We start from the raw sequence: 56,838 nt of genomic DNA on the forward strand, positions 1-56,838 counted from the left end.
TCGGGGGTGCGGCCGCCGAGGGCCTTCTCGGCGGGGATCACCTCGTCGTTGATGAAGGCGGTCACGCGGGCGCGCAGGTCGGTGAGTTCACCAGGTGTGTCGTCAGGCATGCGGATCCGTCCAGTCGCGGGGCGTCGAGGGTGTCCTGTCAGTCGCGGGCGGCCTCGCGCAGCCGCACCTTGAGCACCTTCCCCGCGGCGTTGCGCGGGAGCGCCTCGATGACGGCGACCGAGGTCGGCTTCTTGTACGAGGCGAGCCGTTCGCGGCAGTGCTCGGTGATGTCCGCCTCGGTGGGCGGGTCGGCGGGGTCTTTGGCCACGACATACGCGCGCGGGGTCTCCACCCACTCGGGATGCGGCACGCCCACGACGGCCACCTCGGCGACCTTCGGGTGCTGGTCGATGACGGCCTCGACCTCGGCGGAGTAGATGTTCTCGCCGCCCGAGATGATCATGTCCTTCTTGCGGTCGACGACGTAGATGTAGCCCTCGTCGTCCATCCGGCACAGGTCGCCGGAGTGGAACCAACCGCCTTCGAAGGCCTCGGCGGTGGCCTCGGGGTTGTTCCAGTAGCCCAGCATGAGGTTGCCGCCGCGGTAGACGATCTCGCCGACCTCGCCCACGGGCACGTCCCGCATCTCCTCGTCCACGATCCGCGCGTCCACGTGCCGCACGGGCTTGCCGACGGAGCCGAGCTTGCGCACCGCGTCCTCGCCGCCGAGGTAGCAGGTCACGGACGCCATCTCGGTCTGCCCGAAGGCGCTGCGGATCACGACTCCGGGGAAGGTGTCGTTCATCGCCTCCAACACCGACGACGGGGCGACGGACGCGCCCCAACTCAGGCTGTTCAGCACGAGTTTGCGGTCCCGGATGCCCGGCACCTCGCAGATCGCCTTCCACTGACTGGGCACGAGGAAGCAGCCTGTGATCCGCTCCCGTTCCAGCAGGTCGACCGTCTCGGCGGCGTCGAAGCCGACGGTGGCGCCGATGACCGTGCAGGTGCCGTAGAGCATGGAGGCGACGACCGAGTCGACGCCCGCGATGTGGAACATCGGGATGTTGAGCAGGCTCCGGTCGGTGGGCCGGGGCGCCTGCACCTCCACCATGTGCAGGGTGTTCACGACCAGGTTGAGGTGGCTGAGCACGGCGCCCTTGGAGCGTCCTGTGGTTCCCGAGGTGTACATCAGGAACGCCGGGTCGTTCTCGTCGACGTCGGCCTCGACAGGCCCGTCGTCGTACGCGTCGCGCACCGCGGCGAGGTTCTCCGTGCCGTCCGGTGCGCCGCTTTCGCCGTCCCCCAGGTGCAGCACCTTGCAGTCGGATACCGCCAGGCGCCGCGCTTCCAGGCCCAGTTCGGTCAGCGGCTCGTCGACCACGAACACGGTCGGTGTGCAGTCGCCGAGGACGTGGGCCACTTCGGCGGGCACCAGGCGGAAGTTGACCGGCACGGCGATCGCGCCGAGCCGCAGCGCGGCGAACCAGACCTCCACCGTCTCCATCCGGTTGGTGGTCAGTGCGGCGACCCGGTCGCCCGGTCCGACGCCGCGCGCGGCGTAGGCGCGCGCAAGGCGGTTGACCCGCGCGTCGAGGGCGGCGTAGGTGATCTCCCGGTCCCGGTGGCGCAAGGCGGTGGCGGTGGGAGTTCTCCGTGCCTGGCGAGCCAGTTGGTGGGCGAGGGAGAGACGGCGACCGGCGTTGAGTGAAGTGGTGATGCCTGAGACGCCTGATGCGTCAGGTCCATCAGGTCCATCAGTTGCGTCACTTGCGTCACTTGTGGCGGACACGTAGGACACGCGGGGCTCCCGTCGACGGCTGCCGGACGGCCCGGGTCACTCCGCCGCGACGGCCTGCGCGGGGACCCGATCCAGGACTGATCGAACGTTAAGAGGCCCGCGGTCCCCGGACAACCCCCACGGCGCGAAACGTGGTTGTTCCGGCCAGGTGCGCCGATGTCGCGGGGAGGGTGCTGAGCGGTCGTTAAGGCGCCGCGGGGGACGTCGAGGTGCGGCGCAGGACCAGGAGCGTCGCGTCGTCGGACCGGTGCGGACCGTCGAGCTCGCCGACGATGCGCTCGGCGTACTCCTGGAGCGCTTCGTGCCCCGCGCCGGGGGTTACGCCGCCTAGGCACCGCTGGGCCGCGTCGAGGAAGCGCCGCGTGTCGAGGTCGGGGTCGCTGTCGCGGCGCTCGGTCAGCCCGTCGGAGTACATCAGGACGATGTCGTCCACGCGCAGGTGCGCCTCCTCGGCGGTGTACGTGGTTCCCGGCAGGACGCCCAGCGGAAGGCCGGGGCCGCCGTCGGGGTCCGGCAGTTGGCGGGCCGTGCCGTCGCGGACGAGGACGGGGCGCGGGTGGCCCGCGCAGGTCCAGCGCAGCAGGGCCCGCTCCGGGTGGTAGCCGGCGATGATCGCGGTCGCGGTGGACTCGGTGCCGTCGGCACAGGCCAACTCGTTGAGCCACTGCGTGAGTTGCTCGACGCTCTGCTCGGTGTAGGCGAGGCCGGCCAGCGCGTAGCGGAGTTTCGCCATGAGGGTGACCGCGGCCAGACCGTGCCCGCGGGCGTCGCCGAGCGCGACGAGGAGGTGCCCGCCGGGGAGCCTGCGCGCCTTGTACCAGTCGCCGCCGACCCCGGCCTCCCGGGCGTCGGGCCGGTACACGGCGGTGGCCTCGAGGCCGGAGGCGGCCGGTTCGCCCTGGAAGTGGGGGAGGATCGCCTCGCGCAGGACACCGGCGACCTCGGCGACGGCCTCGGCGCGCTCGCGCTGGCGCCGCGCCTCGCGTTCCGCACGCTCGGCGCTCGCGCGGCGGCGCCGCTCGGCGTTCACGTCGGTGAGCACGGCCCGCAGCGCCCACACCAGGCTGCCGGGGGCGATGCGTACGGGCTCGGCGGTCATCCTGATCACCCGGGATCCGGGTCCGTTCAGGCGCAGCTCACAGATGCTCGTGCGTTTGCGCAGGATGACGTCGTACAGCGTCCGGTACAGCTCGGGCAGGCTCTCCGGGGCCACGGTCGCCGCCAGGCCGGACAGGGTGGGGAAGGCCGCGTGGCTGTCGAGGCCCAGCACCCGCCGGAATCCGCGCGAGGGGTCGACCCCGCCGTCACCGAGGTTCCACTCCGCCCAGCAGGTGCGCACGAGCTGCTGGGCGGCGGCCGCCATGTGCACGCGGTGGCCGCGGTCCCAGGTGATCAACAGGTGCTCACCGCACGGGGCGACCCGGATCTGATCGTTGATCCGGACCGGCCCGCCCGTCGTGCTCACGACCCATTCGATCAAGGTGGGCCCCTGCGGGGAACGCTCCCTCAGGGCGTCGGCCAGCATGCCCGGCAGCGGTGTCCCGGCCAGGGAGGGGAACCGCTCGAACAGTGACACGGGGCCCTGCCACCGTGGGAGGCCCCCATGGGGGAGGCGGTCGGCGGCATAGGTGTGCGACGCCGCGTTCTGGGCGACGTAGAGGGCGTCCCGGACGCGGCCATCGTCGTCCCGGAGCGGGGCCACCAGCAGCGCCGGCACGGGCATGGCGTCGAGAACCTCGCGGCCCGAGGGGGTGGGCGGCAGGGGCGTGGACGAGACGACGGCCGTCGTCTCGACTGTGTCGTGGTCGTGGTCGTGTTCCTGGGCCTGTTCCTGATACGACTCCGCGTACTTCCTGATCCGTCGGCGCTGGGCCCGCAGGAGCTCCCGGATCGACTGGAGCGCCAGGTGGGTGCGGGCGTCGGGCGCCGGCGAGGTGGCGTCCATACGGGGGAGTGCCTCCTGTGCGCGACGGGGTCGGTGCCCTTCAGCCTTGATGGCCGCGCCGGGGCGGGCCAGTCTGCGTACGCCATGCGAATTCCGGGTCAGGCCGGGACCGGCGACGGGCGCTCGACGACCGAGTCCAGGAAGAGCAGCACCGTGAGCAGGGCGCCGCCGGCCGCAGGGCAGATCCTGTAGTGCCCCATCTGGGCGTCGAGCTCGTTCAGGAGGTGGCGCCCGGCCTCGGTGCCGACGCCGCCCGCGGCCAGGACGGCGGCCGCGCCCTCCTGGATCAGACGCAGGGCCAGCGGCCCGTTCTCGCGCAGCACGCGCGGGTCGTCGATGGAGACGATCAGGGTCAGGAGCGCGTCGAGCTGCGCGGTGTCCTCGGCGATGCCCTGGTCCCGCGCCCGGCGCAGCCCCGGCAGGGCGGCCAGTGCGGCGGACAGGTGGTGCCGCTTGTCGAGGGTCGTCAGAGCCCGGTAGCTGTCGCGGAAGTCTCCGGACGGTTCGATCCGTGAGTCGAGGTGTACGGCGAGGTGGCAGGCCTCGCTCGCGCTCGCCGCGCCCTGCGCCCACGCCGCCGACAGCAGGCACAGGGCGCGGGCGGCGACGTCGAGACCGTTGAGGGAGCCGACGTAGGGGACCTGCTGTTGTGCATCGCGGCACGCGGCGGAGAGCCGGTCCAGGTCCGCCCCGGCGACGGCGGCGGCGCGGAACGCGCCATGCAGGCCGACACCGGTCTCGACGAGGGCGGAGAACACGGTGTTGGCTCGGGTCTGCGCGGTCCGGCAGTCGGGCAGCCCCGGCTTCGGGGTCAGGAACACCTCACGGGTGAAGGCGGCGACGGCGAGATCCGCGAGGTGGTCGGCGCAGCCGTTCGGGCCGAAGGCCGGGGTCGTGGGGGTCGTCGAGTCGGTCGGATCGCTGGCGAGCATGTTCGGTCGCTTCCACTGGACGGCGCAGGTCAGGGACCGGCGGTGGGCCGGACGCACCGGACGTCCTGCCCGTCGCTATACGGGCAAACCGGGACCAAAGTCCTTCGGTCCCGGCCCGTGGTGTCTCGCCCGTCCCGTCCCGTCCACTGGTGTCTCACCCGGGTCGTCGGGCAAGCGGCTACTTCGCCTGCCCCGCCCCGAAGTCGAAGTCCTCCACGAAGTAGCTGTCGTGCCGGACGCGGAACTCCTTGAGCTCCTCGGGGCTGCGCTGCGACATCTCCGCGACCCGCTCGAAGTAGTCCTCGCGCGGGGCGCCGGGGGCGAAGAGCATGAGCATGGACACGGGATCGTCCGTCACGTTCTTGAAAGCGTGCAGCCCGCCGGCCGGCACGTACAGGAAGTCCCCCTCCCGGCCCGTCACCCACTTCTCGCCGTCATAGAGCTCGAGTTCGCCGGACAGGACGTAGAACGACTCCGACATCGCCCGGTGGAAGTGGGTCTTCGCGCCGGCGGACCGCGGGCCCAACACGCCCTTGTAGAGCCCGAATTCGCCGCCGGTCGACTCTTGCGTGGCGAGGTAGGCGGTGGATCCGCCGGGAGAGGACACCTCCGGCGGGGCGTCGGCCGAGCGGAAGGACGCGCTCACTTCTCCCTTGTCGCCGTGGTAGCGGGGCTCCGGGTACTGCATGTCCGGGAAGTACGACATGGTGCGCTCCTTGTCGACGGGTCCGATCCACCGCAAGATTGCCCGGCCCGGCCGCGCACGGCATCGGCCCCATGAACGATTGCCGCGGACTTCCGGACGAGGTCCGGGGACCTAGGCCTGTCGTTTGGATCAGGCCCTGGGGCAACACGTCACGTCACGCCCGGCCGAGCAGGAACGCGCCGCCCGCGATCACTACGGCGCCGAAGACGGCGAACAGGAACATGCTGGCGCCCGCGTAGCCGTCGATGGCCATACGTCGGGGCTTCGCCCGATCGTAGAAAACCGTGACCGGCGTGCCGGGGTGAAGGCTTGAGGACCTGCCCTTTCCGAGCGAGGACCGGCTCTCCACCAGCCGACCGTCGCAGGCCCGGTACCGCACGACCGGATGGTACGAGGTCCCGTCGCCGCCGGAACTCGCGTCCAACCGGATGACGGTGCCGGTCGTCCGGACCCCGTTGCGCCGCAGCCGGCGCGTCTTGTACAGGCTCCCGGCGCCCGCGATCGCGAACACCGCGCCGAATGCCATGACAGACAACGCCCCCTCTACTGGCCCCATGAACTCCCGTCTCCCTCTCCACTGTGTTCCACACACGGCGCCGCCACGTTCAGATCCGGCCCGCGAACCGACGCTATCCCGCGGCTGTGCCCGCGCGTACCCGACGGGGTCGGTCGCGGGGGGCCGCATCGCCTCATCAGGACTGCCGCGGTGCCCGCATCTCCACCGCGTCGAGGAGGAGACCGAGGACCGTCTCGAACTGGTCGTCCTCGTCCGCGGCGGCCAGGTGCGGGGCGACCGACGCGAGGTGCGGATAGGCGCTCGGCGACACCGCCAGGTACTCGCGCCGCCAGGCGAGCCTGTCGCCCTCCCGGGCCGCGCCGTCCAGTGCGGCGACGGCGGCCTCCTGGGCGCCCATGGCGAGAGCGGTGTCGGCGAGCGCGCGGTAATAGCGGGCCGCTTCGCGGTCGCCGAAACCGGCCTGCCGCAGCGCGCCGATGACAAGGTCAGCGCCCCGGAACTCGGCGTCGCGGCGCGATACCCGGCCGGCCACGACGGCGGCGACCTGCGGGTGGGTGAGGCAGGCCCTGCGGACGCGGCGGGCCAGACCGGCCAGGGTCTCGCGCCAGGAGCCGGCCGGCTCGTACCCCGTGACGGCCTCCTCGATCAGCTGCTCCGCGAGCCCGAGGAGGATCTCCTCCTTGCCGGAGAAGTGGCGCAGTACGGCGGTGTGGTTGGAGCCGAGTTCGGCGCCGAGACGGCGCAGGGTGAGGGCGTCCGGGCCCTCGCGTTCGACGAGCGCGCGGGCGGCGTCCAGGATCCGGCCCCGGTTGAGGGCGGTGGAGGGCGGCCGACCGCGCCGGGCGGCTCGGGCGGCCGGAGCCGGCGTGCCGCTGCCGCCGTGGTCGGTCATGGCGCCAGTCCTATGCACCGACCCACCATGTCACTCCGCCGTCTCCAGGTGGCTGACCAGCGCCGAAAGCGCCGCCACGGTCTCTGCGTCCCGATCCGGATCCTCGGCCACCGGCCAGGCACTCGTCTTCACCACGACGACGTCGGCCACCGGATCGACCCACAGGAATTGCCCGTAGATGCCGAGCCCGGTGAAGGCGCGGCGCTCACCGCCGAGGTTCCACCACTGGTTCGCGTAGCCGTAGTGCGCCGGGTACAACTCGCCGAGCGCGCCCGGCCGCAGCAGCTCCACCTCACTCCCGCGCCCGCGCTCGACCCACTCCTCGGGGACGACCTGCTGCCCGTCGACGGCACCGCCGCGCGCCATGAGCAGCCCCACCCGGGCCATGTCCCGGACCGTCGCGTTGAACGATCCGCCGCCTACGGCGGTCCGTGGACGCCCGCGCGTGAGCCCGTAGTACGCGTCCGTCTCCGCGCCGATCCTGTTCCACAGCCGCTCGGCGGCGTACCGCGCCAACGGCACGCCGGTGGCGCCTTCGAGGACCCAGCCGAGGACCTGCGAGTCGAGGGTCGAGTAGTTGAAGAACGTGCCGGGGGCGGCGCCCGTGTCGACGGAACGGACCACGTCGAGCACCGACCCCCGCCCGGTCACGGCCCGCATCAGACGGTTGACCGGGGCCTGCGGGTCCTCGTAGTCCTCGACCCCGCCGGCCCCGCTCGTCATGTCGAGCAGATCCGCGACCGTCGGCCCGTCGTACGCGGACCCGGCGAGCTCGGGGCAGTACGCCACCACCTTGTCGTCGAGCGAGCCCAACGCGCCGTCCGCCAGGGCGATTCCCAGCAGTATCGACGTCACCGACTTGGTGAGCGAGAAGAGCTGGAAGCGGCGAGCCGGCCCGCCGAACCGGCCCGGATGGCTCTCGTGCACCAGCCGCCCGCGGTGCAGCACGGCGAACCCTGTGGTGTGCGTCCGCGCGTGCAACTCCTCCAAGGTCCGGCACTCGCCACGGAACTCGTAGGTGAATCCGGGCGGAAGCTCTCCGACCGGCAGCGGGCGCGGCTGCCGGGCGGCGGGCACGGTGGCGACCGGGAGCACCATCGACATGTGCGTGAACGTCCACTCGTTCACGGGCCGCCGGAACGCGACCTCCTCCTGATGCCGCCACAGCCAGGCCGTCCCGGCCCCGACGGCCGCGACCGCCGTTCCGCCTGCCATCCATCGCGCGGTGCGTGCCATACGTGTGCTCCCGAGGACTGCCAACCGAATTGTGAACCAATGCTGACACCGGTGGTTCGGAAGAACAATGGAGTCCCAGCCACCGACGGCACACCTGCTTCAGATTGTCTCCGAGTGAGCCCCGTCGTCGCATTCCTGCCTGGAACAGGCGAAAGCCCACTGACCCGCGTCAGAGTGGGAACCGGCGGCCCGCGAATCATCCGACCGCCACCGCGCCACAACAGAAGCAAGAAGGAGCATCCATGCAGTACCGCAAGCTCGGCAGCTCGGACCTTCGGGTGTCGGATATCTCGCTCGGATCCTGGCTCACCTTCGCCGGCGGTATCGAGGCCGACAAGACCCGCGCCTGCACGGAGGCGGCATTCGACGCAGGCATCAACTTCTTCGACACCGCCAACGTCTACGGCCAGGGCGCCGCGGAGACGGCCTGGGGCGAGATCCTCTCCGCGCACCCCCGCGACTCGTACATCCTGGCCACCAAGGTGTGGGGCCGGATGTCCGACGACCCGGCCGACCAGGGGCTGTCCCCGGCGCAGATCGCCAAGCAGATCGACGCCTCCCTCACCCGGCTGAAGACCGACTACGTCGACCTCTACCAGGCGCACCGCTTCGACCCCGACGTACCGATCGAGGACACGATCGAGGCCTTGCGGAAGGTCGTCGAGGAAGGCAAGGCCCGCTACCTCGGCTTCAGCGAGTGGACCCCCGAGCAGATCCGGGCCGCGATCGACATCGCAGGACCGGACCTGTTCGTCTCCTCCCAGCCGCAGTACTCCATGCTCTGGCAGGCCCCCGAGGCCGAGGTCTTCGGTCTGTGCGCCGACAACGGCATCTCGCAGATCGTCTGGTCACCCCTCGCCCAGGGCGTGCTGACCGGAAAGTACAAGCCGGGACAGCCCGTCCCCGAGGGCAGCAGGTTCGCTTCCGCGGACATGGCCGTCTCGCAGGACCTCGTCTACAGCGATGCCATCCTCGAAGCCGTCCAGCGGCTCGTCCCGATCGCCGAGGACGCCGGGATGAGCATGCCCACCCTGGCCCTGGCCTGGGTCCTGCGCCGCAGTGAAGTGGCGTCCGCCATCACCGGCGCTTCCCGCCCGGAACAGGTGCACGCCAATGCCGCGGCCTCCGGCGTGGACCTGTCCGACGACCTGCTGGCCGCCGTCGACGAGGCCCTCGGCGACGCCCCCGTCACCCGGCCGACCCTCGCCCCCAACGCCCAGCCCGGAATCAAGCACCGCTGACCGGCAGCGCGTGCGCGCCCCCGCGCCACGGTCCTCGCGTCACCCCGTGGCGAGCCGCTCCTCCCCGTACGCGACCTCCCCGCCGACCACCGTCGCCACGACTCCCACGTCCCGGATGCGTTCCGGTGCCACGGCCAGCAGGTCGTCACCGAGGACCGTGAAGTCGGCGAGCATGCCGCGACGCAGCGTGCCCTTGCGGTGCTCCTCGTGGACGGCGTGCGCGGAGCCCACCGTGTAGGCGTACAGGGCCTGTTCGACGGTGACCGCCTCGTGCGGGGCGATGGGGGCGCCCGAGGCGGTGCGCCGGTTGACCATGTCGTGGATGCTCAGGATCGGGGACGCGGCGACGACCGGAGCGTCCGTGCTGCCGGGCAGAACCACGCCCGCGTCGAGGAACGAGCGCATACGGTACGCGAGTTGGGAGCGCTCGGGGCCGAGCGCGGCCAGCAGGCCGTCGCCGATCTCGGAGAGGAAGCGGCCCTGCGGCACTGGCACCAGGCCGAGTTCGGCGATCCGGGCGACCTGCGCGTCGCTGGTGACGGCCGCGTGCTCGACTCGGTGACGTACATCGGTGCGCGGGTGCAGGCGCTGCGCCTCGGCGTACGCGTCGAGAACCACGTCGAGCGCGGCGTCACCGATGGCGTGGGTGGCGATCTGCCAGCCGCAGCGGTGCGCTTCCAGGATGTAGTGCCGGATCTGCTCGGCCTCGTACTGGAGGAGCCCGCTGTTGCCCGGGGTGTCGTGGTAGTCGCAGCACATGGCGGCGGAGCGGCCGATGAGGGAACCGTCGGCGAGGATCTTCGTGGGTCCGACGCGCAGGTGTTCGTCGCCGAATCCGGAGCGCAGGCCGAGATCGAGCCCGTACCAGCTGCTGCCCGGCTCGAAGGCGCCGCGGTCGCGCAGCGCCGTGATGTACGGCATCACCGTCATACGGATGCCCAGCAAGCCGTGTTCGCGGGCGCGGTGGAAGGAATCGAGGTCCGTCGGCCCGTTGCCGATGCCGTCGCTGACACCGATACCGGGCTCGGTGACACTGGTCAGGCCGAGTGCGAGAGCGGCTTCGGAGCCCGCGGCGATGTTGGCGACCCACTCCTCGGCGGGCTCGGGGCGGATCAGGCGCTCGACGAGCTGGACGGCGGTCTCCTGGAGGAGGCCGGTGGCGAGACCGTCCTCGTCGCGCCACACCGAGCCGCCGACGACATCCGGCACGCCCGCCCGGCCCGCGTACCCGGCCCGTTCGAACGCTTCCGTGCTCGCCACCGCCATGTGGTGCGACGTGTGCATCAGCCAGACGGGGCGGCCCCCCGCGGCACGGTGCAGGGCCTCGGCGGTGGGATGGGCGCCGATCTTGTTCTGGTCGTAGCCGAAACCAAGGACCCATGCGTCGGCCGGCAGTGTGGCGGCGCGCTCGGCGACGGCGACGTAGAGAGCGTCGAGCGTGGGGCAGGCGGCGTGCGAGACATCGAGCTGGCGCAGGTTCTGGCCGACCATGCTCAGGTGGTGGTGTGCGTCGTTGAAGCCGGGCACGACATGCGCGCCGCCCAGGTCGACGACCGTGTCGGCCGTGCAGCCCTCGAGTTCGTCGTCCAGGCCGACGACGCGGCCGCCGATGACACCGAGGGAGCGGGCGTGCGGGCGGGACGGATCGAGGGTGGTGAAGTGTCCGTTGTGGAAGACGGCGTCGAGGCGCACGGCGGTCAACTCCTTTGTGGGGGAGGGGTAATGGCGAGAGTGCGGTGGTTCAGGCGGTGGCCGGCGCCCGCAGCGTCGGCTCCGTGCCATGGATACGGTCCGTGCGGCGGGCCAGCGCCGCCACGCACACCGTTGTCACCAGCAGCAGCACGGCGTAGAAGCCGACGACCGGCCAGATCGACCCGCCGCCCGACGTCAGCAGCGACTGCGCGACCAACGGTGTCGTACCGCCGATCAGCGTCGAACACAGCTGGTACGAAAGGGAGATGCCGGTGTAGCGGACGCGGGAGGAGAAGGCGCGGGCGAGGAACCCGGCGAGGACCGCGTAGTAGCCGGAGCCGGTGACGACGGCCAGCGTGATGCCGACGAACGCGAGCAGTGGCACGCCGGTCCTGATCAGCAGGAACATCGGGACGGCGACGACGACATTGGCCAGCAGCGAGCACACCATGAAGCGGGCCTCGCCCACGCGCTCCGAGATCAGCGCGGCGAGCGGCTGCCACAGGAACTGCGCCACGGACACGGCGAGCATGACGTACAGCATCGTCTGCCGGTTCATGTGCAGCTCGTTGGTGGTCCACGACAGGACGAAGGTATTGGTGAAGTAGGCGGCGGAGATGCCCATGATGCTGGCGCCGATGCCGAGCAGCACCGTGCGCCAGGCGGTGCGCAGCACCTCGGCGACCGGCAGCTTCACCACGTCGCCGCTCTCCTTGACCTTCTCGAACTCCCCGGACTCCGCCACCTTGAGGCGGATGACGAGCCCGACGATGACGAGGAGCCCCGACAGCAGGAACGGCACGCGCCAGCCCCATGAGGCGAACGCGGCGTCGTCCAGAGTGCCCGCGGCCAGGAACACCAGCGTGGACAGGATCGCGCCGGCCGGGGAGCCCTGCTGGACGAGCATCGCGAACAGCGAGGCACGCCCCTTGGGCGCGCTCTCCGATGCCATCAGCACCGCGCCGCCCCATTCGCCGCCGACCGCGATCCCCTGCACGGCCCGCAGCAGCGCCAGCAGCACCGGCGCGGTCACGCCGATCTGCGTGTGCGTCGGCAGCACGCCGACCAGGAAGGTGGCGGCCCCCATCAGCAGCAATGTGGTGACCAGGGTGCCCTTGCGGCCCATCCGGTCACCGAAGTGACCGAAGATGATGCCGCCCAGCGGGCGGGCCAGGAAGCCCACCCAGAACGTGGCGAAGGAGGCGAGGACACCAGCGGCAGGGCTGACGTCGGGGAAGAACAGCTTGCCGAAGACCAGCGCGGACGCGGTGCCGTAGATGTAGAAGTCGTACCACTCGATGGTGGTGCCGACGAACGAGGCGAGGCCCGCGCGGCGGGCATTGCCGTCGGCACGTACGGGAACGGTCATGGGGTCTCCGCGGGACTTCAGAAGCGGTTGTCGGGTGCAGTCAGTTTGCTGGCGCCCGCCCATGCCGTCTAATACTTGATCCGTACGCTGGCCATGCCTCACAGGTATGGGCGGTGCACCTCATCCCACCTGCGGCGCGGAGGCGACACACCATGGAACTGAGGATCTTGCGCTACTTCCTGGCGGTCGCCGAAACCGGATCCGTGACCGCCGCGGCGCGCAGCGTGCACATCGCCCAGCCCTCACTGTCCCGCCAACTCCGGTCCCTGGAACACGACTTGGGCGTCGACCTCTTCGACCGACGGCCCGGCGTCCTGACACTGAGCGCGGCCGGAAGGAGGTTCCGGCCCGTCGCCCAGGACCTGGTGCGCAGGGCGGAGCAGGCCGCGGAGATGATGGTGGCGGCGCGGGACGGCGAGGCGGCCACGCTGACCGTCGTGACCGCACCCGCCACGCTCTCCTACCTCCTCGCCCCCTACATGGCACAGGGCGGGGGAGTTCCGGCCTTGCGCGACGCCGTCCAAGAGGAGCCCAACAAGGTCTTCGACACCCTCGCCCAGCACAGCGACGTCGACTTCGGCATCTCCACCTCACCCGCCCCCGCGCCCCTCGAGTCCGTCTACCTCGGCCACACCCCGGTCACCGCCCAGGTCGCCGCGGGCCACCCGTGGCACGACCGCACGAGCGTCGACCTCGACGAACTGGTCACCGAGCCGCTGATCCTCATGACTCGCTCCAACGCCGCACGCCTCGTCGTCGACGAGGCGTTCACCCGGGCCGGCGTCGCCCCCGCCGAGGTCACCGAGACCGGCTCCTCCGTCTTCGCGCAGGCACTCGCCGCCGCCGGCCGCGGCGTGTGCCTGGCGACGGACCACGCCCGCTTCGGCTTGAAGGAACTGGTCGTCAACGCGACGGACGGCGCGCTCACCGTCCCCCTGTACGCCGGCTGGGACCGCACGCACTACGCCTGCGAGGCGATCCGTTCCTACGTGGCGGGGCTGCGGGCTTACTGCGAGGAGCGATTGGAGGTGTTTCCGGGCATGGGCGCGAAGACGTCCGGCACGCGGCCACCTCGACCTGCGCACAAGCCTTGACAGCTGCGCGCGGTTGTCGTGGCTGTTCGGGGCTGGACCGGCACCCGGACGTCCGCGTACAGGATCTCGACGTCGCCGCCCAACTGGTCGTGGGGACAGTCGAGTTGAATACGCATCTCGTGCACGCCTTCATCTGGCCGAAGATGCGCGCCGCAGGGCTCGCCACGGCGGCGGAAGCGCTGCGCGGACAGGCCGACGCCCTCATGTCTGGAACACGTGGAGTGCCGAGGGCCCGGAGCACCACGGAGCGCTGGCGCCGCTGGTGTCCAACATCGGCGAGTTGCGCAGGGAGGCCGGGCGGCCCCTCACCGCCGCCCTCGCCGACTGTCCGGTCCTCGTCGTACGGGGTGGCGCGGACGGCCGGGCCTGAGTGGCCTGCCGCGACGTTCGTGCACGTCAACCACGCACTCGGGACCAGGACTTGGTGGCCGCTCCTCACTGTGTGTGACGTCACGGTTGGACACCCACCGGGCGCGTCTGGCAAGGTCGCCGGTCCGATCCCGTGAAGACCCGATGGGAGGGGCGCGATGACCGAAGTGAACACCATCAGCGTCGAGGAAGCGACAGCCGTCGCCCGGCTGCGCATGAACACCACGACACTGGACATCCCCAAGGATTTCGACCGCTGGTCGCCCGACGAGATGTCGGACTGGCTCGAACAGACCGAGGACGACCCGGACGTCTCCGACACCGACTTCTACGAAGCCCAGCAGACCGTGCACCGCGTGCTCGGTGTCGAGGACGCCTGACTTCGGCCCGGCTTCAGGCACGCTCGCCGTACGCCGCCGCGATCTCCTGCGGTGACGCCCACCGGCTGTACGTCGGTGACTTGGGCCAATCCGCGGGGGAGTCCTGCCACTCCTCCTGTCGGCCGTACGGCAGCAGGTCGAGCAGGCCGAACAGATAGCTCAGTTGCTCGGTGCCGCGGCCGTCCGTGTGCCAGGTGCGGTACACGGTGTCGCCGTCGCGCAGGAACACATTGACCGCGAACCCGGCGTTCGGCGGTGCGCCGACATCGGCGCCGAACGGGCTGTTCGCGGTGGAGTACCAGGTCATCGTGTTGCCGACCTTGCGTCGGTACGCGAGCGCCTCGTCGATCGGCCCCTGCGTGACGATCACGAAGCGGGCGTCGAACTTCTCGAGCCCCGCGAGCCGCGTGAACTGCGACGTGAAGCCGGTGCAGCCGCCGCACTGCCACTCCGCGCCCTCGTGCCACATGTGGTTGTAGACGATCAACTGCGGGTGCTCACCGAAGACTTCGGCGAGCCGCACGGGCCCGTCCTCGCCCTCCAGTACGTAGTCGGGCATCTCGACCATCGGCAGCCGGCGCCGCTGCGCGGCGATGGCGTCGAGCTCCCGTGTGGCGGCCTTCTCGCGGACCCGCAGCGCCGCCAGTTCCTTCTCCCACGTGCCGCGGTCGACGACGGGCGGCAGGGCGTTGCCGGTAGTGGTGGACATGGGACCTCCGGAGGTTACGGGCGCTCTCGCGCGTTCCAGGCGTACGGAGGTGTGGACCGTCCGGTATGCCGAAAGTCATCGGTCGGCCGCCGCCGGCTCTGCGAGCGTCCCCAGGGTGCCCCGGTCCAGCTGCCCGGACGGGACCTCGTAGGGTGCCCTCACCGGCCCTGTCGACCAAGGGGCCGTGTGGGACCGACCGGGCACGGGGGAGCGACATTGCGCATACGTGGACATGGCCGACGCCTCGGGGCGCGGGCCGCGGCACTGGTGGCAGGGGCGCTGCTGGCCGTGACCGGGGCGGCGGTGCCGGTGCTCGCCGCGGAGGGCGCGGAGCGCCAGGTCCGGCTCACGCTGGACGTGCCCGAGGCGTCCGGCCTCTACGACGCCGACGAAGGCGCCGACGCGAGGTTCGAGGCGCCCAGGATGCTGGTGCGGCCGCACGGCGGCGTGGCGCGCGATGTCGAGATCACCGTCGATGCCCGGGAGCTGCGGGACGTCGGCACGATGACTCCCGGGCATCGGTGCTCGGGGGACGACGACGTGTTCCGCTGCCGCTTCGACCCGCGCTCCCTGCGTTACGCGACGCACTTCAGCCCGTTCTACCTGCGTGGCAAGGACGGCGCGGCCCCCGGTGACGGCGGGACCGTGCACCTCACCGCCCGCGCCGACAACGCCGAGGCGGTGCGGGCGGACATGCGGATGGAGATCCAGCCGCCGGACCTGACCTCGGCCGGGGCGGAGCGGGTGCCCGGTCTGGTCGAGCCAGGGGCGCCGGTCGAACTGCGGCCGGGCCTCGTCAACGACAGCCGCTGGCCGGTCGAGCGGTTCGCGCTGAAGTTGGGCACCTATGGCGGTCACCTGACAGTGGACCGGAAGTATCGCAACTGCTGGTACACGGCCGGCAACGACGGGGCCGTGGACGAGGAGCCGCACGGGCTTGACCTCGCCTGGTGCGAGTTCGACACACCACTGCCCCCGCACAGCGCCTGGCGGATCGCCCAGCCGATGACCGGCCACCTGCAAAGGGACATGCCGGCGGAGAGCGTCCGCTATCAACTGCCCTATGAAGTACGGGACAAGGCGGCCTACTCGCGACGGGGGAGCGGCCCCGAGCTGAAGCTCGAACGCGTTCCCATGGGCGACATCACGTCCGACACCGCCTCGGGCTCACTGATCGTGCGAGGCACCGCGCAGTTGGACTACGCCCCCGTCGTCGAGGGCGCCGTTCGCGGCAAGGTCGGACAGACCGTGCAGGTGCGCATCGGCGCCCGCAACGTCAACGGAGGCAAGCTGCCCGGCATCAGCCCCGACCGCATCGAGATCGTCCCGCCCGAGGGCACCACCATCACCGGCACGCCCTACACGGTGGACGGTGATCCGATGGACAACGCGTGCAAGCGCCCGGCCAAGGGATCCCGTGCGTGGCGGTGCGGCCTGGGCAGTGACGCGTTCGAGCAGATCGACGGCCGCAAGGGCGCGCGCACGACCGTGACCGTCCGCGTCCGTATCGACGACGATGTGCCCGGTGCGCGCGGCACGGTCCGCGTCATCGGCAAGTACGACCGCACCCACGGCAACGACAGCGTCGCGCTGGAGACCGACATCCACGGCCGCGAGCGGACCTCCCCACTGGCCATCGCCGGGGCGGTCGCGGGCGGTGCCGTCGTCGTGGCGGGCGGTCTGTTGCTGGCCCGCCGGTACCGCGGGAACCGGCGCGGCTGAGGGCCGCACACGCGGCCCCGCCGCGTCCCCCTCAGTGCTTGATGCCCACGCCCGCCAGCAGGCTGATCTCGGCGTCCGCGATCTCCGTGCCGTCCTCGGGGTTGTCGCGACGCCAGCGGTGGCAGCAAATGATGCCCGGCTCGATCAGGTCGAGCCCGTCGAAGAAGCGGCGGACGTCGCTGTGCGAGCGGAACTGCACCGGAGTCCCGGAGTTGGTGTACGCCTCCGCCACCCCGTTCCACGTCTCGGGGTCGAAGTCGGGCGTGCAGTGGTTCATGGCGAGGGCGCTGCCCGGCGCGAGCGGCTCGAGCAGCCGGCGCACGATGGCGTACGGGTCGTGCGGGTCGGTGACGAAGTGCATCAGCGCGTTGAGGGTGAGGGCGACGGGCCGGTCGAAGTCCAGGACCTCGGCGTCCTGCACGGCGTCCATCAGCGAGTCCGGGTCGGTGACATCGGCCTCGACGTAGGCCGTGCGACCCTGGGTCGTGCTGCGCATGAGGCGCTCGGCGTACTTGAGGACGAGCGGGTCGTTATCGGCGTACACGACGCGGGCCTCGGGCACGAGGGACTGGGCGACCTGGTGCAGGTTCGGCTCGGTGGGGATGCCGGTGCCGATGTCGAGCCACTGGCGGATGCCGTGCTCCTGCGCCAGCACACGGGTGGCCCGGTGCATGAACGCGCGGTTCTCGCGCGCGGTGACAGGCAGGCCGGGGTGGGCCTTGGCGGCGACCATGGCCGCCTCCTTGTCGACCTCGAAGTGGTCCTTGCCACCGAGGAAGTAGTCGTACATCCGGGCCGAGTGGGCCTTGCTCGTGTCGAGGTCCCGGCCGGACTGCCTGGTGGTCATGTGCTCCCCTTCGTAGGTGTGACTGTCGGCTGTGTATCGGTCGATCCGCGGACCGGGGAGGCGACCGGCGTCGACGCCCCTGCCGCCGGCCGCCCGTTCATCCGGCGGCCAGGTGATCGGCCAGGCCCTGCTTGACGCCGCGGACGAACGCGGCGATCTCCTCCGGCGTGTAGATCAGCGCGGGGCCGGCCGGATCGGTCGACTGCCGGACGGCCACGCGGCCATCGGCGAGCAACTTCGTCTCGACGCACTGCCCACCGTTGGGCCCGCTCCAGGGACGCTCCCAGCCCTGCTCGCCGAGTTGGCGGGCCGGCATCCCGTTGTAGACGCCCTCTTCGACGACCGTCATGTTGAGTACTCCTTGCGCATACGGTTCAAGAGCGCCCTGCTGTCATCCGACGACGTCAGCAGCGCCATACGCGAATGCGCCTCAAGATGGGCGACCACGTCCGGGCGCTGGTCCAAATAGACGGATGCGGACAGGAGTTCGCTGTAGACGATGTCGGGCAGCTCTGGTTCCTCGAACCGGAAGTACGTGAACGGGGCGCACGCCCCCACATGCGCGCCCGCGGAGAAGGGCACGATGTCCAGACTGATGTGCGCGAGCTCGGACACGTCCAGGAGGCGCTCGATCTGCTCCCGCATCACGTCGGCGCTGCCCACCTCCTTGTGCAGGACGGCCTCCTCCATGACCACCCACAGCGTGGGGGCGTCCTCCTTGTCCAGGAGGCCCTGGCGGCGCAGCCGCAGCTCCACGCGGCGCTCGAGGTCCTCCTCGCTGCCGTTCGGCAGCCCGCCGCGCAGTACGGCGCGCGCGTAGTCGGGGGTCTGCAAGAGGCCCGTGACGTACTGGGGTTCGTAGGTGCGCAGGGTCTTGGCGTCGGTCTCCAGGCTGACGTAGGCGGTGAACCAGCCGGGAACGGCGTCCCGGTAGGAGTGCCACCAGCCCGGCTCGTTGGCCTGCTCGGCCAGGTCGACGAACTCGTCTATCTCCTGGCGGCCCGCACCGAAGGTCTCCAGGAGCTTCTCCACATAGAGAGGCTTCAGCGCGACCTCGGCCTTTTCGAGCCGGCGGATCGTCAGAGTCTTTACGCGCAGAGCTCTTGCCGCGTCCTCCAGCGAGGCACCGGCAGCCAGTCGCATGTCCTGCAGCCGGCGGCCGAGGATCATGCGCAGCACTGTCGGCGCGCTGGTGCCGGAACGGGCCTCACTCACGCCCAACCTCCTGAGAGTTCATCAACAAGACCATTCTTGCAGCGACTTGATGATGACGCCAGAGTGATACCCCGCAAGATGAAATTATCAGGGAGTCGGTTGCAGCGTGAGTACGATCACGCGCATAGTTGCACTGTGAGCGGTCGAGTCACGGCTCTGACGCGGCATCCGCCCCTGCGGGGACGCGCGATGCCGATGCCGGCGTGGGCGCCCCACCGCGGGGTGCCTGCCTGGGCCTGTGCCGCTCACAGCTCGAGCTGTAGCCCGCACCCCCACACCGCGCCCGCTCCGCGGAAGGCACTGGAAGGCGACATTCGTGACTGTCCCCACGCCCCTGGCCCCGGCTCCGTCCCCCGCCTTGGGCGCCACCGCGCCCGGCCGCGAGTTCTGGTTCGGGCTGCCCGCGCTGCGCACGAGTGCGAGATCGGCGCGCGACACCGTGCGGGAGCGGCTCCGGTCCTGGCAGGTGCCCGGCGACACCTGTTGCGACGCGGTGCTGCTGGTGTCCGAGCTGACCACGAACGCGCTGCTGCACACCGACAGCGATCAGGTCCTGTGCGGCCTCAAGCTGACCGGCGACGAGCGAAGTCTGCGCATCGAACTCCACGACGACAACCCGACTCCGGTGCAACCGCCCGAGCGCCGTGCCGGACCCGGCGAAGAGGGCGGGCGGGGCCTGTTCCTCGTCCAGCAGCTCGCGGACCGCTGGGGCTCGGCGCGCTCGACACGAGCCGAAGGAAAGGTCGTCTGGGCCGAGTTGACGGCCTTTTCCTGAGCCCATGGAGACCGGCAGGGGCCGCCCGGTCCCGCTCTTTCACCGTCGCGCGGCGAGGAATCCATTTTCCTCGGTCCACCTACAGGAGGCGACCATGACCCCCCACGGCGACACCGTTTCACCCGCCGTGTTGTACGTATGTGCCGACCGGGCCCCGGGCGCGTCCGGGCAGGCCGTGCAGTGCGCGCAGACCGAAGGCCGCGCGTTCGCCCAGGAGCGCGGCCTGACGATCGCCGAGGTCGTCACCGACACCTACGGCGAGCCGGACCCGGCCCGGCGCACCGGCTGGCGCCGGGTGCGGCAGCTGGTGCAGACCGGCGACGTCACCGCGGTCCTGGTCCGCTGGCCCTCCGCCATCGCCCCGGAGTCCGCGCACGAACTGCGGCACAGAGAGACCAGCTGGCTCCAGGACCACGGCGTGCGCGTCCGCTACACCTGGGCCCCTCTTACGAGTCCAGGCCCCCTCGCTTGACGAGCTGAGCCGCGATGACGTTTCGCTGGATCTCGTTCGTGCCCTCGCCGACGATCATCAGCGGTGCGTCGCGGAAGTAGCGTTCGACGTCGTACTCGGTGGAGTAGCCGTAACCGCCGTGAATGCGCACGGCGTTCAGTGCGATCTCCATTGCCGCCTCTGAGGCGTACAGCTTCGCCATTCCCGCCTCCATGTCGACCCGTCGGCCCGCGTCGTACTCCCGGGCCGCGTGCAGGGTCAGCTGGCGGGCCGCGGTGAGCTTGGTGGCCATGTCGGCGAGGTAGTGGCCGATCGCCTGGTGCTGCCAGATCGGCTTGCCGAACGACTCCCGCTCCTGCGCGTAGGCGAGCGAGTCCTCCAGGGCGGCCCGGCCGACGCCGAGAGCGCGCGAGGCGACCTGCAGGCGGCCGGTCTCCAGGCCCTTCATCATCTGGCCGAACCCCTTTCCCTCCGCCCCGCCGAGGACACTGCCGGCGGCGGCGACGTACCCGTCGAAGGACAGCTCGCAGCTCTCGACGCCCTTGTAGCCCAGCTTGGGCAGGTCACGGGAGACGGTCAGGCCGGGACCGTGCTCGACGAGCAGGATCGAGATGCCGCGGTGGGAGGGCGTGGCGTCCGGGTCGGTCTTGCACAGCAGGGCGATGAGGCCGGAGCGGCGGGAGTTGGTGATCCACGTCTTGGAGCCGTTCACGGCATACGTGCCGTCGTCCTGGCGGCGGGCCGTGGTGCGCATGGCCTGGAGGTCGCTGCCGCCGCCCGGCTCGGTCAGCGCCATCGTCGCGCGCAGCTCGCCGGTCGCCATGCGGGGCAGGTACTTCGCCTTCTGCTCCTCGGTCCCGTACAGGGTGAGCAGCTTGGCGACGACGGTGTGGCCGCCTATGGCGCCCGCGAGGCTCATCCAGCCGCGCGCGAGCTCCTCGGTGATCAGGACGTAGGCGGGCATCGAGACCGGGGTGCCGCCGAACTCCTCCGGGACGGCGAGCCCGTAGATCCCCATCTCCTTCATCTGCTCGATGAGGGCCTCGGGGTAGGTGTTGGTGTGCTCCAACTCCTGTACGACGGGCTTGACGTGCTTGTCGACGAAGTCGTGCACGGTCTCGACGACGAACCGCTCGTCGGTGTCCAGGGCGTCCAGGGTGCTCACGGGTTCTTCTCCTCTGCTTGCTGTCTTGTCGCGGTGTCCGGGGGAGGGTGGTGTCCGATCGTGCCCGGAGTGTCAGATCGCGCCGGCCGAGCGCAGGCTCGCGATCTGCTCGGCGGTGCGTCCCCGCTCCGCCAGGAGTCGTTCGGTGTGCTCGCCGAGGGCGGGGACCGGGTCCATCCGGGGGTCGATTCCGGCCAGGTCCGCCGGGGGCCGCAGCGCCTGGACGGGGCCGCCGGGCGTGCCGACCTCGTGCCAGCGCCCACGCCCCGCGAGCACCGGGTGGTCGAGGAACTCGGCGACGTCGTTGACGCCCGCGTTCGCGATGCCTGCCGCGTCGAGCGCCTCGGCGGCGTCGGCACCGTCGCAGCGCAGGAAGCGCTCGGCGATGAGGACGTTCAGCTCGTCGCGGTGGGCGACGCGCCCGGATCCGGTGGCGAAGCGCGGGTCCGCGGTCAACTCCGGCTGCTGGAGGAACTGTTCGCACAGCGACCGCCACTCGCGTTCGTTCTGTACGGAGATCAGGATCTGCTTGCCGTCGCGCGCGGTGTAGGCGCCGTACGGGGCGATGGTGGCGTGCTGGGTGCCGATGCGCGGCGGCTGCGTCCCGCCGTAGCGGGTGTAGTTGGCGGGCTGGCCCATCCACTCCGCGAGTGCCTCGAACAGCGACACCTCCACCGCGCGCGCGGCACCCGTGGTCGCGCGGGTGAACAGGGCGGTGAGGACGCCGGTGTAGGCGTACATCCCGGCGGCGATGTCGGCGATCGACACACCCGCCCGCGCGGCCTCCCGCGCCGTGCCGGTGAGTGACACCAGGCCGGTCTGGCACTGCACCATCATGTCGTACGCCTTGCGGTCGGCCCAGGGCCCACTGGTGCCGTAGCCGGAGACGGTGCACGGGATCAGGCGCGGGTACTTCGCGGCCAGTGTGTCCGCGTCCAGTCCGAGGCGGGCGGCGGCGCCCGGGCCGAGGTTCTGCACGAACACATCGGCGTCCGCGAGGAGTTCGTCGAGGACCTCGCGGCCGGCCGGCGACTTCACGTCCAGCGTCAGTGACTCCTTGCCGCGGTTCAGCCAGACGAAATAGCTCGACTCGCCGTGCACCGTGGTGTCGTAGCGGCGGGCGAAATCGCCGCCGTCGGGCCGCTCCACCTTGATGACACGGGCGCCGAGGTCGGCCAGCTGGCGGGTGGCGTAGGGAGCGGCCACGGCCTGTTCGAGGCTGACGACGGTGATCCCGGACAGCGGATGCTGAGGCGGCGCGGCGGCGCGGTCGGTCGTCCCTGTCATGCGGTGACCTCCAGGTGCGAGGGTGGTCATGTGGGGTGCACGGGGTGCCGGGCAGCGGCTGCTCCGTGACGACTAACATCATGGGTCTTCATGGCAATGCTCGGGAAATAGCAAATCGTGATGCCGTCATGCGCGGCGCGGATGGCTGGAGAGGGGCGGGGCGAGTTGGACATCAAACAGCTCAAGGCGCTGGTGACCGTGGCCGAGGTGGGCAGTGTCACCAGGGCCGCGACGGTCCTGCACCTCGTGCAGCCCGCCGTCACCCGCCAGATCCGCACCCTGGAGGAGGAGTTGGGTGTGCCGCTCTTCGAGCGGACCCGGCAGGGCATGCGGCCGACCGAGGCCGGGGCGGCCGTCGTGGAGCGGGCCCGGCGGGCGCTGCACGAGCTGGAGCGCGCCCGCGCGGAGGTGCGGCCGACGCCCGGCGAGGTGTCCGGCATCGTGACCGTCGGCCTGCTGGAGAGCACCCTGGAACTGCTCGCGGAACCCCTGGTGACGGCCATGCGAGAGGCCCACCCGGGCGTGCAGCTGCGGGTGATGACCGCGTACTCGGGCCATCTGCAGCAGTGGCTCGACGACGGAGACCTCGATCTGTCCCTGCTCTACAACCTCGCCAGCGCGCCTTCTCTGAACGTACGGCCCCTGGTGCGCGAGCGGCTGTGGGTGGCGGCCCCGCCGTCGGCCGGGCTGTCCGCCGAGCGCCCCGTCCCGTTCGCCGAGGCGGCGGCGCGCCCCCTGGTGATGCCGACGTCCGGGCACGCGCTGCGTGCGCTCATCGAATCGGCGGCGGCCCGCGCCGGCGTCCGTATCGAGGTGGCGGCGCAGACCAACTCGATGCCCGTACAGAAGCAGCTCGCGCGGGCCGGACACGGCTGGACCGTACTGCCCGGCGTGGGCGTCGCCGAGGACGTCGCGGCCGGCGGGCTCAGCGCCGCGCCGCTGTGCGAGCCCGCCGCATGGCGCTCCATCGTGCTGGGCACACCCCGCACCGGACGCACACCGCCCGCGGTGAACGTCGTCGCGCGGGAGCTGGTACGCCAGGTCAACGCCGCCGTGAAGAGCGGCAGATGGCCCTCGGCGCGGCTTCCCGAGGCGGACGAAGAGGTGGCGGAGCGATGACACACGACCACCACGAAACGTTCCACGATCAGCACCCCAGGAGAACCATGCCGGACACCGACCACCTCGAAGGCACCACCTCCGCCGCCGACGGCACCACCCTCGCGTACCAGACCCGCGGCACCGGACACCCGCTCGTCCTCCTCGCCGGACAGGCCAACAACCACCACTGGTGGGACGCGGTGCGCGGCGACTTCCACCAGGCCCGGCGCACGATCACCGTCGACTACCGGGGAACGGGCGACAGTGGCAGGCCCGAGGCCCAAGAGGGCTATTCCACCTGGCAGTTCGCGGACGACGTGATCGCCGTGCTGGACGCGCTGGGCATCGAGCGTGCCGACCTGTACGGCACTTCCATGGGCGGCCGGGTCGCGCAGTGGGCCGCCGCACGCCACCCCGGGCGGATCCGGCGGCTCGTCCTCGGCTGCACGTCCCCCGGCGGGCTGCACGCGGTGGAGCGGGACCAGGAGGTGCGCCGCGCGCTGACCCGCACCGAACCGGGCGCCGCCGAGGAGGCGCTGACCGACCTCATGTACACACCCGCCTGGCGCGCCGCCCACCCCGGCCCGTACGGCACACTCGGCGACCCCCACATGCCGCCGCACGCCCGCCGCGGCCACCTCCGCGCCAGCACCGGGCACGACGCGTGGGACGCGCTGCCGTACATCATGGCGCCCACCCTCATCCTCCACGGCGAGGAGGACCGGCTCACCCCGCCCGACAACGTGCCGCTGCTCGCCTCCCGCATCCCCGACGCCACGACGCGGCTGTTCCCCGGCGCGCGCCACGCCTACTTCGAGGAGTGCCGGGAGGAGGCCGGAGCGATGGTCCTCGCGTTCCTCAAGGGGGCCCCGATGTGAGGGAACCCGGCGGACCACCGTGCCAGTGGACTCCCATGCGCCCGCAGCATGGACACATCACGAGTTTCTATTGTTCCGCATCCCGCATCAGCGCTCATGATGAGTGGCGTTTTGAGCCGCCCGACCACCTCGTATCGAGCACTGAGTACGGAGACGCCACGGATGAGTCAGACAGCAGCCGCAAGCCCACCCTCCCGCGTCACCGCGAACGTCGTGCGCGGCTGTCTGGGCAACCTCATCGAGTGGTACGACTGGTTCGCCTACGCCACCTTCAGCGTCTACTTCGCCCCGGTGTTCTTCCCGGAGGGCAGCCAGACCGCCCAACTCCTGTCCACCGCCGTGGTGTTCGCGGTCGGCTTCCTGATGCGCCCGCTCGGTGGCTGGCTGCTCGGCGCCTACGCGGACCGGTTCGGCCGCCGCCGGGCGCTGACCCTCTCCGTGCTGCTGATGAGCGCCGGGTCCCTCGTCATCGCCCTGTCGCCGGGACATGATGTCATCGGCCTGTGGGCGCCCGCCCTCCTCGTCGTGGCCCGCCTGGCCCAGGGCCTGTCCGTCGGCGGCGAGTTCGGCTCCAGCGCCTCCTACCTCTCCGAGGTGGCACCGCCCGGACGGCGCGGCTTCTACTCCAGCTTCCAGTACGTGTCCATCGTGCTCGGCCAGCTCTCCGCGCTGCTCGTGGCGATCGTCCTGCAGAACGCACTCACCGAGGCCCAACTGGCGAGCTGGGGCTGGCGCATCCCCTTCGTCATCGGGGCGGTGGCCGGCCTGACCGTGATGTACCTGCGGCGCACCATGGAGGAGTCCGCACACTTCCAGAAGGAGCAGGCCCGCGCCACCGCGGGCGAACGCAAGGGACTCATCGCCCTGTTCAAGGAGTACCCGCGCCAACTCCTCGCCGTGTTCGGCCTCGCCATCGGCGGCACCGTCGCCTTCTACACGTACACCACCTATCTGCAGAAGTACCTCGTGAACACCGCGGGCATCCCCAAGTCGACCGTCACGGTCATCGGCTTCGCCGCCCTCTTCGTCTACATGCTGCTGCAACCGCTGGTCGGCGCGCTGTCCGACCGGGTGGGCCGCCGTCCCGTCATGTTCGGCTTCTCGATCGGCTGCATGGTGCTCACGGTCCCCGTGATGACCTTCCTGGGGCACACCGGCAACCCGTGGGTCGCCTTCCTCCTGATGACCCTCGCCCTCGCCTTCGTCACCGGGTACTCGGCCCTCGCCGCCATCGTCAAGGCCGAGATGTTCCCCACCAAGGTGCGCGCGCTGGGCGTCGGCCTCCCGCACGCCCTCGTCACCGCCACCTTCGGCGGACTGACCGAGCCGATCGCGCTGGCCCTCAAGCAGAACGGGCACGAGACCGTCTTCTTCTGGTACGTCACCGGATGTGTCGGCCTCACACTGCTGGCCACGCTCCTTGTGCGCGAACCGTCCCGCGACTCCCAGCTGGAGACCGAACCCGGCGCCACGGCCGCCCCCGCCAAGCCCTCCGCCACGACCCCCGCGTGACACCCGCCCCTCAACGGAAGGCAAGCCCCACCATGGAACGCGCCGCCCACACACCGTCCATCGGCTCCTACGTGGAGTCCTGGGCGCCCTCCGCGACGACGGACGAGGACATGCTGCCCCCGGGCCCGGCAGCCGCCCTCTCCGCCGTCCTCGACCTGCCCGAACCGGCCGCGAAGGCGGGTGACCCCCTGCCTCCGCTGTGGCAGTGGCTGTACTTCCTGGAGTGGCCCGCGCAGAGCGAACTCGGCCCCGACGGACACCTCGCCGACGCCCGCTTCCTGCCGCCGATCCCCGACCGGCAGCGCATGTTCGCGGGCGGCCGCGTGAGTGTCGAGGAGCCGCTGCGCCTCGGCGAACCGGCCGAACGCGTCTGCAGCCTCGCCTCCGTCACGCCCAAGAGCGGCCGCAGCGGCGAACTGCTCTTCGTCACCGAGCGCCGCGAGTTCCGGCAGGGGGGCCGCACCTGCCTCGTCGAGGAACAGGACATCGTCTACCGTTCAGGACGCAGCGCGGCGGCCGGCCACCCCGCCACGGTCGACGGCACGGCCCTCCCGCACTCCGAGGCCCCCTGGCAGCTGCGCGCCCAGCCGGACGAGCGCCAGCTGTTCCGGGTGAGCGCGCTGACCGCCAACGCCCACCGCATCCACTACGACGCCCCCTACTGCCGCGACGTCGAGGGCTACCCGGGCCTCGTCGTCCACGGCCCACTCCTCGCGCTGCTGATGCTGGACCTGGTGCGCCGCAACTCGCCGCAGCGGCAAGTGCGTTCGCTCTCCTACCGCCTGCACCGCCCCGCCTTCGCCGGCGAACACCTGCTGGCCGCCGGGACACCGGAGGGTGAGGGCGCCCGACTCGCCGTCGCCACGCACCGGGAGGCGCGGCACGCCTCCGCGGAGGTGACCTTCGTATGAGCGACGCATCCGACGACGGCCGCGAGGCGATCGCGGCCGCCCGCAGCTTCCTCTTCGTGCCCGGCGACCGCCCCGACCGCTACGCGAAGGCGCACGCCTCCGGCGCAGACCTGGTCATCATCGACCTGGAGGACGCGGTCGCCCCGGCCGACAAGGATGCGGCCCGCGGGCATGTCGCCGCCTGGCTGGCCGCGGGCCACCGGCCGGTCGTGCGCGTCAACGCCCCCGGCACTTCTTGGTCCGAGGCCGACCTGGCCATGGCGGCGGAACACGGCTGCCCGGTGATGGTGCCCAAGTCCGAGGACCCGCAGGCCCTTTCGGAGATCGCGGCGCGGACCGCCGGGCGCTGTCCGGTCATCGCCCTCATCGAGACCGCGCGCGGGGTGCTGCGCGCCCACGCGGTGAGCGAGGCGCCGGGCGTGGTGCGCCTCGCCTTCGGCAATGTGGACCTCGCCGCCGACCTCGGCGTCGCGCACGACGACCACCTCGCGCTGGCACACGCCCGTTCCCAGGTGGTGCTCGCGGCCGCGGCCGCCGGCCTGTGCCCGCCGATCGACGGAGTCACCACCGGCGTACGGGACACCGACGCCCTCGCCGCCGACGTCACGCACGGGCGCCGTCTCGGTTTCGCGGGCAAGCTGTGCATCCACCCGGCCCAACTCCCGCCCGTGGCATCGGGATTCGCACCCTCCGACGCCGAACTTGCCTGGGCGCGATCCGTACTCGCCGCGGGTGACACCGTCACCACCGTCGACGGCCAGATGGTCGACAGGCCCGTCCTGGAACGGGCCCGACGCCTCCTCGCCCAGGCCGGGCGGAGGGTCTGAGTCACGGCAGCTTGTGGGCCTGCTTGATGTGTTGCACGCCGTAGTAGGTGGCAATGCAGGAAGCGGGCCACTTCGCCTTCCCGCCGTGGCGGAACGGCTCGGTCATCCTGCTCTGGGGGAGTCGTTTGTACGGCAGGACCTGGGCGCCGGCCGCGGCCTGAGCGCGCATCCAGCGGTCCTGGCGGTCCCAGTCGTGGGCGTGCGCCTGCATGGTGGACCCGAGGCCCGCGAGTGACGCCGTCAGGGCGACGCACACGACGGCGTACAGCACGCCCCCGGCGGCCAGGGCCGGCGCCGTCCGCCGCACTCGGCCCCGCACCGCGTGCCCGGCGAGGGCGCCGGCGAAGACGAGGAGCAGGAGGTACAGCAGCAGGTAGTCGTTCCACAGGCGGGTCGACGACACCACGTGGTGCTTGAACACGGGGTACGTGATGACCGTGCACACGTAGCCGGAGACGAGCAGCGCGCCGGCACCCGCGGCCAGGACCGGCACCTGCCTCCGCACGGGCGGGACCCGGCCCATGACGCCGGGGGACACCATGCCCAGGACGACACCCACCACGACCGCTCCCAGGTACCACCAGGTCGTGAGCACCGTGGCGGCGATCTCGGCGAAGCCGTGCAGGGCGCCCAGCAGTGAGTCGGGGGTGAACATCGTCGACGCGTGCTTGCGCTCGCGGCGGCGCGTGGCGCCGGGGGAGGTGTAGAGGATCAGCGTGCCGAGCACGATGCTCGCGATGCCGGCCGTGCAGCACAGGCGCAGGAACCGCCGCCGTGCTCCAGGGAAGACGCGTCCGCTGATCAGCAGCGTGCACGCCAGGGCGGTCACGGCGACGACGCTCGTCTCCTCCGACACGAGCCCCAGGGACACCCCCGCGAGGACGACGGTGCCCAGCGCGAGGAGCTTGCCCCGCCGCGAGGCCGCCAGCAGCACGGGGACGGCCGCCGCGCAGGCGAACACCGGGGGCAGCGTGTGCGAGACGGAGGCGGCCGGCCAGTAGAACGTCTTGTAGGTGTTGGGGGAGCCGAAGAGGAACAAGGCGGTCACCATGGCCGCCACCAGAAGCGGGACACCCCGGGGGACCCGCAGCCGTGTGGCGCGCAGCACGGCTGCCGTGAAGGCCCACAGGAGCGCGAGGACGAGCACGCCACTGACCGGAGCGAACCACCGCTGGCCCGTCTCGCCGAAGCGCGCATACGCCCACACCAGCACGGCGTTGACGATCCGACCGTTGTCGTGGAGGTAGAACTTCCCCACTATGGCGGGCAGTCCGCCGTCGTGGACCACCGGCAGGAAGCACCAGTCGTCCCCGCCGGTGCGCACCAGGCGTGCGTTCCACGCGGCGTAGCCGAGCACGGCGAGCGGCAGCACGGCGAGCAGCCCCAGCGGTGCGGCCGTCCGCCACCATGCCGTCCGTGACTCCGGAGCGACAGCGGCACGCTCGTCTCGAACAGCCTTCTCCGGTGCGTGCACCACAGGCCGCCCCTTCTCGGTCGGTGCCGGGAAATCTTCCACGGCACGAAAATACGGTTTGCACTGTGCTGACGTTCGGTTTCTCCGGTGCGCCTGATCGAAAGATAACGCGGTACGGGTTGCTCCCGGCGCGTTCGGCCTGCCTTCTTACCGTTGTCTTGACCTGATGGGTCATGGTGGTGGCCGTAGTCGCAAATGCTGGTCTCACACCTGCCGGGGTGGCGAATGGAAGCGTGTCGGATCTCAGTTGTAGTGCCGTGCTTCAATGAGGAAGAAGTGATCAACACATTCCACTGTGCGTTGATGGAAGTCCTGGAAGGAACGGGGAGCTCCTTCGAGATCTGTTACGTCGACGACGGGAGCCGCGACACCACCCGTACTCAACTGCGCGCCCTGGCCGCCGAGGACCATCGCGTCCGCTACACATCTTTCAGCCGGAATTTCGGCAAGGAAGCGGCCATGCTCGCGGGGCTGCGCATGTCACGCGGTGCCGCCGTGGCCCTCATGGACGCCGATCTGCAGCACCCTCCGGGGCTTCTCCACCGGATGCTGGAACTGCGCCGGCACGGCTACGACCAGGTCGTGGCCCGCCGGGACCGGTCCGGCGAGGGGCTGCTGCGGAGGACCGTCAGCTCGGCGTACTACCAGGCCATGGGGCGTTGCATGGACGTCGATGTCGTCGACGGGGAAGGGGACTTCCGGCTGCTGTCCCGCCGTGCGGTCGACGCGGTCCTCGCCCTTCCGGAGGCCAACCGGTTCTCCAAGGGAATCTTCTCCTGGATCGGCTTCGACACCGTCAGTTTCACCTACCACAATGTCAACCGCGCCGCGGGCCGGTCGAAATGGGGCGGACGGCGCCTCCTCAACTACGGGATCGACGGACTGATCTCCTTCAACAGTCGTCCGCTGCGCCTGGTCATCTATGTGGGACTCGGCCTGGCTTTCGCCGCGTTCGCGTACGCACTGTGGATCGCCGTCAATGTGGTCAGGCACGGAGTGGACGTCCCCGGATTCGCCACGCTGCTGATCGCCATCGTGGCCCTCGGCGGAATCCAACTCGCCACGCTCGGCGTCATCGGTGAATACGTGGGCCGGATCTACGGAGAAACAAAACGCCGCCCGCCCTATGTGGTGCGCGAGACGGACGAGAACTCGCGCGGCGGCAGTACCGTGCCCGCCCCCGGAAGCGAAATCCCGCTCACCGTGGACGCGATCGTGCGCCCGAAGGAGCAGGTTCGGTCATCGGCCGGGCTGCGCACCTTCCGGCAGTTCGTCGTCTTCGGCCTGATCGGAATCGTCAACACCGCCGTGTACATGGCCGTGTACGTGTCACTCAACCGCCTGATCCCGTATCTGGTCGCGCACGTCATCGGGTTCACGGTCAGCGTCGTCGGTTCCTTCCTGCTGAACAGCTACATCACCTGCCGCACGAAGCCGACCTGGCGGGGCTTCTTCCGTTTCCCCCTGTCGAGCCTCGTGAACATGGTGTTCAGCGGAGCGCTCCTCTACCTCGGCGTGCACTCCCTGGGAACGGACAAGAACATCACGGCGCTGGTCGCAGGCGTACTGGCCACACCCCTCTCGTTCGTGATCGCCCGGTGGGCCATCGACTCCGGCAGCGCACCCGCCCGACAGCAGGAGCCCAACTGGGCGCCGATCGCGGAGAGTTCGTCCGAACCGCTGAGGCAGAAGGAGCACCAAAGCCTGTGACCCGCGGGGCGGCGCGCCGCCCCGCGACTCAGTCCGGGGCCGCCTCTCGGGCGGTGAAGCCGATCACCGCGCCGCCGCCGTCCCGCCGCGCCGCGAACGGCACCCCGCCGTGGGCCGCCGCCACCTCCCGCACGATGGAGAGCCCGAGCCCCGAGCCGGGGCGGCTGCGCGCGGCCGGGGCCCGGTAGAAGCGGTCGAAGATGCGCTCCGTGTCGACCTCGGCGAGACCGGGGCCCCGGTCGAGGACCTCCATCCGGACACCGGCCCCCGGCATGCGGGTGACGGTGATCTCGACGGGGGCCGTGCCGTCGGCGTCGAACTTGGCGGCGTTCTCCACCAGGTTGGTCAGGGCGCGCTGCAACTGGGCGGGGCGACCCGTGATCGTGGTGTCCGGATCGGCGCGGACCGTGACCGTGCGGCCGGTGCGGCGGCGGGCCAGGACCGCGACGTCCTCGGCGATCTCGCCGAGAGATACCTCGGCGGGCGGCTCGTCGTCCTGGTGGCCAGCCGCGAGGTCCACCAACTCGTTGACCAGATCGGTCAGTTCGCGGGACTCGTCGCTGAGGTCGGCCACCAACTCGTCGCGGGACGCGGGCGGGAGCTCGTCGATTCGGCGCAGCAGGGAGATGTTCGTCCGCAGCGAGGTGAGCGGTGTGCGCAGTTCGTGGCCGGCGTCCTGGGCCAGGCGGCGCTGGTCGTCCTTGGAGCGGGCGAGCCGGCCGAGCATCCGGTCGAAGGAGCGGCCCAGGCTGCCCACCTCGTCCCTGCCGGTCACCGGCACCGCGACGTCCAGGCGCCCGGTCGACGCCACGCGCTCGGCGGTCTCGGCGAGGCGCACGAGGCGCGAGGTGATGCGGCGCGCCAGCCACCAACCGAACAGGCCCGCCGCGAGGACGACGGCGGCGGCGAACAGCAGCGTGCGCTTCTGCAGCTCCCGCAGCAGGTCCTCGGTGTCGCTGAACTCCTGCGCCACCTGCACCGCGCCGCGCCCGTCACCGAGGGCGACCGTCGCCATCCGGTACTCGTCGCCGCCGACCGGCACGTCGTCGTCCGCGACGTGGGTGCCCGCGGTGTCCGCGTCGGCGACCCGGCGGGCGTCGGAGTCGACCGGGAGCGGTGGACTGCCCTTGTCGATCATCGTGCCGCCGGGGCCGAGGATCTGGACGTCGGTGCCGACGGGGCGGGTCAGGTCGTCGCGGGGGCCGTCGTGGTCCGGGTCGGCGGAGGTGAAGTCGCCGGGGGTGAGGTCCTGCTGACGCACCTGGGAGCGCAGATCGTGCACGACCTCGTCGAACACGGCCTCCTGGTCGACGCGGACGAGCCGGGCGGCGGAGTCGTAGGACAGGACGCCGACCAGCGCGGTGACACCGGCCGCGACCAGGGCGAACGCTATGGCGAGCGTCGTGCGCAGGCTGCGGGCCCGCCACCGCTTCTCGGGCCGCCGGCCCCCGGGCACAGCTCTCTCCCCGGTGCCTGTGGTCTCCCGTTCCCCGGTGCCTGTGCGCTCCCGCATCTCACCCCTCCCGCAGGACGTATCCGACGCCCCGGACGGTGTGGATGAGGGGCGGGCCATCGGGTTCTTCGACCTTGCGGCGCAGGTAGCCGACGTAGACGGCGAGATTCTTGGATCCGGGCCCGAAGTCGTAGCCCCAGATCCGGTCGTAGATGGTGGCGTGGTCGAGGACGATGCCGCTGTTGCGGGCGAGGAGTTCGAGGAGGTCGAACTCGGTGCGGGTGAGTTCGAGTTCGCGGCTGCCGCGCCAGGCACGTCGCGCGGCCGGATCGATGCGTAGGTCGGCGGCGGTGATCCGGTGGTCGGCCGGTTCGTCGGGGGCGGGCGCGGTGCGGCGCAGGAGGGCGCGCAGGCGGGCGAATACCTCTTCGACGTCGAAGGGCTTGGCGACGTAGTCGTCCGCACCGGCGTCGAGTCCGGCGATCCGGTCGGGGGTCTCGACGAGAGCGGTGAGCATGAGGATCGGTGTGCGGTCGCCCTCGGCGCGCAGTACGCGGCAGACCTGGAGGCCGTCGATGCCGGGCATCATCACGTCCAGGACGAGGATGTCGGGGCGGGCGCGGTGTGCGGCGGCCAGGGCCTCGACGCCGTCGGCGACGGCGGTGACGGTGTAGCCCTCCAGGGTCAGGGCGCGTTCGAGGGCGTGCCGGATCGCCCGGTCGTCCTCGGCGAGCAGCACCGCGGGCGTGACGGACGCATCGGACGGCCGGGCGGCTGGTGGAACGGTTTGTGGCGACACATGGCCCAGTCTGCCCTCGTGGCCTGCCCGGATCGACCGCTCGGCCGCCGACCGGAGGGCTTCTTACCCGCCTCTCACCGGCGAGGGGCGGCTCCCTTACCCGCGCCGCGCAGGCTGTCACCGATGTCGAGGGACATCGGGAGCCGTACGGGCCCGCACCGTGCGCCCGCCGAGGAAGGCATTTGCACATGAAGATCGCGTTCCTGCTGCACAACGCGTACGCCATAGGCGGAACGGTGCGCACCACGCTCAACCTCGCCGCCGCGCTCGCCGAGCACGGCGGCCACGAGGTGGAGATCGTCTCGATGTCCCGGCACCGGGCGAACCCCCGCTTCGCGCTCGACCCCCGGATCACCCTCGTACCGCTGGTGGACACGCGCGCGGACAGCGAGGACACCCGACTGGCCGCCTCCGGCAGCCCTGCGCGGGACTTCCCGGCCGCCGAGAAGCGTCACAAGCAGTACACGCTCCTGCACGACCAGCGCGCACGGGAGTACCTGGAGCGGCACTGCGACGCGGATGTCGTCATCGGCACCCGGCCCGGCATCAACGTGTACCTGTCCCTGTGGGGCCCGAAGCGTGCGCTGCGGATCGCACAGGAACACCTCCGGCACGACGCGCACAGCAAGAAGCTGCGGGCCGTGCTGCGCCACCACTACCGCTCGCTCGACGCGGTGGTGACGATGACGGAGGCGGACGCGCGGGTGTACCGGGAGCGGATGCCGCTGCCCGGTGTCGGCGTGCGATGCGTGCCGAACATCGTGCCGTCGGTGCCCGGGCCGGCCCCGGACGGCACGTCGAAGGTGATCGCGGCGGCGGGCCGGCTGGCGCCGGGCAAGCGCTACGACCTGCTCCTCGAGGCCTTCGCCGAGGTGTCGGCGCAGGCGCCCGACTGGGAGCTGCGGATCTACGGCGCCGGGGGAGAGGAGCAGCGGCTGCGCGAACTGGTCGCGGCCCTCGGGCTCGGCGGCCGGGCCCGCCTGATGGGCGCCGTCGCGCCGATAGAGCCCGAGTTCGCCCGTGCCTCGCTGGTGGTCAGCGCCTCGGACGCGGAGTCCTTCGGGATGACGCTCGTCGAGGCCATGCGCTGCGGCGTCCCCGTCGTCTCCACGGACGCGCCGCTTGGCCCCGCCGAGATCATCACGGACGGCGTCGACGGGCGGCTCGTCCCGGTCGGCGACGCGCGGGCGCTCGCCGCGGCCACGCTCGACCTGATCGGGGACGAGGCGGGCCGCAAGGAAATGAGCGCCGCTGCCATGGACTCCGCGCACCGCTACGACCCCGAGCCGGTCGTGGCACGCTACGACACCCTCTTCGAGGACCTGCGTGCCTCCCGGCGCACCCGTGCCTGGCAGCAGTTCACCGCGCGTACGGCCAACTGGGCGCGCAGAAAGGCCCGTTCGATGCGTGCCGCGTCGTCCCGCACCGACGGCGGAAGCCGTCACGCCGGCGCCCAGGGGGCCGCGCGGCCCCGACTGCCCTAGAACGCCTCGGACTTCCTCCGAGCTGCTCGCTCCATTTGGCCCGCCCTCCCCCGCGTGCCGGTGGACGCGAGCATGCGCGGGGCGGGTGATCGGCCGACCTGTCGGTGGCGGCCCGTCACCCGCCCCGCACCCCGGTCCGGGCACCGAATGGGGCTCCTCGGCCGCCGACTGCCGAGGAGCCCCTTTTGGGGACAGCGCCGAGAGGCCGGTGGGTGTTACACGCACGCGGCGCACGCCCGCTCCCGCGCCTGGCCGAAAACCCGAAGACGTCCGGGGGCGGTGCACGCTAGCGTCGACGGGCATGGCCCCTTCACTTGAACGCCCTCCGTTCCAGGCCGACGAGCGCACGGCGCTCATCGGATGGCTGGACCTCCAGCGGCAAATCCTGCGATGGAAGTGCGCGGGACTGAGCGAGGAGGACGCGCGCCGCGCCGTCGTCCCGACATCGCCGGCCATGACGATGGCCGGTCTCGTCAGCCACATGCGCTGGGTCGAACACACCTGGCTGGAGGTGCTGTTCCTCGGCGGCGACGAGACCGTGAATCCGGCCTTCGGCGAGTCGGACGACGAGGATGACGAGGACGCCGACTGGCGCACCGACGGCGTCACCCTCGAACAACTGCTGGTCGACTACGAGCTCCAGTGCGCCCGCAGCAACGAGATCGTGGCCACGGCCTCCCTCGACGCCACCGGCCGCCACCCCAAGTACGGCGACGGCAAGGTCGACCTCCGCTGGATGCTCATCCACCTCATCGAGGAGACCGGCCGGCACGCGGGCCACGCGGACATCGTGCGGGAACTGATCGACGGGTCGAAGGGGTACTACTAGCGAGGCCCGCCCGGGTCCGTCGTGTCACGGCGTGGCCAGCCAGGTCAGCGCCGCGACCGTGAGCGCCTCCACGCCCGTGCTCAGGGTCGGTTCGAGCACGGGGGCGAAGTGCGGGGAGTGGTTGGCCGGCAGGTCGTCGAGCCGGCCGGACTGCAGCGCGGCCAGGGCGGTCTCGGCTTCGAGGCCGCCCCAGAACCAGAAGACGGTCGGCACTCCGATCGCCTCGCCGAACACCCCCACGTCCTCGCTGGCGCTGACCGGCGGCAGCGGGAAGAGGCGCTGCTCGCCGAAGTGGCCGACGAAGGCCGCCAGCGTGGTGGCGGTGGCATCCGGGTCGCTGACCAGGGCGGGAACGCTGATGGTCCAGTCGAGGTCGGGATCGCGCGTGGCACCGCCCGCCGCGGCCTCGGCGCGGACGACGCGTTCGGTCGCTGAGCGCAGGAGCTCGCGGGTGGCCGCCGTCGTGGAGCGGATGTTGATGCCCAGCTCGGCGTCGTCGGGAATGATGTTGTCCTTGGTGCCGGCCTGCAGTCGGCCCACCGTGACGACCGCCGTCTCGGCCGGGGGCACCTCGCGGGCGACGACACCCTGCAACCGGGTCACGACATGCGCGGCCATCAGGACCGGGTCGATGGCGGCCTCCGGGCGTGAGCCGTGCCCGCCGCGACCGTGCAAGGTGACATCGAGCGAATCCGAGGCGGCCATCACCGGACCGCTGCCGTGGCCGATGAACCCGGCGGGCAGCGGCCCCACATGCTGACCCAGGACGACCTCCGGCGTGGGGAAACGCTCGAACAGCCCGTCGTCGATCATGCCCTGGGCGCCGCACCCCAGCTCCTCCGCGGGCTGGAGGACCAGCAGCACCGTGCCCCGCCACTGATCGCGGGTCCCGGCCAGCAGGCTCGCCGCCCCGACCAGACAGGCCGCGTGCATGTCGTGCCCGCACGCGTGCATCACCGGCACGTCCTTGCCCTCGCGGTCCACACCGCGGGCGACACTGGCGTAGGGGAGCCCGGTCTTCTCCTCCACCGGAAGCGCGTCGAAGTCCGCGCGCAGCATGACCACCGGGCCTTCGCCGTTGCGCAGCACGCCGACCACGCCGGTCGTCCCGACGTGTTCGACGACCTCGTCGACGCCCGCGGCCCGCAGACGCCGCGCGAGCAGCTCGGCCGACCGCTTCTCCTGAAGGGACAGTTCCGGGTGCTCGTGCAGGTCCCGGTAGAGATCCGCCAGGTCGTCCCGAATTCCGTCAAGCCCTGCGACAACCGCGTGCGTCATGATCCAACCTCTCCGCTTCGTATGGTCGGTTCAGTGTCACCCAAGGGTTCATTGGGGGAGGGTGGCGCGGGGCCGTGTCGCTCCTTGCGCCGCTCGGAGCGGGCTGCGAAATGGGGTGGCCCCGTTCCGACGCGGCGTGCGAGGGTCCTGGCATGCCGAACGAGTTCCAGTCGCCCGAGTCCCTCTTCGGGCCAGTCGTGTCACTTGAGTCCGTCGACGGGACGGCCATCGCCTACCGGCAGTTCGGCGCCGGTCCACCGGTCGTCATGGTCCACGGCTCCGGCGGCGGGCTGCACTCCTGGGAGCCGGTGGCCGAACTCCTCGCGGACCGCTACGAGGTGTGGACGCCCGTGCGCCGCGGCTACGCCCCGAGTGGACCGGGCCGCTCACCCAAGAGCTTCGCCGACGAAGTGGCGGATCTCGACGCACTCATCACCAAGATCGGCCGCCCCGTGCACGTGGTCGGCATGTCCTACGGCGCCAACGTCGCTCTGCACGCGGCGGCGGCCGGTCTGCCGGTTCGCTCACTGGTGTTGTGGGAGCCGCCGCTGTACGCGGTGGGCGCCGAACTGGCCCCCGTACTGGCGGAGTTCCAGAAGCTGACCGCGCGGGGCGACCGGCGGCGCGCCGACCGCCTGCTGGCCGAGAAGGTGGCCCGGGTCCCGGCAGCGCTCCTTGACCTGATGGAGCCGGGCGACACCGACGACCCCGGAGACACCCCCGACACCGAACCGGACGCCGGACCCGATGACGCGCCCGGCTGGTGTCGCGACCTCGAATCGCTGATCGCCGACTCGCCGGACGTGGAGCGCTGGTCAGATGTCACCGCCCCGACCCTGCTGATGAGAGGCGCCGACACCTGGCAGCCGATGCCGGCGGCCCTCGACCGGCTCGCTGCCGCGCTGCCCCACGTCACGTACACAGCGCTCCCCGGCCAGACGCACTTCGCGCCGTCGCTCGTCCCCGACACCGTGGCGGCGCAGATCGCCGATTTCCTGGCACACATCTGAAGTCGGGCCTCTCACGCCCCGATCTGGGCGGCGAGCCCGGTCAGGTCGTCGGCGTACAGGTCGAACCGGTCCGAGGCGACGGGCGGGTCACCGACCGGGCGGGCGATGTAGGCGGTGCGCAGGCCGAGGGCCTGGGCCGCGCGCAGGTCCCAGGCGTGGGCGGCGACCATCAGCAGCCGCTCCGGCGGTCGTCCGGCCACGGCGACCGCCAACTGGTAGACCGCCGGATCCGGCTTGTAGGTCCGGACGTCCTCGGCGGACAACGCCTGGTGCCAGCGCAGTCCCGCGTGCGCGTTGAGGCCGAGGAGCGCCGTCCGGCTCGCGTTGGAGAGCCCGATCAACGGGAACCGCTGGGCGAGCCGGTCGAGCCCTGCCACCGTGTCCGGCCACGGCGGAAGCCTGCGCCCGGCCAGGGCCAACTGGGCCACCGCGGCCGGATCGTCGACCCCGGCGGCATCGGCGACGAGCCGGGCGGCCTCCAGATCGAGGACGTCGCTCGCGAGGTAGGCCCTGTCACCGTCGAGTACGCGCTGCTGCTCGCGCTCGATGTGCTGTTGCCACAGCGCGAGGAGCTTGTCGACCTCGGCCTCGGAATCGGAGTCGGCCAGTGCTGGGACGAGTTGGCGAATGCCGGCGCGGATTCCGGCGGGCTCGTCGACGAGCGTGCCCAGCACGTCGAACACGAGGGCGTCGATCTCTGGCTCTGACATGAGGGCTGTCTCCCGGTCGAAGCGGTCCATTCAAGCCCCTGCGGCGATTGAGCAGCTGGGTCCGGGGCGGAGCCCCGAGCAGTTGAAGCAGGGGCCTATTGCCTACGGCTGACGATTGATCCAACGCCGCCGGCACCCACGCGGATTCCCGCACCGCACGGGCCGCCCTATCGAAAGCCCCCGCCAGACTCGCCGGCCCCGTCGGCACCGTCGGCCTTCGGCAGATACGTCACCTGCGGCCGACGTGTTCGCGGGTGGACGGCGACCTCGGCGGACACCTCGTAGACCTCGGAGAGGAGTTGCGGAGTGAGTACGTCGCCCGGTGGGCCCGAGGCGACGACCTCGCCTCCCCGCAGCACGTACAAACGGTCGCAGTAGTGGGCCGCCAGGTTGAGGTCGTGGAGAGCCACCAGGACCGTGGCGGGCAGGCGGCGCAGGGCCGAGAGGATCTCCAACTGGTGGCGGATGTCAAGGTGGTTGGTGGGTTCGTCCAGGACGAGCAGGGACGGTTGCTGGGCCAGGGCGCGGGCGATGAGGACGCGTTGGCGTTCGCCGCCGGAGAGGTGGTCGAAGGGGCGGTGGGCGAGGTCGGCCGCGTCGACGGAGGTGAGGGCGGCCTCGATCAGGCCGGCGTCCTCGGCCGTGTCGCCCGCCAGCAGGCGCTTGTGCGGGGCACGGCCCATCGCGACGACCTCGCCCACCGTCAGCTCCACGTCGGCCCCCGCGTCCTGCACGACGGCGGCGACGGTACGGGCCAGCCGGCGCACCGGAAGCGACCACGCGTCGGCGCCGTCCACGCGTACGGTCCCCGCGTCCGGGCGCAGTACGCGGTAGACGGCCCGCAGAAGCGTGGACTTGCCGCTGCCGTTGGGGCCGACGAGGCCGATGGTCTCGCCGGGCCGGGCGGTCAACGAGACGTCGTCGACCAGTCGTTGGGCGCCCGCCGTGAGTGTCAGATTCTCGATGTGGAGATCGGCGGCCGTCATCCGGCACCTCCCGCGTTCTTGCGCCGGGCGTCCCGTCGCATCAGCCACAGGAAGAACGGGCCGCCGCACAGCGCCGTCAGCACACCGACCGGGATCTCCATCGGAGCGGCGACCGTCCGCGCCGCGATGTCCGCCCACACGAGGAACACCGCGCCGCCGAGAGCCGCCGTCGGCAACACCCGCCGGTGGTCGCCGCCGACGAGCAGGCGCACGATGTGCGGCAGCATCAGACCGACGAAGCCGATCGGCCCGGCCGCCGCGACCAGCACACCGGTGACGAGCGAGACCAGCACGAACATGCGGGCGCGGAAGCGGGACACGTCCAGGCCCATCGTCGTGGCGGCCTCCTCGCCCGCGAGCAGCAGGTTCAGGTTCGGCGCCTGCACCATGAGGACACCGATTCCCAGGAGCAGGGCCAACCCCGGCAGCCACAGCGAGTTCCAGGACACGCCGCCGAGTCCGCCCAGCGTCCAGGCGAGGACCGTACGTGCCTCGTTGCCGCGGTCCGTGGTGAGCAGCAGCAGGTTGAGCAGCGCGCTGAGAATCGACGCGACCGCCACACCGGACAGGATCAGGCGACTGGACGTGATGCGTCCGCCGGTGCGCGCCGTGGCGTAGACGAGGAGGAGCGCGCCGAGTGCGCCCGCGAACGCGGCCGCCGACAGTGACATGGCCCCGAACACGCCGACCCCGAACACGAGGACCGCGACCGCGCCGAGCGAGGCGCCGGAGGAGACACCGAGGAGGTACGGCTCGGCGAGCGGGTTGCGCACCAGGGCTTGGAGAGCGGTGCCGACGACCGCGAGTCCGGCCCCGGTCACCGCGCCGAGCAGGACACGCGGCGCCCGCACGTCGAGCACGATCGTCTCCCGCGCCCGCGACCAGTCCGCGTCGCCCCACCAGTCGGCGCCCAGTGTGTGCGTCACGATGCCCCACACCTGACCGGGTGGCACATGCACCGAGCCGATGGCGAGTCCGGCAGTGAGGGAGACGACGAGCAGCGCGGTGAGCAGGACCAGGGCGGCGGTCAGGCGTGCCCCCTGTCCCGTGTGCCGTTGCCGCACGCCCGTCGGTCGCCTGTCGACCACGACGGGCGCCGTCACTTGAAGCTCTCCGGATGCAGCCCGCGCGCCAGACCCTCCGCCGCGTACGCCGACCGCACACCGACCAGCGTCGCGGTCAACGGCAGCACGACGAACCGCTTGTGCTTGATGGCGGGGACGTCGGCGAGCGCGGGCTGCGAGAGCAGGTACCGCTTCTTCTGCTCGACGCTCTTGTCGCCCGCGTAGTCGTAGATCGCGATGACCTCGGGCCTGCGGTCGACGACCTGCTCCCAGGAGACATCGCCGAACACATCGTCCAGATCGGCGAACACATTGCGGCCGCCGGCCTGGTGGATCAGCTGCGTGCCCAGGCCCTTGCCGCCGGCGGTGAAGGCGGACTTGTCACCGCTGTCGTACACGAACACCGGGACGTCCGGCTCGCCCTGAACGGCGGCGCTCGCCTTGGCGACCCGCCCACGGAGATCGGAGACGAGGGCGTCGGCGCGCTCGGAGACCCCGAAGATCTTGCCGATGGTGCGTATCTCGGCGTAGGTGTCCCGCATCGTCACGTTCTTCGCGCCGCAGTACTCGCGGTTGAGATACGTGTCGATGCCCGCGTCGGCGAACGCCTTGCGCGAGCGGCCCTCCTTCTCGTCGAACGCGCTGGAGTAGCCGCCGTAGACGAAGTCGGGTTCGGCTTCGAGGACCTTCTCGAACGACGGCGCCCTCGCGGACAGTTGGGGAACCGACGCGTAGTCCTTGCGCAGGCTCGGCAGGACGGCCGAGTCGGGGAACGCCGTGCCGACCATGCGGTCCTTCAGGCCGAGGGAGAGCATGAGTTCGGCCGGGTGCTGATGGATGGTCACCACGCGCGAGGGCGGCTTCTCGTACGTCGTCCTGACGCCGCAGTTGTCGATGGTGACGGGGAAGCCCTTGGCGGTCGACGACCGCGGGCCGTCGGCGCGCTCGGCGGCCGAAGTCGCCGAGCCGGACGGGCCGCAGCCGGCAGTGAGCACCGTCGCCGACAGTGAGGCGAAGGTGGCCGCGACGCGCACGGCGAAGCGCCGTCGTCGCACACGGGCGAGGGGAAGGGCATGGGGACGGTACAGACCGTCGTACACGTGAAGCCTCCTACGGAGTCCGCGCTCCTCGGAACAAGCCCGCGACGGGCCAGTGACCTGACTCCCGGGCGGCGCTGACGCGCGCTGCCCGGTCACAGTGGCGGGACCGTGCCGGATTCGCACCGGCTTCCTGTCTCCCGTCGCGGCGATGACCTGGCGATCCTACGCTGCTGCCACGCTGCGCACGCCGGGTTGCGAACCCACCGGCGATCACTGGGCCATGGATGCCAAGATGGACCGGCCATGACTACAGGCTGGAACGCCCGCGCCGGACGGGCCGCGGTGTTCGCGGCCGTCTGCGTGCTGCTCACGGCGCTCGCGCACACGCTCATGTCCGGTGACACCGTGCCGTGGTGGGCGTTGACCGCCGGTCTCGTGGCCATCGGTGGAGCGGCTTGTGTGCCGGCCGGGCGTGAGCGTGGACTCCTGCCGGTCGTGGGCCTGGCCGTGGTGGCACAGGCGGCACTTCACCTGTTCTTCTCGTGGGCGCAGGTCCTCACGCACCCGGCGGAGTCGGGCGGTTCCCTCGCGGGCCAGTGGCTGGACCATGTGATGTGCCGTGTACCCAGGGCCTCCATGTCGGCCGATCCCATGGGCGGCATGAGTGGCATGCACGGCATGGCAGGCATGGCACACATGCCGGCCGAGATGGAGCCGCCCGCTCATGACATGGGCGGCATCTCGCCGTCCGGCATGCTCGTGGCCCACCTGCTGGCCGCCGTGCTGAGCGGCCTCTGGCTCGCGGGCGGCGAGCAGGCCGCGTTCCGCATCGCGAGGTCCGTCGTCGGACGGCTCATCGCACCCCTGAAGCTCCCGTTCCGCCTCCCGACTCCGCCGCACCGGCCGCGGATCCGGCTCCGCCGCGAGCGGGACGACCGCACCCCGCGCGCCCTCCTCCTCGCGGACACCATCACCTCCCGGGGCCCACCCGCAGGGGACGCTGTCGCCTGACGACAGCCGGTTCACCCGAGGCTGCGCCGCACCCTCGGGCGTCGGCCGTGCGCACACCCCTGGCGGGCCGCACGGCCGAGCCCCCCCATGCACCGCACCGGATCCCGAGGCGCACAGGCCCGCGAGGGCCGCGCCCGGACCCCGTGCTGCCCGAAACCGGAGAACCACGTTGTCCCTCACCTCCGAAACGTCCGACACCTCAGAACCGCGTCCTGCGGAAGAGAGCCGGCACGCACCGCCGTCCCCATCCCCGTCCCCGTCCCCGTCCGACGCCCGGTCGGTCTGGGCGTCGCTGCGCCCACTGGTGCTGCGACTGCACTTCTACGCGGGGGTGTTCGTCGCCCCGTTCGTGTTCGTCGCGGCGGTCACGGGCCTGCTCTACGCGGGCTCGTTCCAGGCCGAGAAGCTCGTGTACGCCCATGAGTTGAACGTCCCCGTGGGCAAGGCCGAGCTGCCGATCGCCGAACAGGTCGCCGCCGCCCGCGAGGCCCACCCGCAAGGAGACATCAGCGCCGTGCGGCCCGCACCCGAGGCCGGCGCGACAACCCGAGTCATGCTCTCCGGTGTAGCCGGAGTCGACGCCGACCACACGCTCGCGGTGTTCGTGAACCCGTACAACGGGGAGGTCCGCGGCGCCCTCGAACAGTACGGATCGACCGGCGCGCTGCCACTGCGCACCTGGATCGACAAGCTCCACCGCGACCTCCACCTCGGCCAAGTGGGCCGCCTCTACAGCGAGTTCGCGGCAAGCTGGATGTGGGTCATCGCGGGCGGCGGCCTCGTCCTCTGGTTCGGCCGGCGTCGCTCGCGGCGCCCGGTCCGTGGCACCACCGGCCGCAGGCGCACCCTGTCGCTGCACGGATCGGTGGGTGTCTGGGCGGCGCTCGGACTCTTCTTCCTGTCCGCGACGGGCCTGACCTGGTCGACGTACGCAGGGGCGAACATCACCGACCTGCGCGCCGCGCTCGGGCAGACGACGCCGACGGTGTCCGCGGCAGCGGCCCCGGGTGGTGAGCACGCAGGCCACGACATGGGCGGGTCCGGTTCCTCAGGAGGTGATGGCGGTGTCGGGCTGAACGCGGTGCTGGAAGCGGCCCGCGCCAGGGGTCTCTCGAACCCCGTGGAGATCGTCCCGCCCGCCGACGCGTCCTCGGGGTACGTCGTCCAGCAGATCCAGCGGAGCTGGCCGGAGAAGCAGGACGCCGTAGCCGTCGACCCGATGAGCGGCGAGGTCACGGACGTGGTGCGGTTCGCCGACTACCCGGTGCTCGCCAAGCTGTCCCGCTGGGGCATCGACCTGCACACCGGCAACCTGTTCGGCATCGTCAACCAGATCGCGCTCGCCGCCCTCGCCGCGGCCGTGGTGCTCCTCGTCGTGTGGGGGTACCGCATGTGGTGGCAGCGCGGTCGCGGCGCCACCTTTGGGCGGCCCGTCCCACGCGGCGCCTGGCAGCACGTGCCGCCGTACGTGGTGGTGCCGTTGATGGTCGCGATCGCCCTGCTGGGCTACTTCGTGCCGCTGCTCGGCATCCCGCTCGCGGCGTTCATGCTCTGCGACATCGCGCTCGGCGAGATCGCGTACCGGCGGGGGAGGCGCACGTACACGCCGATCGCCTGATGTAGGCGGGAGGGCGCCTCGCCCCTGGCGCCGGAGTGTCGGCACCAGGGGCGAGGCCTCGGAGTCGCACGTCAGGGCGCGGTCGTCCCGAGTTCCTCACGGACGGCGCGTGCGGCGGCGACGAGGTTTTCCAGGGAGGCCCGTGTCTCGGCCCAGCCGCGGGTCTTCAGCCCGCAGTCCGGGTTGACCCACAGCCGCTCGGCCGGGATGGCCTCAAGTCCCGTACGCAGCAAAGCGGTTGCCTCGTCGATGGTCGGAACGCGCGGGGAGTGGATGTCGTACACGCCAGGACCTGCCTCGCGCGGGTAGCCGTGCTCGGCCAGCTCGTGCGCGACCTGCATGTGGGAGCGGGCGGCCTCCAGGCTGATGACATCGGCGTCGAGGTCGTCGATGGCCTGCACGATGTCACCGAACTCGGCGTAGCACATGTGGGTGTGGATCTGCGTGTCCGGGCGGACGCCGCTGGTGGTGAGGCGGAACGCCTCGGTGGCCCAGGCGAGGTAGGCGGCATGGTCGGTCGTGCGCAATGGGAGTGTCTCGCGGAGTGCCGGCTCGTCGACCTGGATGACCGAAGTGCCGTTCGTCTCCAGGTCGTCGACCTCGTCGCGCAGGGCGAGGGCGACCTGCCGGGCCGTGTCGCCCAGCGGCTGGTCGTCGCGGACGAAGGACCAGGCGAGCATGGTGACCGGGCCGGTGAGCATGCCCTTGATGGGACGGCTGGAGAGCGACTGGGCGTACGTCGTCCAGCGTACGGTCATCGGCTCGGGGCGGGAGATGTCGCCCGCGAGGACCGGCGGGCGGACGTAGCGGGTGCCGTAGGACTGGACCCAGCCGTGCTGGGTGGCGAGGTAGCCGTCCAGCTGCTCGGCGAAGTACTGGACCATGTCGTTGCGTTCGGGTTCGCCGTGCACGAGCACGTCGAGGCCGGCCTTCTCCTGGAAGGAGACGACCTCACGGATCTCGTTCCTGATGCGGTTCTCGTACTCCGCGCCGTCGATGCGTCCTGCCCTCAAGTCGGCACGGGCGGAACGGAGTTCGCCGGTCTGCGGGAACGATCCGATGGTCGTCGTCGGCAGCAGCGGCAGGTTCAGCAGGGCCCGCTGGGCGGCGGTCCGCTCGGCGTACGGTTGTGAGCGGCGCAGGTCCGCCCCGGTGACGGCGGCGGCGCGGGCGCGTACCGCCGGATCGCGGGTGATGGGGGAGGTGGCCCGGGAGTTCAACGCGGCACGGTTGGCAGCGAGTTCGGCGCCGATCACTCCGGCTCCCCGAGTCAGGCCCCTGGCGAGGGTGGCGACCTCGGCGGTCTTCTGGCGGGCGAAGGCGAGCCAGCGCCGGATCTGCGGCTCGATGTCCCGCTCCACGGACGCGTCCAGCGGGACGTGCAGCAGCGAGCAGGAAGCGGCCACGTCGACGCGGTCGGCGAGCCCCAGCAGGGTGCCGAGCGTGGCGAGGGACCGCTCCAGGTCGTTCACCCACACGTTGCGGCCGTTCACCACACCGGCGACGAGACGCTTGCCGGGCAGGCCACCGACGGCGGCGAGTTCCTCCAGATTGGCGGCGGCGGAGCCGGTGAAGTCGAGCGCGAGGCCCTCGACGGGTGCCTTGGCGAGCACCGGCAGGGCCTCGCCGAGCCGGTCGAAGTACGAGGCGACCAGGAGCTTCGGACGGTCGGCGAGGGTGCCGAGGTCGCGGTAGGCGCGGGCGGCGGCGTTCAGCTCGGCCGGGGTGCGGTCCTGGACCAGGGCGGGCTCGTCGAGCTGGACCCAGGCGGCGCCCGAGGCCCGCAGATCGCTGAGGACCTCGGCGTAGACGGGCAGCAGCCGGTCCAGCAGGGTGAGTGGATCGAAGTCGTCGGCCACGCCGGGGGCGGGCTTCGACAGCAGGAGGTAGGTGACCGGGCCGACCAGCACGGGGCGGGCGTCCAGGCCGAGCGCGAGGGCCTCCGTGAGTTCCGCGACCTGCTTGGTGGAATCGGTGGTGAACACCGTGTCGGGCCCCAACTCCGGTACCAGATAGTGGTAGTTGGTGTCGAACCACTTGGTCATCTCCAGCGGAGCGACATCCTGAGTGCCGCGTGCCATGGCGAAGTACCCGTCCAGGGCGTCCGCCGCGACGGCGGCCCGGTGGCGCTCGGGCACCGCCCCGACCATGACGGTGGTGTCCAGGACGTGGTCGTAATGGGAGAAGTCGCCGGTCGGCACCTCGTCGATGCCGGATGCGGCCAGTTCCTGCCAGTTGGTACGGCGGAGTTCGGCGGCGGTGGAGCGGAGGGCGGCGGCGTCGACGCGCCCCTTCCAGTAGCCCTCGATCGCCTTCTTCAGTTCCCGGTTCGGGCCCTGGCGGGGGTAGCCGTACACGGTGGCCCGTGCGGGCTCGGTGCCGGTGGTCGCGGTCGTGGTGGCCGCGGTACTGGTGGTCACGGAATTCTCCTTCGAGAGACGTATCCCTGAGATCCCGGAAGGCCTCTGCGGCACGAAGGAGTGACACCACCGGGTCGGCGACACGTGCGACTGGGCACGGCCATCGGCCGGTATGTGTACGCCGACCCGCCCTCGAGGTCACCGAGATGTCCGCGCACGTGTCGTCCGTGCACGGGCAGTTGGCAGGTCTTCGGACTCGCGGGCACACCCACCCGAAAGGGCGGACACCTAGTGACCGTCGCTTCCCAGACCCCTCTTCCGGGGACCAGTGCGTATGACGGCGGTCGTTCCCACTCACCGCTGCGGGGCAGTCCCGGAATCCCACCGGGTTCCCTCTTACGACACCCCGTCTGGCGGGCGGGGCGAACCAGCTACGTCCTTCACCCTACGGGGCCGCGCCCGGGAGGCGCCACAACGTCCGGCCCGCGGGCAGCTCGTCGCCGGATGGCATGATGGCCGTGAACACGGGCGACGGCGGCCCGAGGAAACCGGTGCGAATCCGGTGCGGTACCGCCACTGTGATCGGCGAGCGGATCCCGGAGAGCCACTGCCCCCGCGAGGGTGGGAAGGCCGGGACGAGCACGGACCCGAGAGCCAGGAGACTCACGCTGTCGCCCCCTCGAAGCGATCCGGGGCGGAACTCCCCGGCGAGAGGGAGGATGCGGCATGCCTGAACGGCCCGCCGAAGTCGGAGCGACGGCCCCCGCAGCGGACCGGGCGGTTCCGTGCCGCGTAGTGGTGTGCCGCGACTGCTGCTGCGGAACGGTCAAGGTCGACGGCGATCACGCGGCGCAGACGGCGCGGTTGCGCCGGATCGCGCCGACGCGGATCTCCGAGTGCCTTGACGTCTGCGAACAGGCCAACGTCATCGTCGTGCAACCCTCTGCCGCCGGGCGGGCTGCCGGAGCACGGCCGGTGTGGTTCGGGCTGGTCAACGACCGTGACGCCACCGAGGACATAGCTGACTGGGTACGGGCCGGCGGGCCGGGCGTCGCGGAGCGCCCCGCGATCCTGGACCTCTACCTCATCGCCGCGCCGCGCCGGGCCAGGACCGCATGAACGAGGTGCCGTCGGAGGAGGTCGCCGAGGCGCTGCGGGACGTGGCCTCGCGACTGGGTGGATTCTTCGCCCTCGACACGACGTCGACGCGGCGGCCCTCCGATGTACGGCTCACTCGCGTTGGTCTCGCCGCACGAGCCCAGGCGGTCAACGACGATTACGCCACCACTGCCGAACCCCGCATCGGTGTCTCCATCGCCCACCTGGGCCTCGCGGCCCGCCTTTGGTCGCCGGTCCTCGCCTCCGCGCTCGTCCACGGGATCGTGCCGACGATGAGCACGGTCGAGTGGTCCGGGGGGAGCTCGGCTCTGCGCCTGCCCCGGCCCGAGGGCCGACGTGCGTCAGAGTTTCCGTCACTCGGGGAACTCGCGGACGCCGTCCACGCGGAGGTGGACGGCGTCCTGTCGGCGGTCGAGAGCGGCCTCACGGTCAAGGTGGCGCCGCGCCTGCTGGCCGGGAATTCGGCGTCCGCGCTGGTCGGATCGGCGGCACAATTGCTCAGATCCCGGCCCGACATGGGCGCGGACCTTATACGGCTGACTCGCGAACTGCTGGCGACGGACCGGCTACAGGGAACGGGCCGGATCATCGGCCCCGACCTGGCGTTCCGTCGCCGGAGCTGCTGTCTCTTCTACCGGGCCCCCGGCGGCGGCAAGTGCGGAGACTGCTGTTTGGTGCGGTGATGACGACCAGACACGGCTGGGCCGGGGTGGCGCGTACAACCAGGAACTTCCCGCTCTTTCTGATGTGCTGCATGGCAGCAACTCGCGTTCCTCGCATACGAAAGAGAGCCGCGTCTCATGTTGATCACCGCCGCGCACGTTCTGGCCGGACCGGATCTTCACGCTGTCGCCGACGGCGCCGTCCTCGTACGTGAGGGCGTCCTCGCAGGCGTCGGCCCGCGCGCGGAGGTCGAGCGCCAGGCGCGGCCCGACGAACCCCGGCTCGACTTCCCCGCCGGCACGGTGCTCCCGGGTCTGATCGACGCCCACGTGCACCTCTGCTTCGACGCGGGACCGGACCCCGTCACCACGCTCCAGGAGCAGGACGACGAGGTGCTGTTCGCCGCGATGGCCGGTCGGGCGCGGCAGTTGCTGGGCGTCGGCGTCACGACGGCCCGTGACCTCGGTGACCGGGGCGGCCTCGCGGTGCGGCTCGCCCAGGACATCAGGGAGGGCTCGGCCGTCGGTCCACGCCTCGTTTCGGCGACGGTGCCCGTCACTCCGCCCGGTGGCCATTGCTGGTTCCTCGGCGGCGAGGTCTCCGGCCCCGAGGAGGTCCGGCGGCTGGTGCGGCGCAATGCGGAGGCGGGCGCCAAGGTCATCAAGGTCATGGAGACCGGCGGGGGGCTCACGAAGGGCGGGGCCCAGAGCTGGGAAACCCAGTTCTCCGAGGAGGAGTTGGCGGCGCTCGTCGACGAGGCGCACCGCGCAGGACTGCCCGTCGCCGCGCACGCGCACGGCGCGGACGGCATCACCGCCGCGGTCGCGGCCGGGGTCGACAGCATCGAGCACTGCACGTGGATGACGGCCGACGGATTCGAGGTCCGCCAGGACGTCCTCGACCAGATCGTCCGGCGGAACATCTACGTCTGCCCCACGGTCAGCCCGAACTGGCGGATGCTGCCTCGGTTCTTCGGCGCCGAACGCGCGGAGGCCATGTTCGACGCGGTACGCCGGACGGCCGAGGCCGGCGTGCGGCTGATCGCGGGCACCGACGCGGGCGTCCAGCGCGCCGGCTTCGACGGCCTGCCCTCCAGCCTCACGTTCTACGAGCACCTGGGCCTGCCCAACGACCGCATCCTCGCGATGGCCACGACGGAAGCCGCTCGCGCGCTGGCCCTTGACGAGACCACCGGGCAGCTCACTCCCGGCTACAGCGCGGACATCCTCGTGGTGAACGGCGACCCGCTCACGGACCTCGGGGCGTTGCAGTCCGTCGGGGCCGTGATCGCGGCCGGCAGGCGGTACGACCTGAGCGCCAACACGTAGCAGTAGCGGGGGAGTTGTTCAGCGCCCGGGGCCCTCGCACGGGTCATCGTCCGCCGCCAGCGGCCGGGTGTCCGCCGCCAGGCAGGAGGAGTACACCCGTGTCGGCGTGGGCTGCGGCTCCGGTCCGGACGTGGCGCGCACGGCGACGGTCAGTCCGACGGCGACGGCGACGGCGGCCAGTCCGGCGAACGCGGCGGCCCGGGCGCCGCGCGTCACCGATCACCGCCATGACGGCCGAAGTGGTCGCGGAGCGCATCGCCGCAATCCTCCTGGCCGGCGCCCCGGTTACGTGAGAACGCCAGCGCACCGCCCTTCTTGCCGTCCCGCTCGTTCTTGGCCAGCTGTCCCTCGATGCTCTCGATCAGTGCGGCGCACTGGGCGCTGACCGGCTTCTTGGGCGGCGGTTCGGGTTCCGAGGAGGTGTTCAGTCCATAGGCGGCGGCGAGGCCGGCGGCGCACGGAGCGGCACACGTGACGATCCACGCGCGGCGGCTCCTCGGTATCGGTATGGGTCTCGGCACCCCGGCATCCTACGAGGACACCGCCTGGTGGCGGAACTCACGGCACCGTAGGACGGGATCCGTCAGCCGCGCGGATCGCGGCGGATGTTCCTCATCTTCTGATGGGGGGGGGCACCGTGTTGATGACGACGTGATCCCCGTCCCCGTCCCCCCCGGTATCCAGCCGTGCGACGGGGCACGTGTCCTACTCGCGTGGCGTCTCGTGGGAGTACGGAAAGAGCCGCGCCAACTCGCCCGCCAGACCGTCGAGCTGGCCCCGGTCCGGCCGTCCCGTGGCGGCGGACAGCTGGAGCAGGGACACCGAGTCCCGCACTGTCAGCAGCTCGGTGTCGGTGAGGCCGGGGACGAAGCGGCGCACCGCCTCCACTGCCACCGGGTCGGACAGCAGCACCGCCAGCGGTGTGCGCAGGCCGAGGCGGCTCTCGGGGAACTCGTCCGCCCGTGGGGCGGGGGAGAGGGCCGCCTCCTGCCGCGGCCGGTCCCGGTGCGCGGCGACCTGGAGGTGGGACGTGGTCACGTCTTCCGGCTGTCGGGGAAGGCCCAAGCGTGCGTACTGGTCGGCTGGGGCGTCGGTGTCCCGGAGGTGTTCCACCAGCATGCGGATCATGTGCAGCTCCACCTCGTCGTCCTGGACCGGGCGCTCCTGTCGGGGGTCGTCGGCCAGGTCGTACAGGAGGGTGCCGAAGCGGTAGGGGTCGAAGCCGGGGGCGGTTCTGGCCGGGGCCCGCAGCGTGCGGACACCCTTGGTGAAGGTGAACGGGCCGGCGAGTTCGGCGTCGACCAGTTCGTGCGGGGCGAAGCGGCCACGGCCGTGGGTGGGCATCAGCGTGTGCTCGTACAGCGGTGTGTTCGTCGCGTCGTGGCAGGCGCGCATGTAGACCCGGCGGCCGTCGGTGATGTTGACGTGACCGCCGAACATGCCGAAGAGCGCGGACTCGCGCAGCGGCACCTCGGCGCCCGACTCGTCCGTCGCCTCACACAGGGGACGGCCCTGCATGTCAGGTGTGCGGTCGACGCCGAAGAACTCCAGGAGTGTCGGCGCGAGGTCGATGGTCTGGACGAGCCCGGAGTGGCGGGTGCCCGCGAGTTCCGGCCTGCGCGGGTCGTGCACGAACAGCGGAGTGTGTGCCAGCTCGTTGAACCAGGGCTGGACGAGCTTGCCCCACCAGCCCTTCTCGCCGAGCAGCAGGCCGTGGTCCGTGCAAACGATCAGCAGGGTGTCCGACCACATGTCGTACGCGTCCATGGCATCGAGGACCCGGCCCAGCGAGTGGTCGCACATGGAGAGGAGGGCGGCGTACTCCATGCGGGCGTGGCCCGCCTGCTCCTCGGTCTCGGTGACCTTGCCGTAGTCCGGCCAGTCGAAGTGCGGCCCTTCGTAGCCGTGCGGATACAGGTCCTTGTACTGCTTGTGCGAGAAGAAGGGTTCGTGCGGATCGAACGTCTCGATCTGCACGAACCAGTCGTCCTCGGCCTGGTTCACGCGGAGGAATTCGAGCCCGGCGTCGAAGGTCAGCGTCTGCGGGTGCTTCTCCTCGGTGTCCATGTGTGCCCGGTTCACCCAGTCCTGGCGCCACAGGTCGTGGCGTTTGCCGCGCAGGTTCTCCGGGATGACCGGGTCGGCGACCTGGCCCTTCCAGGCGTCGCCCTCCTGCCCGCGGAAGAACTCCCAGGTGTTGTAGCGGCCGTGGTACGTGGCGCCGCCGTCCTCCCAGTAGTGCTGGTGGTCGCTGGTGAGATGGGTGTACACGCCGTGCTGCTTGAGGAGTTCGGGCATCGAGTCGTCGAACGGCTCCAGCGGACCCCAGCTGCGGTGCAGGAAGTTGTAGCGGCCCGTGTGCAGTTCGCGGCGTGCGGGCATGCAGGGCATCGACCCCACGTAGCAGTTGTCGTACGTGGTGGAACGGGCCGCGAGGCGGGTGAAGTTGGGTGCGTGGGTCCAGTCCGCGCCGTACGGCGGCAGCATGCGGCGGTTCATGCTGTCGAACATGACCATGATGGCCTTCACGGGCGGACCCTTCGCTTGGTCTCGACGTCGGACTCGATGGCGGCGGGGCGGAGTTGAGCCGCGCGGATGCGTTCGATGTCGAACTTCTCCGAGCGGTCGAAGGCGAAGAGGCCGTTCTCCTCCTGGAAGACGTCGGTGAGCTGCGTGTAGCAGTAGCCGAACATGTCCGGGTGGTCGAGCAGCACACCGACCAGGCCCTCGAACCGGGTGTGGAACTCCTCCAAGGTGCGCACCCGGTCGCCGTACCCCCACGACCCGGACCGGGTGTCCGACTGCGGCCGGTCGGCCTCGGCCGGGTTCCACCAGATGCCGCCGAACTCGCTGACGAAGAAGGGCTGTCCTCGGTAGGCGATGGACCAGGACTCGCCGGTGGTGTCGGAGCGGTTCACGTACGGGTCGCCTTCGGACAGTGCCTTGTGGTTGGCGGCGAAGAGCCTCGGGTCCTGCTCGTAGTCGTGGCTGTCGAACACATCCGACTCGGAGACCCGGTGGGCATAGCCGGAGGTGTCGAGGACCGGGCGCGAGGTGTCGTGGGCCTTGGTGGCCAGGAACATCGCGCGCATCACGTCGTCGAGCGCGGTGATCCGGTCGCCGTGGTCCTGCCAGGTCTCGTTCATCGGGCACCAGCCGATGATCGACGGATGGGAGTGGTCCCGTTCCAGCACCTCAAGCCACTCCTGTACGTAGGAGGCGTCCGGCTGCTGGTTGGCCGACTGGCCCTGTTCGGTGTTGCAGCCCCAGTCGCCGAACTCGCCCCACACCAGATAGCCGAGACGGTCGGCGTGGTGCAGATAGCGTTCCTCGAAGACCTTCTGGTGCAGGCGCGCGCCGTTGAAACCGGCGGCCAGGCCGAGTTCGATGTCACGGACCAGGGCGGCGTCGTCGGGCGCGGTCATCAGGCCGTCGGGGTAGTAGCCCTGGTCGAGGACGAGGCGCTGGAACACGACCTCGCCGTTGAGGCGGATCTGCTTTCCGGTGACGGAGACACTGCGCAGACCGGCGTACGACTCGACCTCATCGACCAACTGACCATCCACATCCCGGAGTTCGATGCGCAGATCATAGAGGTGCGGGTCCTGTGGACACCACAGCCGGATCCGCTCCGGGGGCAGCGTCAGGCTCAGCCGTGGCGCGAGGTCGAGGTCGGCGCGTACGGAGGCCTCGACCACCTGCCCGGCCTCGTCGCGGACACCGATGTGCACGGTGCCGCCAGGCAAGTTCGCGGAGAGCGGCACCTCCACGTCGAAAGCACCGGCCGCCACGTTCGGTGTGATGCGGGGGCGGCGGATGGCCGCCGGGGGCACCGGCTCCAGCCAGACGGTCTGCCAGATACCCGTCGTACGAGCGTACTTGGCGGCGCGCGGCGTGAACGCGACCGATTGCTTGCCCCTGGCCTGCGGCGTCTCCGGCTCGTCGCGGGCCCGCACCACCACGGGCACCGGCACGCCCGGGGGAGCGGCGTCGGTGATGTCGAAGGTGAAGCCGGAGAACCCGCCCCGGTGCCGCCCGACCTCGATGCCGTTCACCCACACCGTGGCGTCGTGGTCGACCGCGCCGAAGTGCAGCAGCACTCGGTCACCGTCCCAGCCCTCGGGGACCGTGAGCGTGCGGCGGTACCAGACCGCCCGCATGAAGTCCTGCTCGCCGACTCCCGACAGCTCGGCCTCGGGGGCGAACGGCACCGTGATCCCGGCGGCCAGGGGCCGCTCCACCAGACCACGCTCCCGGCCCGTGTCGGAGCGGTCGATCTCGAACGCCCAGCTCCCGTTGAGGTTCAGCCAGCGATCGCGCCGGAACTGCGGCCGCGGGTACTCGGGCCGGGGAAGATCCGAGCGGTCGAGCGACATGGGGGACAACCTTTCCGTATGGGAGACGGGCTCTGCGCGGGCGCTCTCAGGCCACCGGGTCGCGGAAACGCAGGGTGAGCAGCTCGAACGGGCGCAGTTCGAGCTCGACTTCGGCCCCGGGCGTCGTCCCGCGGACGGCCCCGCCGTCCACGGCACGCTCCAGCAGGTCGGTGGCGACGGCCTCGCGCCAGTCGAACCGGGTCCGCACGGCCGCCCGGGAGCGGTTGCCGTGGGCCTCGTACAGCCGCACCACGAGATCCCCCGAGCGGTCCTCGGCCAGCTTGACGCTCTCCACGACGACGGCGGGATCGCTGACCTCGATCAACGGCTCGGCCGCGGCGCCGGACGGCACCGTGCGCAGCGGCAGATGCAGGGCGTACCCGTCCGCCACCGCGTCGGGGATCCCGGCGGGGCGGACGCTGACGGAGAAGGTGTGCCGGCCCTGGTCCGCGTTCGGGTCCGGGTAGCGCGGGGCGCGCAGCAGCGACAGGCGCGCCGTCGTCATCGGGCGGCCGTCCGGCGCCTGCCCGCTCCGGATGTCGTGGCCGTAGACCACGTCGTTGGCGATGGCGACGCCGTATCCGGGCTCGCCGACATGGATCCAGCGGTGCGCGACGGTCTCGAAACGGGCCGCGTCCCAGGAGGTGTTCTGGTGGATCGGCCGGTGCAGATGGCCGAACTGGATCTCCGAAGTGGACCGGTCCGCCCGGACGTCCAGTGGGAAGGCGAGCTTGAGGAGCTTCTGCGACTCGTGCCAGTCGATGTCGAAGCCGTAGTCGATCCGGCCGTCGGAGAGCCGGAGGGTCATCGTGATGACTGTCTTCCCGCGCTCGTGGCGCACCACCACCGCGTCGTCGACGATGTCGATCGACACCGGTTCGACGAGGTCGTGACCGCTGCGCTTGTCCTCGTCGTTGATGTCCCACGCGTCCCACTCGCGCGGGGTGTCGCGGAACAGTTGAAGGACTCCGCCCGCGACACCCCGAGGCAGCAACTCCCGTTCGCCGTCCAGGTCGAGGACCGACGCGAGCGTGCCGCGCCCGTCGAGCTCGACGTGCAGCCGCCCGTCGTCGAGCACGATGCGCTCGCCGACCCTGCGCGGGGTGGCGGACGCGGGCGCGGTCACGGGTCCGACACCCATCGCCGGCACGCCGTGGCGCGGGTAGGGTCCCGCGTTGGCGGCGACCGGAGTGGCATCGCCGCCCCCGAGCGCCTCCAGGGCGTCCGTGATCAGGGCGGTCAGTTCGTCCGCCACCCGCCCGTAGTCCCGCTCGGCGTCCTGGTGGACCCAGGAGATCGACGTACCTGGCAGGATGTCGTGGAACTGCAGCAGCAGCACCGTCTCCCAGATCCGCCGCAACTCCTCGTACGGATAAGGGGTTCCCTGGCGCACGGTCGCGGTCGCCGCCCACAACTCGGCCTCCCGCAGCAGCGCTTCACTGTGCCGGTTGCCGCGCTTGCCCTGCTGCTGCGAGATCAGCGTGCCGCGGTGCAGCTCCAGGTACATCTCCCCGACCCACACCGGTGGTGACTCCAACTCGGCCTCGGCGGCGCGGAAGAAGCTGTCCGGGTCGGCCATCCGCACCCGCGGCGACCCGTCCAGGTCGTGCTTGCGCTCGGCCGCGGCCAGCATCTCCCGCGTGGGGCCGCCACCGCCGTCGCCCCAGCCGTAGAGCCCGAGGACGTTGCGTGCCGCGCCCTTCTGCCGGAACGTGCGCTCGGTGCGCGCCAGGTCCTGTGCGCCGAGATCGGAGTTGTACGTCTCCGCGGGCGGAAAGTGCGTGAACACCCGGGAACCGTCGATGCCCTCCCACTGGAAACTGGAGTGCGGCATCGGGTTGATCTCGTTCCACGACGGCTTCTGCGTCAGGAAGTAGCGGGCACCGGCGGCCCGTGCGATCTGCGGGAGCGCCGCCGTGTAGCCGAACGAGTCGGGCAGCCACACCTCCTCGCTGTCCACCCCGAACTCCTCAAGGAAGAACCGCTTGCCGAGGACGAACTGGCGGGCCAGCGCCTCACCGCCCGGCATGTTCGTGTCGGACTCGACCCACATGCCGCCGACCGGTCGGATGACACCGTCGCCGACCGCCTTGCGGACCCGCTCGAACAGGCGCGGCTGGGTCTCCTTGAGCCAGGCGTACTGCTGCGCGGACGAGGCGGCGAACACGAATTCCGGGTGTCGCTCGCTCAGATCCAGCACGTTGGCGAAGGTCCGGGCCACCTTCCGCACGGTCTCGCGGGTGGGCCACAGCCAGGCGCAGTCGATATGGGCGTGCCCCACCGCCGACACGATCAGCGAGCTGTCGGGAGCGCGGCCCGCCAGCACCGGCGCGAGGGCCTCCCGCCCGCGCGCGGCCGTTCCCGCCACGTCCTCGGGGTCCATGACGTCGACCATCCGCTCCAGGGCGTGCACGATCTCCGCGCGCCGCGACCCCTGCGCCGGGAGCACGTCGACCAGGCCGTCGAGGGTGACCACGTCCTGCAACAGCTCCCACACCTCCCGGTCGCGGCGCGCGACGGAGAGGTCGGTGAGGCGGTACAGGGGCGCGTCGCCCGCGGTCGCCTTGTCGCCCATCTCCGTGGGCTCGTACTCGTAGGGCACCTGGACGATCGGGTTCGCGGCCGCCTCGACGAGCAGCCGGAACGGGCCCGGTTCGGTGAGCGGGACCCAGGAGTTGTACGGCTCGATCGCCTTGACGATCTCTCCGTCCGGCCGGTACACCATCGCCTCGGCCTGGAAGCCCGGCTGGTCGCCGGTGAACCCGAGGTCGACGACGAGTTCGGCGTGCCCTTCGGCGGCCCAGTCGGCGGGCACCTCACCGCTGACGTCGAACCAGGTGGTGTCCCACGGCCGGCCCCACGCCCGGCCGAGCGCGAACGGCTCGTAGGGCTGTGTCACGGCGTGGGAGAACGGCACCGGTTCACCCCCGACCGTCCACGCGGAGATCCGTGTCGGGCGGC

50 protein-coding genes and 3 riboswitches (2 of these 53 cut by a window edge) are annotated in these 56,838 nt (G+C 71.3%); of the genes, 20 read left to right on the plus strand and 30 right to left on the minus strand.

All coding sequences use genetic code 11. The annotated features are described in order from the left end of the window. The 8 genes from ACIRHA_RS06975 to ACIRHA_RS07010 form a co-directional block, all read right to left on the minus strand. Positions 1-110, minus strand: the 5' portion of a protein-coding gene (locus ACIRHA_RS06975; protein WP_403840786.1) for an acyl-CoA dehydrogenase family protein. 1,084 nt of this gene lie to the left of the window's left edge; the window shows 110 of its 1,194 coding nt (coding positions 1-110); it begins with the start codon at positions 108-110; its stop codon lies off the left edge, out of view. A 38-nt stretch (positions 111-148) separates the two neighbouring features. Continuing rightward, a complete protein-coding gene (locus tag ACIRHA_RS06980; RefSeq protein ID WP_403842162.1) occupies positions 149-1,711 on the minus strand; it encodes an AMP-binding protein in 1,563 nt (520 codons plus the stop codon). A gap of 265 nt (positions 1,712-1,976) precedes the next feature. Continuing rightward, positions 1,977-3,737 (minus strand): PP2C family protein-serine/threonine phosphatase, encoded by a 1,761-nt coding sequence (locus ACIRHA_RS06985; protein WP_403840789.1) that lies wholly within the window; start codon positions 3,735-3,737, stop codon positions 1,977-1,979. 98 nt (positions 3,738-3,835) lie between these two features. Beyond that, entirely contained in the window at positions 3,836-4,669 is an 834-nt protein-coding gene (locus ACIRHA_RS06990) for a triphosphoribosyl-dephospho-CoA synthase (RefSeq protein ID WP_403840791.1), read from the minus strand. Positions 4,670-4,847: 178 nt separating this feature from the next. Beyond that, positions 4,848-5,375 (minus strand): cupin domain-containing protein, encoded by a 528-nt coding sequence (locus ACIRHA_RS06995; protein WP_403840793.1) that lies wholly within the window; start codon positions 5,373-5,375, stop codon positions 4,848-4,850. Between the two features lie 154 nt (positions 5,376-5,529). Then, positions 5,530-5,901, minus strand: a complete 372-nt coding sequence (locus ACIRHA_RS07000; RefSeq protein WP_403840795.1) for a DUF3592 domain-containing protein — start codon at positions 5,899-5,901, stop codon at positions 5,530-5,532. Positions 5,902-6,067: 166 nt separating this feature from the next. Continuing rightward, a complete protein-coding gene (locus tag ACIRHA_RS07005; RefSeq protein ID WP_403840797.1) occupies positions 6,068-6,784 on the minus strand; it encodes a TetR/AcrR family transcriptional regulator in 717 nt (238 codons plus the stop codon). A 30-nt stretch (positions 6,785-6,814) separates the two neighbouring features. Beyond that, complete coding sequence (locus ACIRHA_RS07010) at positions 6,815-8,020, minus strand: serine hydrolase domain-containing protein (protein ID WP_403840799.1); 1,206 nt, start codon at positions 8,018-8,020, stop codon at positions 6,815-6,817. Positions 8,021-8,262: 242 nt separating this feature from the next. On the opposite strand from ACIRHA_RS07010, the gene ACIRHA_RS07015 reads away from it, so the two are divergent. After that, positions 8,263-9,261, plus strand: coding sequence for an aldo/keto reductase family protein (locus tag ACIRHA_RS07015; RefSeq protein ID WP_403840801.1), 999 nt, complete (start codon positions 8,263-8,265; stop codon positions 9,259-9,261). 39 nt (positions 9,262-9,300) lie between these two features. On the opposite strand, the gene ACIRHA_RS07020 is transcribed toward ACIRHA_RS07015, so the two are convergent. After that, positions 9,301-10,953 (minus strand): amidohydrolase, encoded by a 1,653-nt coding sequence (locus ACIRHA_RS07020; protein WP_403840803.1) that lies wholly within the window; start codon positions 10,951-10,953, stop codon positions 9,301-9,303. Between the two features lie 49 nt (positions 10,954-11,002). Then, positions 11,003-12,322, minus strand: coding sequence for an MFS transporter (locus tag ACIRHA_RS07025; RefSeq protein WP_403840805.1), 1,320 nt, complete (start codon positions 12,320-12,322; stop codon positions 11,003-11,005). Positions 12,323-12,474: 152 nt separating this feature from the next. On the opposite strand from ACIRHA_RS07025, the gene ACIRHA_RS07030 reads away from it, so the two are divergent. Together ACIRHA_RS07030 and ACIRHA_RS07035 are read left to right on the plus strand one after the other, a co-directional pair. Continuing rightward, positions 12,475-13,416, plus strand: coding sequence for a LysR family transcriptional regulator (locus ACIRHA_RS07030; RefSeq protein ID WP_403840807.1), 942 nt, complete (start codon positions 12,475-12,477; stop codon positions 13,414-13,416). 527 nt (positions 13,417-13,943) lie between these two features. After that, entirely contained in the window at positions 13,944-14,165 is a 222-nt protein-coding gene (locus tag ACIRHA_RS07035) for a hypothetical protein (RefSeq protein WP_326016114.1), read from the plus strand. Between the two features lie 13 nt (positions 14,166-14,178). Here ACIRHA_RS07035 and ACIRHA_RS07040 read toward each other — a convergent pair whose 3' ends face one another. Beyond that, on the minus strand, positions 14,179-14,874 hold the full coding sequence (locus ACIRHA_RS07040; protein WP_403840809.1) for a DUF899 domain-containing protein: 696 nt from the start codon (positions 14,872-14,874) through the stop codon (positions 14,179-14,181). Positions 14,875-15,090: 216 nt separating this feature from the next. Between ACIRHA_RS07040 and ACIRHA_RS07045 the strand changes: the two genes are divergently transcribed. Continuing rightward, a complete protein-coding gene (locus ACIRHA_RS07045) occupies positions 15,091-16,596 on the plus strand; it encodes a hypothetical protein (RefSeq protein ID WP_403840811.1) in 1,506 nt (501 codons plus the stop codon). Positions 16,597-16,627: 31 nt separating this feature from the next. On the opposite strand, the gene ACIRHA_RS07050 is transcribed toward ACIRHA_RS07045, so the two are convergent. From ACIRHA_RS07050 to ACIRHA_RS07060, 3 genes are all read right to left on the minus strand, one after another. Next, on the minus strand, positions 16,628-17,443 hold the full coding sequence (locus tag ACIRHA_RS07050) for an SAM-dependent methyltransferase (RefSeq protein ID WP_403840813.1): 816 nt from the start codon (positions 17,441-17,443) through the stop codon (positions 16,628-16,630). Positions 17,444-17,540: 97 nt separating this feature from the next. Then, on the minus strand, positions 17,541-17,792 hold the full coding sequence (locus ACIRHA_RS07055) for a DUF397 domain-containing protein (protein WP_403840815.1): 252 nt from the start codon (positions 17,790-17,792) through the stop codon (positions 17,541-17,543). Next, the gene (locus tag ACIRHA_RS07060; RefSeq protein ID WP_403840817.1) at positions 17,789-18,658 is read right to left on the minus strand and encodes a helix-turn-helix domain-containing protein; all 870 of its coding nucleotides are present in this window, start codon (positions 18,656-18,658) and stop codon (positions 17,789-17,791) included. The genes ACIRHA_RS07055 and ACIRHA_RS07060 overlap by 4 nt, the downstream gene beginning before the upstream one ends. Positions 18,659-18,974: 316 nt before the next feature. Between ACIRHA_RS07060 and ACIRHA_RS07065 the strand changes: the two genes are divergently transcribed. Further along, positions 18,975-19,433, plus strand: a complete 459-nt coding sequence (locus ACIRHA_RS07065) for an ATP-binding protein (RefSeq protein WP_403840820.1) — start codon at positions 18,975-18,977, stop codon at positions 19,431-19,433. A 94-nt stretch (positions 19,434-19,527) separates the two neighbouring features. Further along, complete coding sequence (locus tag ACIRHA_RS07070) at positions 19,528-19,905, plus strand: recombinase family protein (RefSeq protein WP_403840823.1); 378 nt, start codon at positions 19,528-19,530, stop codon at positions 19,903-19,905. Here ACIRHA_RS07070 and ACIRHA_RS07075 read toward each other — a convergent pair. Next, positions 19,880-21,049, minus strand: coding sequence for an acyl-CoA dehydrogenase family protein (locus ACIRHA_RS07075; RefSeq protein ID WP_403840825.1), 1,170 nt, complete (start codon positions 21,047-21,049; stop codon positions 19,880-19,882). The genes ACIRHA_RS07070 and ACIRHA_RS07075 overlap by 26 nt on opposite strands. 72 nt (positions 21,050-21,121) lie before the next feature. Next, entirely contained in the window at positions 21,122-22,336 is a 1,215-nt protein-coding gene (locus ACIRHA_RS07080) for a CaiB/BaiF CoA transferase family protein (RefSeq protein WP_403840827.1), read from the minus strand. Positions 22,337-22,501: 165 nt separating this feature from the next. Between ACIRHA_RS07080 and ACIRHA_RS07085 the strand changes: the two genes are divergently transcribed. The 5 genes from ACIRHA_RS07085 (at position 22,502) to ACIRHA_RS07105 (ending at position 27,565) form a co-directional block, all read left to right on the plus strand. Further along, entirely contained in the window at positions 22,502-23,455 is a 954-nt protein-coding gene (locus ACIRHA_RS07085; RefSeq protein WP_403840829.1) for a LysR family transcriptional regulator, read from the plus strand. Positions 23,456-23,502: 47 nt separating this feature from the next. Next, positions 23,503-24,315, plus strand: a complete 813-nt coding sequence (locus tag ACIRHA_RS07090; RefSeq protein WP_403840831.1) for an alpha/beta fold hydrolase — start codon at positions 23,503-23,505, stop codon at positions 24,313-24,315. A 162-nt stretch (positions 24,316-24,477) separates the two neighbouring features. Continuing rightward, the gene (locus ACIRHA_RS07095; protein ID WP_403840833.1) at positions 24,478-25,827 is read left to right on the plus strand and encodes an MFS transporter; all 1,350 of its coding nucleotides are present in this window, start codon (positions 24,478-24,480) and stop codon (positions 25,825-25,827) included. A 32-nt stretch (positions 25,828-25,859) separates the two neighbouring features. Further along, positions 25,860-26,738, plus strand: a complete 879-nt coding sequence (locus ACIRHA_RS07100; RefSeq protein ID WP_403840835.1) for a hypothetical protein — start codon at positions 25,860-25,862, stop codon at positions 26,736-26,738. Next, positions 26,735-27,565, plus strand: coding sequence for an HpcH/HpaI aldolase/citrate lyase family protein (locus tag ACIRHA_RS07105; RefSeq protein ID WP_403840838.1), 831 nt, complete (start codon positions 26,735-26,737; stop codon positions 27,563-27,565). The genes ACIRHA_RS07100 and ACIRHA_RS07105 overlap by 4 nt, the downstream gene beginning before the upstream one ends. 1 nt (position 27,566) lies before the next feature. On the opposite strand, the gene ACIRHA_RS07110 is transcribed toward ACIRHA_RS07105, so the two are convergent. Continuing rightward, positions 27,567-29,081 carry a DUF6056 family protein gene (locus tag ACIRHA_RS07110; RefSeq protein ID WP_403840840.1) on the minus strand — a complete coding sequence of 505 codons (1,515 nt, stop codon included), beginning with the start codon at positions 29,079-29,081 and terminating at the stop codon, positions 27,567-27,569. A 183-nt stretch (positions 29,082-29,264) separates the two neighbouring features. On the opposite strand from ACIRHA_RS07110, the gene ACIRHA_RS07115 reads away from it, so the two are divergent. Then, a complete protein-coding gene (locus ACIRHA_RS07115) occupies positions 29,265-30,749 on the plus strand; it encodes a glycosyltransferase (protein WP_403840843.1) in 1,485 nt (494 codons plus the stop codon). Positions 30,750-30,777: 28 nt separating this feature from the next. Here the strand turns inward: ACIRHA_RS07115 and ACIRHA_RS07120 are convergent, their stop codons facing one another. Both ACIRHA_RS07120 and ACIRHA_RS07125 read right to left on the minus strand, forming a co-directional pair. Next, entirely contained in the window at positions 30,778-32,262 is a 1,485-nt protein-coding gene (locus ACIRHA_RS07120) for an ATP-binding protein (protein WP_403840845.1), read from the minus strand. 1 nt (position 32,263) lies between these two features. Continuing rightward, the gene (locus ACIRHA_RS07125; RefSeq protein ID WP_403842165.1) at positions 32,264-32,941 is read right to left on the minus strand and encodes a response regulator transcription factor; all 678 of its coding nucleotides are present in this window, start codon (positions 32,939-32,941) and stop codon (positions 32,264-32,266) included. Positions 32,942-33,189: 248 nt separating this feature from the next. On the opposite strand from ACIRHA_RS07125, the gene ACIRHA_RS07130 reads away from it, so the two are divergent. Together ACIRHA_RS07130 and ACIRHA_RS07135 are read left to right on the plus strand one after the other, a co-directional pair. After that, a complete protein-coding gene (locus tag ACIRHA_RS07130; protein WP_403840848.1) occupies positions 33,190-34,485 on the plus strand; it encodes a glycosyltransferase family 4 protein in 1,296 nt (431 codons plus the stop codon). 301 nt (positions 34,486-34,786) lie between these two features. Beyond that, the gene (locus ACIRHA_RS07135; RefSeq protein ID WP_403840851.1) at positions 34,787-35,314 is read left to right on the plus strand and encodes a DinB family protein; all 528 of its coding nucleotides are present in this window, start codon (positions 34,787-34,789) and stop codon (positions 35,312-35,314) included. Positions 35,315-35,338: 24 nt separating this feature from the next. On the opposite strand, the gene ACIRHA_RS07140 is transcribed toward ACIRHA_RS07135, so the two are convergent. Continuing rightward, positions 35,339-36,592 (minus strand): amidohydrolase, encoded by a 1,254-nt coding sequence (locus ACIRHA_RS07140; protein ID WP_403840853.1) that lies wholly within the window; start codon positions 36,590-36,592, stop codon positions 35,339-35,341. A 152-nt stretch (positions 36,593-36,744) separates the two neighbouring features. Between ACIRHA_RS07140 and ACIRHA_RS07145 the strand changes: the two genes are divergently transcribed. Further along, the gene (locus tag ACIRHA_RS07145; RefSeq protein WP_403840856.1) at positions 36,745-37,602 is read left to right on the plus strand and encodes an alpha/beta fold hydrolase; all 858 of its coding nucleotides are present in this window, start codon (positions 36,745-36,747) and stop codon (positions 37,600-37,602) included. A gap of 11 nt (positions 37,603-37,613) precedes the next feature. On the opposite strand, the gene ACIRHA_RS07150 is transcribed toward ACIRHA_RS07145, so the two are convergent. From ACIRHA_RS07150 to ACIRHA_RS07165, 4 genes are all read right to left on the minus strand, one after another. Then, positions 37,614-38,312 carry a haloacid dehalogenase type II gene (locus ACIRHA_RS07150; RefSeq protein WP_403840858.1) on the minus strand — a complete coding sequence of 233 codons (699 nt, stop codon included), beginning with the start codon at positions 38,310-38,312 and terminating at the stop codon, positions 37,614-37,616. 167 nt (positions 38,313-38,479) lie between these two features. Further along, the gene (locus ACIRHA_RS07155; RefSeq protein WP_403840860.1) at positions 38,480-39,298 is read right to left on the minus strand and encodes an ABC transporter ATP-binding protein; all 819 of its coding nucleotides are present in this window, start codon (positions 39,296-39,298) and stop codon (positions 38,480-38,482) included. Beyond that, positions 39,295-40,362: a FecCD family ABC transporter permease gene (locus tag ACIRHA_RS07160; RefSeq protein ID WP_403842168.1), complete on the minus strand. Its 1,068-nt coding sequence runs from the start codon at positions 40,360-40,362 to the stop codon at positions 39,295-39,297. Before ACIRHA_RS07160 ends, ACIRHA_RS07155 begins: the two co-directional genes overlap by 4 nt. Positions 40,363-40,397: 35 nt before the next feature. Further along, the gene (locus tag ACIRHA_RS07165; RefSeq protein WP_403840863.1) at positions 40,398-41,462 is read right to left on the minus strand and encodes an ABC transporter substrate-binding protein; all 1,065 of its coding nucleotides are present in this window, start codon (positions 41,460-41,462) and stop codon (positions 40,398-40,400) included. Between the two features lie 29 nt (positions 41,463-41,491). Next, a riboswitch (cobalamin riboswitch) is annotated at positions 41,492-41,634 on the minus strand. A gap of 71 nt (positions 41,635-41,705) precedes the next feature. Here ACIRHA_RS07165 and ACIRHA_RS07170 point away from each other — a divergent pair. Together ACIRHA_RS07170 and ACIRHA_RS07175 are read left to right on the plus strand one after the other, a co-directional pair. Beyond that, positions 41,706-42,413, plus strand: a complete 708-nt coding sequence (locus ACIRHA_RS07170) for a hypothetical protein (RefSeq protein ID WP_403840866.1) — start codon at positions 41,706-41,708, stop codon at positions 42,411-42,413. 169 nt (positions 42,414-42,582) lie between these two features. After that, complete coding sequence (locus ACIRHA_RS07175) at positions 42,583-44,031, plus strand: PepSY-associated TM helix domain-containing protein (protein ID WP_403840869.1); 1,449 nt, start codon at positions 42,583-42,585, stop codon at positions 44,029-44,031. A gap of 71 nt (positions 44,032-44,102) precedes the next feature. Here the strand turns inward: ACIRHA_RS07175 and metE are convergent, their stop codons facing one another. Next, positions 44,103-46,451: a 5-methyltetrahydropteroyltriglutamate--homocysteine S-methyltransferase gene (gene metE / locus ACIRHA_RS07180; RefSeq protein ID WP_403840872.1), complete on the minus strand. Its 2,349-nt coding sequence runs from the start codon at positions 46,449-46,451 to the stop codon at positions 44,103-44,105. A gap of 163 nt (positions 46,452-46,614) precedes the next feature. Continuing rightward, positions 46,615-46,838, minus strand: a riboswitch (cobalamin riboswitch). 94 nt (positions 46,839-46,932) lie between these two features. Further along, positions 46,933-47,056, plus strand: a riboswitch (cobalamin riboswitch). Positions 47,057-47,117: 61 nt separating this feature from the next. Between metE and ACIRHA_RS07185 the strand changes: the two genes are divergently transcribed. The 3 genes from ACIRHA_RS07185 to ACIRHA_RS07195 all read left to right on the plus strand — a co-directional run bounded on the left by ACIRHA_RS07185 (position 47,118) and on the right by ACIRHA_RS07195 (position 49,501). Continuing rightward, entirely contained in the window at positions 47,118-47,510 is a 393-nt protein-coding gene (locus tag ACIRHA_RS07185) for a (2Fe-2S) ferredoxin domain-containing protein (RefSeq protein ID WP_403840874.1), read from the plus strand. Further along, positions 47,507-48,193 (plus strand): (2Fe-2S)-binding protein, encoded by a 687-nt coding sequence (locus ACIRHA_RS07190; RefSeq protein WP_403840877.1) that lies wholly within the window; start codon positions 47,507-47,509, stop codon positions 48,191-48,193. Before ACIRHA_RS07185 ends, ACIRHA_RS07190 begins: the two co-directional genes overlap by 4 nt. A gap of 117 nt (positions 48,194-48,310) precedes the next feature. Next, positions 48,311-49,501: an amidohydrolase family protein gene (locus ACIRHA_RS07195; protein WP_403840880.1), complete on the plus strand. Its 1,191-nt coding sequence runs from the start codon at positions 48,311-48,313 to the stop codon at positions 49,499-49,501. An 18-nt stretch (positions 49,502-49,519) separates the two neighbouring features. On the opposite strand, the gene ACIRHA_RS07200 is transcribed toward ACIRHA_RS07195, so the two are convergent. The 5 genes from ACIRHA_RS07200 to ACIRHA_RS07220 form a co-directional block, all read right to left on the minus strand. Beyond that, a complete protein-coding gene (locus tag ACIRHA_RS07200; protein ID WP_403840883.1) occupies positions 49,520-49,717 on the minus strand; it encodes a hypothetical protein in 198 nt (65 codons plus the stop codon). After that, complete coding sequence (locus ACIRHA_RS07205) at positions 49,714-50,022, minus strand: hypothetical protein (protein WP_403840886.1); 309 nt, start codon at positions 50,020-50,022, stop codon at positions 49,714-49,716. Before ACIRHA_RS07205 ends, ACIRHA_RS07200 begins: the two co-directional genes overlap by 4 nt. Positions 50,023-50,206: 184 nt before the next feature. Further along, the gene (locus ACIRHA_RS07210) at positions 50,207-52,030 is read right to left on the minus strand and encodes a sulfatase (RefSeq protein ID WP_403840889.1); all 1,824 of its coding nucleotides are present in this window, start codon (positions 52,028-52,030) and stop codon (positions 50,207-50,209) included. After that, on the minus strand, positions 52,027-53,877 hold the full coding sequence (locus tag ACIRHA_RS07215) for a glycoside hydrolase family 2 protein (RefSeq protein ID WP_403840892.1): 1,851 nt from the start codon (positions 53,875-53,877) through the stop codon (positions 52,027-52,029). Before ACIRHA_RS07215 ends, ACIRHA_RS07210 begins: the two co-directional genes overlap by 4 nt. A 46-nt stretch (positions 53,878-53,923) precedes the next feature. Then, positions 53,924-56,838 carry the 3' portion of an alpha-mannosidase gene (locus tag ACIRHA_RS07220; protein WP_403842170.1) on the minus strand. The gene runs 58 nt beyond the window's last position, so the window shows 2,915 of its 2,973 coding nt (coding positions 59-2,973); the start codon falls outside the window, past its right edge; it ends in the stop codon at positions 53,924-53,926.

It is taken from the genome of Streptomyces sp. NPDC102360 (assembly GCF_044766085.1).
In the GTDB taxonomy this organism is placed as follows: Bacteria; Actinomycetota; Actinomycetes; order Streptomycetales; family Streptomycetaceae; genus Streptomyces.

Excerpts from the sequence above, each read along its gene's own strand:
- ACIRHA_RS07005 (WP_403840797.1), bottom strand. The coding sequence starts at position 6,784 with ATGACCGACCACGGCGGCAGCGGCACGCCGGCTCCGGCCGCCCGAGCC.
- ACIRHA_RS07105 (WP_403840838.1), top strand. The coding sequence starts at position 26,735 with ATGAGCGACGCATCCGACGACGGCCGCGAGGCGATCGCGGCCGCCCGC.
- ACIRHA_RS07135 (WP_403840851.1), top strand. The coding sequence starts at position 34,787 with ATGGCCCCTTCACTTGAACGCCCTCCGTTCCAGGCCGACGAGCGCACG.
- ACIRHA_RS07215 (WP_403840892.1), bottom strand. The coding sequence starts at position 53,877 with ATGTCGCTCGACCGCTCGGATCTTCCCCGGCCCGAGTACCCGCGGCCG.
- ACIRHA_RS07195 (WP_403840880.1), top strand. The coding sequence starts at position 48,311 with ATGTTGATCACCGCCGCGCACGTTCTGGCCGGACCGGATCTTCACGCT.
- ACIRHA_RS06995 (WP_403840793.1), bottom strand. The coding sequence starts at position 5,375 with ATGTCGTACTTCCCGGACATGCAGTACCCGGAGCCCCGCTACCACGGC.
- ACIRHA_RS07015 (WP_403840801.1), top strand. The coding sequence starts at position 8,263 with ATGCAGTACCGCAAGCTCGGCAGCTCGGACCTTCGGGTGTCGGATATC.
- ACIRHA_RS07115 (WP_403840843.1), top strand. The coding sequence starts at position 29,265 with ATGGAAGCGTGTCGGATCTCAGTTGTAGTGCCGTGCTTCAATGAGGAA.
- ACIRHA_RS07030 (WP_403840807.1), top strand. The coding sequence starts at position 12,475 with ATGGAACTGAGGATCTTGCGCTACTTCCTGGCGGTCGCCGAAACCGGA.
- ACIRHA_RS07185 (WP_403840874.1), top strand. The coding sequence starts at position 47,118 with ATGCCTGAACGGCCCGCCGAAGTCGGAGCGACGGCCCCCGCAGCGGAC.
- ACIRHA_RS07050 (WP_403840813.1), bottom strand. The coding sequence starts at position 17,443 with ATGACCACCAGGCAGTCCGGCCGGGACCTCGACACGAGCAAGGCCCAC.
- ACIRHA_RS07090 (WP_403840831.1), top strand. The coding sequence starts at position 23,503 with ATGCCGGACACCGACCACCTCGAAGGCACCACCTCCGCCGCCGACGGC.
- ACIRHA_RS07190 (WP_403840877.1), top strand. The coding sequence starts at position 47,507 with ATGAACGAGGTGCCGTCGGAGGAGGTCGCCGAGGCGCTGCGGGACGTG.
- ACIRHA_RS07145 (WP_403840856.1), top strand. The coding sequence starts at position 36,745 with ATGCCGAACGAGTTCCAGTCGCCCGAGTCCCTCTTCGGGCCAGTCGTG.
- ACIRHA_RS07120 (WP_403840845.1), bottom strand. The coding sequence starts at position 32,262 with ATGCGGGAGCGCACAGGCACCGGGGAACGGGAGACCACAGGCACCGGG.
- ACIRHA_RS07040 (WP_403840809.1), bottom strand. The coding sequence starts at position 14,874 with ATGTCCACCACTACCGGCAACGCCCTGCCGCCCGTCGTCGACCGCGGC.
- ACIRHA_RS07010 (WP_403840799.1), bottom strand. The coding sequence starts at position 8,020 with ATGGCACGCACCGCGCGATGGATGGCAGGCGGAACGGCGGTCGCGGCC.
- ACIRHA_RS07000 (WP_403840795.1), bottom strand. The coding sequence starts at position 5,901 with ATGGCATTCGGCGCGGTGTTCGCGATCGCGGGCGCCGGGAGCCTGTAC.
- ACIRHA_RS07100 (WP_403840835.1), top strand. The coding sequence starts at position 25,860 with ATGGAACGCGCCGCCCACACACCGTCCATCGGCTCCTACGTGGAGTCC.
- ACIRHA_RS06990 (WP_403840791.1), bottom strand. The coding sequence starts at position 4,669 with ATGCTCGCCAGCGATCCGACCGACTCGACGACCCCCACGACCCCGGCC.
- ACIRHA_RS06985 (WP_403840789.1), bottom strand. The coding sequence starts at position 3,737 with ATGGACGCCACCTCGCCGGCGCCCGACGCCCGCACCCACCTGGCGCTC.
- ACIRHA_RS07130 (WP_403840848.1), top strand. The coding sequence starts at position 33,190 with ATGAAGATCGCGTTCCTGCTGCACAACGCGTACGCCATAGGCGGAACG.
- ACIRHA_RS07070 (WP_403840823.1), top strand. The coding sequence starts at position 19,528 with ATGACCCCCCACGGCGACACCGTTTCACCCGCCGTGTTGTACGTATGT.
- ACIRHA_RS07140 (WP_403840853.1), bottom strand. The coding sequence starts at position 36,592 with ATGACGCACGCGGTTGTCGCAGGGCTTGACGGAATTCGGGACGACCTG.
- ACIRHA_RS07170 (WP_403840866.1), top strand. The coding sequence starts at position 41,706 with ATGACTACAGGCTGGAACGCCCGCGCCGGACGGGCCGCGGTGTTCGCG.
- ACIRHA_RS07055 (WP_403840815.1), bottom strand. The coding sequence starts at position 17,792 with ATGACGGTCGTCGAAGAGGGCGTCTACAACGGGATGCCGGCCCGCCAA.
- ACIRHA_RS07025 (WP_403840805.1), bottom strand. The coding sequence starts at position 12,322 with ATGACCGTTCCCGTACGTGCCGACGGCAATGCCCGCCGCGCGGGCCTC.
- ACIRHA_RS07035 (WP_326016114.1), top strand. The coding sequence starts at position 13,944 with ATGACCGAAGTGAACACCATCAGCGTCGAGGAAGCGACAGCCGTCGCC.
- ACIRHA_RS07150 (WP_403840858.1), bottom strand. The coding sequence starts at position 38,312 with ATGTCAGAGCCAGAGATCGACGCCCTCGTGTTCGACGTGCTGGGCACG.
- ACIRHA_RS07155 (WP_403840860.1), bottom strand. The coding sequence starts at position 39,298 with ATGACGGCCGCCGATCTCCACATCGAGAATCTGACACTCACGGCGGGC.
- ACIRHA_RS07080 (WP_403840827.1), bottom strand. The coding sequence starts at position 22,336 with ATGACAGGGACGACCGACCGCGCCGCCGCGCCGCCTCAGCATCCGCTG.
- ACIRHA_RS07095 (WP_403840833.1), top strand. The coding sequence starts at position 24,478 with ATGAGTCAGACAGCAGCCGCAAGCCCACCCTCCCGCGTCACCGCGAAC.